The following is a 57,671-nucleotide window of genomic DNA, read 5'->3' as shown; positions in this document are numbered from 1 at the left end:
TGCATCTTGGCTATGGCATCCAATATAAGATGATAGGAGCGCTCTCTGCTCAACCGGACTCCCCCCTATCGATTCATTCTTCGCCAGCGTCGTTCAATTCTTTGATCACCTGTTCGAGCTGCTCGGCCAGCGCCTCTTCCAATTCCGCGATTCCGTTCAGGTAGGCGACGAGATTTTTCGTTAGTGCGGCGGATTGGACCTTCAGTCCGCTCAGACCGGCAAAGTCGGGATTGACGTCCGGCAGGGCGTGAATGATCTGCGCCATCCGCACCGCCACCTGACGTTCCGCATCCAGAACGCGGGCCATGTGCTGATGCGTATGGGACATATGAATAATAATTTCGTCCACAACGTTCTCCATGCTTTTTCCTCCCTGGCAACAAAACGGATCGCGTACAAGTGCTAACTTCGCTTCCTTGTCTTAACATATGCGGTCCACAGGCGAGTGTATACGGGCCACTCGCCCAAAACTGCCCTAAGCCCAGCCTTTTGTGGACCGGGCTTCATCGGACCGTCGCTGCTTACAAATGAAATGAAGCGATGACCGGCGCCGGGATAATCGGAAGCCCCGCTATCAGTTCGCGTCTCTCTTTATCCGTCCGCTGCTGCACCCGGTTCTCCAGCTGCCATCTTCGAAGGGCATGCTCGCTGATGATCTCTCGGTACTCTGCCCCTTGACGCTGGTACCATTTTCCCCCTTCCGTCGTGAAAACGGCCCCGTCCGCAATAGCCCCGTCCGGCTCGGATTGCCGGTTCCACTTATCCCTGGCAACTCCCGCATCCATGGCCGGCCCTGTCGGCCAGCCTCGCAAATCAATTTGCGAGACAGTTACGATCGGGACGCCGATATGGCCGACAAGCGGATATTTGGTGCCGTGCTCGACCCAATAGACCGTATCTGTCAACCCTGTAACCGCGACATGCGTCGGGTAGAAATCATGACAGCGGCCAAGGCCGGGGTCCCTGTTCGCTTCTCTCGCACGCTGAACCAGGTTGAAGGAATTTCCCCATTTCGCACGAAAAAAGGCAGCGTTTTTATCATTGATCGCGATAAACTGGTCCCCAAGCTCCCTCATCGTTACGCTCCCGTAATGATGGATGAACGTATCCCGCGCAATCACGAGCTTGCGTCCGTTAAGACGCACCCGAAGCACATAATCTTCATCTTCGAAATTGCCGATCTCGAAGCCTTCGTCGAAATAGCCGGTCGTCTCGAACAGCTCCCGGCGGAATACGAGACAAAACCCGACAATCCGATCCGTTCCTTGCCATTTCCCCGCACTCGTCACATTATGGGCCGCTGCGAACGAATACATCTCCTCAATATCGCGATAAGGAACTTCAATCTGCTGATCGCCGCTGATGAAATTGGTTACCGGCCCGACCATTCCGATCTTGTCATCGCTTTGGAGGCAGTTGAGAAGGTTGGTGAGCCAATTCGGGGTCACCAGAATATCGTTGTTCAAGATGCAGATCGTCCCCCCCTTCGCCATCATCAGCCCCGTATTGACCGCTCCGGAGAATCCGCGGTTATCCTCGTGGATATGGAAGCGAAGCTTCCCGGTATTCCGGAGGAGATAGGCGGCGGTGCCGTCCGTCGAAGCGTTGTCGACGACGATGATTTCATAGGGGGGCGTCGTATGAGCCTCAATGCTGTCAATACATTTCTCTAACAGTTCGGCCTTGTTATACGTCGGGATGATGATGCTTGTGCCGTCAAAGGGAACTCCGTATTGAGCCTGACCGGCCCGCAATCCTTCCGCATAGCCGCAGGCATACCCCCGCTCGTACCGTTGCTGTCCGCTCCGTCCGGTTGCAGCCCGCATGAAAGATGCGGGGACGCGCCGCTTGCCTGCGGGCACACGGGGAATAATACGGTGGGAACGCACTGGTGGCATCTCGGCGCACCTCCTTCATTTAAGTTAGGATAAATGCATAGTGCCATTTATGATGAGATTCGCCAAATGTCCGAAATCAATAGCGACCTTGCCGAACTGCTCGGCTAGGCGTTGAACCAGGATGACTGCAGGAATGCCTGCGGCGGCGACGGCCAAATCATATTCATGCTTCGCGGCCTCCTGCAGAACATCAGGAATATCATTCATGCCTTTGACCGGGGCGATCGTGCCGGCGATGACCGCCCCTTTGCCAGCAAGAGCCGCGGCAAGCGAAGGGGCCGTATTGCCGATGACGAGCACGCGCCGGCCTTGGATGAGCCGGGACAGATAACCTTCTTCGGCCAATGAATAGTTAATGGTGGAGAGAGTAAACTGGCGTGGCGCGATCTGGATGCCGTACGCTTGAAACACGGGGGAAAGCAGCCCCCGGAAGTTCGCCTCGGGGGCCACCGGCACGCCGATGATCGATGCTGCGCTCACTGCCGCCGCCAGTTGATCCCGGTGGACATAATCCGGAATATTCATGCCCGAATATTCGAGGAATGTCCCCTCTCTCCGCACTAATTCCGCGCTCAGCACCGTACCGTGCGCCAATGCCAGCAGTTCGCCGTCTCCCAGCCGTACCAGCGAGCAAGGTCTCCGTTCCTCCAAAGCCGTCTCCAATGCATGGAACACGTCGGCCGTCCCCATCAGCGGCTTCAACAAATGGCGGACCTGCTCGACTCCCAGAGAGATAACGTCTTCGACCGTCAAATCGGGAAGCAGGGTCATCCCGGGAAGCATCCGGGCGAGGATGCGCTCCCCTCCCTCATACTTGCCTTTGCGGAACCCGTCTTCATAACTGAGCCGACATTCGGTCTCCAGGTCAGGCTGCGTCTCCGGCGAGCCGCCGACGGCCGGGGCAGGAGCCAGCCGATGCTTGCGCTTAATCTGCCGAGCCGGCCGCTTGCCGAAGGGCTGCCCCCGCTTGCGATACAGATGCAAGGCTCTGCGGTACAGGGGTCCCTTACGGCTAGCCCGCACCTTCCTCATACGGAAAACGCGCCAGCGGCGAACCGTCATTTTTGCCATTCGTGTCTCCTCCCTTCCTGGGCTTCATCTGTATGGCGAATGGGACAGCGAGCCGGCTTCGGTGAAGGAATGAGATACCTACCTTCCTTGCAAATACGCTCCGGAGAGTACGCGTTCCCACCATGCGCGATTGTTTATATACCAGGCAACGGTCTGCTTCATTCCGTCGGCCAAGCCTACGCTCGGACTCCAGCCGAGCTCGCGTTCGGTCTTGCGAGGATCGATCGCATACCGCAGATCATGCCCCGGGCGATCGGAGACGAAGGCAATTAGCGATTCCGGCTTGCCCAACTCGTTCAGCACCATCCGCACAACCTCCAGATTGGTGCGCTCCTGGTGGCCGCCGATATTATAGACCTCGCCCGGCTGCCCATGCTTCAAGGCCGCGTCGATGGCTGCGCAATGATCATCGACATACAGCCAATCTCGCACATGAGAACCGTCCCCGTATACGGGAATCGGCCGATCTTGAATCGCTTGCGTGATTATCGTAGGGATGAGCTTCTCCGGAAACTGCCGGGGACCGTAATTATTGGAGCAGCGGGTAATAATGACAGGCATGCCATATGTGCGGGCATAGGAGCGTGCCAGCATATCCGAGCCGGCCTTGCTGGCGGAATAGGGGCTGTTCGGCAGGAGCGGGGAGTCTTCCGTAAATAAGCCGGTCGATCCTAACGTCCCGTACACTTCGTCGGTCGACACGTGAATAAAACGTGAAACGGGATGGCGCCGGGCCGATTCCAGCAATCGGAACGTGCCCAGCACATTCGTGCGGACGAAGGATTCCGGATCGGCAATGCTGCGGTCCACATGGGATTCAGCCGCAAAATGCACGATCGCGTCGAAGGCCCCCTCCTCCATAATCTGTTCGACAGCCGCCGCATCTGTGATATCGGCCCGTATGAAGCGGTAGGCTCCGCGATCGGCAATATGCTGCAAATTATCCGGATTGCCGGCATAAGTAAGTGCATCCAGATTCGTAATGTGGATTTCCGGATGCCGGGCCAGCATATAGAGAATGAAATTACTGCCGATGAACCCCATGCCTCCGGTTACGAGAAGCCGCTTCATAACTCGACCTCCTTCAACTCTTGAGCTGCTTCATGCAGCGACTCGAACGTGCCGGCATCCGTCCACCACGATCGAAGGACATCATACTGCAGCATGCCGGCGGCCGCGTACCGGTTGTTGACATCCGTAATCTCCAATTCTCCGCGCTCCGATGGCGCAATCGCCTCAATATGCTGAAAGACATCGGTATCATACATGTAAATGCCCGTGACGCAATACGATGATGGCGGCTCTTCGGGCTTTTCTTCAATGCGGACGATTCGCTTCGGATCGGCGCTGTCGAAGACAGGCACTCCATAACGATGGGGGTCAGGCACTTCCCGGAGCAACACGCGCGCTTCGCCGGGCCCCTGTTCGGCGAATGCCGCTGCATACGGAGCCAGATCATCGCGGAACAAATTATCGCCGAGCAGCACGACGAATTTCTCGCCTGGTGCAATATACGGCTTCGCCAGCGAGAGTGCTTGGGCGATGCCGCCCGCCTCCTCCTGGATGGCGAAGGTAAGATGAACGCCGCTCGACTGCCCGCTTCCATAATAGTCTGTAAACAAGGACGCCGACATTTTCCCGATGATCATAATAATATCCGTAATGCCCGCCGCACGCAGACGTTCGATGCCATAGCTGACCATCGGATGCCGGCCTACCGGCAGCAGATGCTTATTCATGAGCTTCGTCAACGGATATAGACGAGTGCCTGTGCCTCCCGCCAAAATAATTCCTTTCACTCGGTTTCCTCCTTATCGCAAAGTTGGGAAAGCCTCCGCACTCTCAGCGGTACGGCTTACAGATTGTCTTCCAATAACGGAAAGGGGTGGTGCGCAGCTCCGGGGCGGAGGATGGACATCATCCTCGGTTCCTCCTCTCGGCAATTTGCTCGCGTTGGTGCGTTTCGCTGAAAAATGACGCATTTTCCTCCCACAAGGAATAAAACGCCTCCACATGATCCCCGATGATAAGCTCCGCAACCGGATTTGACGCGCCTACATTCGTGCGGCGTATCCGATTCCTCCCGATTACATCGACCGCGTGCACCGCTTCAATCCGCAGGCCCCGCACCAAGGCAAGCGTCTGGAATTTGGGAGGAACGATCAAATTTTGCACGCCTACGGTATCCAGGGCCCGGCGAGTAATGGCATGCGGCACAGCGGTCAGCGAGTTGGCATGCAAGTCTGCACGGCCCAGACTGCGATTCAGCCACTCCTTGCAGTACGTAATTCCGTCCCGGCTGTAGAAAGGGCCCAGGAACGGACTGATGTCGTTCAGAGCCACATCGATGCCATTGTCGCATGCCCATATAAAAGCGCCCAATTCTTCCGCGGCTATCGGGATATCGGCATCCACGAACAACAAAATCTCCGCATGAGACAGACTCGCTCCGACAGCGCGGCCCACATCATGCCCGAGCGCTTCCGGGTAGTGAATGATGCAGGCATCCTCCGAAGCTTGCTGAACCATCTGCAAGCTGCCGTCCGAGGATCCGTTCACCACGACGATGGTGCGGGACAACGGCAGACGCCCGAGCTCCTTCAGCACTCCTGCGATGCTGTCTTCTTCATTTTGGGCGCATACGATGGCATCGATCGGCCTTGTGGTCGGAATGAGGACCGCTTCCCTCCCGTTCTGATATTTTCCTGTCGTAAATCCAACCCTGAACACTTTCGCCAACTCCCTGACTTCCGCGTAGGTTAAAGGAGCTACACGGTATGGCGCAAGGAACTCGGTGAACCGGCTCTGCATGAAGCGGACGAGGTCCTTATGGGCATCCTGACCCCCCAATGCGGCATACTCGTCGCCGTGCCTCCTTCCCGCATCCTGGGCAGCATGCAGCCATTCAACTCTTGCCTTGGGCTCAGGCAGTTGCTTATGTCCGCGTGTCGAGAACCGATGTCGTCTTATTATTCGGCCCGCCGGAAGCCGGCGGGAGCCTTTTCTTCTTCCCCGAATCGGCCGGCGGCGGCGCGCCGAATGGCGCAGTCCCCGGATAACGTTCCTTGTTCTTCGGAAGGATCGCTTCCTTCTCATGGCATCATGTCACCCGCTCCCGTTGTCTGGTCAAATCCGAGTGGCCGCCCCGGGGGCCCCGCTGTTCCATCAGCCAGAGAATGGCCTGCAAATGATCTTGGCAAATCAGCGATTCCAGCGGATCCCTGCGCAGCCCCCGCACGCGTATCCGGTTCATGCGGCCAACGTTAACCGTATGGACCGCGTGGACATTCAGCCCGCATACAACGGCCATCGTATGCGCAAGCGGCGGAACGGACAGCGCGTCGGCACCGATCAGGTCAAGGGCCCGTCGGCTCAACGCATGCGGAACGGCTGTCAAGGAAGCTCCCCCCAGATCCTGACGGGACAGCATGGCATTCAGTGCGTGCTTTGCCAGGACAACTCCATGCACATCATGCTTTCGGACAGGCCCCTGATACTTATTGAGAGCAACGTCGGCGCCGTTGTTCACCGCATGAACGAACGGGCGCAGTTCCGCCGCAGGCAGCACCATATCGCCGTCGATGAACAGCAGAATGCGTCCCGCCGCAGCTTGGGCTCCAGCGGATCTCCCCTTATCGTGGCCGAGCGGAATGGCGTAGCGAAGAACGCGGGCTCCCATCTCTTCCGCGATCCGGTCTGAACCGTCCGTCGTTCCGTTCGCGACGACGATGACCTCTGTGGCCGGATGTACTTGTGCCGCCCGTTCAATGACACGGGCCAGTGTCCGCCGTTCATTCAACACCGGGATGATGACCGACACAAAGGGATCAGGAGCGTTATGGATTCGATATCGACGTACCGGGCGGCGGGTACGCGTTCGCGCAGAACGATATCTTTTGGAATGGGCCATTGGACGTCTCCCTCCCGGGCAAATTGCACATGTATTTACATCCCATTGTATGAGGCTTAGTCCAGAGTGCAACGGCACATGTGCACATTCGGCCAGCTTCCTTTCATAACCCGGCGGATTTCCCCGGGTGTCGCAAAAAAGCCGCCAGTTGCCAACTGGCGGCTTCCTTGCTTCCCTGGCGTACCGGCGGCAAGCTAGCCGATAGCAATCCAGGATACACAGCCGAACGGCTGTGACTGCGGGTCTTTGCGGTGTATCTCAAGAACCGCGCTGTGCGTTGCTTGCGATTTGAGCACGGCATGGCATTCCGGGTGATTGGTCATCGCGACAAGAACATATTGATTATTCGGGAACGGCTCGTCGAAGGCAATCCGGACGTCTACCCGATCTGTCTCCCCCTGAAGCAGAAATGCACTCATCCCGAATTGCTGCAACGCTCCGCTGCGCGGCATCGAAGTGCGGACGGGAACGAAGGAACAGCTCTCCGGCGTAACCGATCCGGGCTGGAGTGCGATCGAATCCAAGACTCCCTCTTCCAAATGCTCGGCCCGGATGCTCCCCGCTGCGAGATGCTGGCCGGTCACTTCGCCTTCGGCGATATGACGGCCCGTGACTTCGCCTGTACCGATATGCTGGCCCGTTACCTCGCCTTCTCCGATATGACGGCCGATGACTTCCCCTGCGCCGATATGATGGCCCGCTACCTCGCCTTCTCCGATATGACGGCCCGTGACTTCGCCTGCTCCGATATGCTGTCCCGTTACCTCGCCTTCGCCGAGATGACGGCCCGTGACTTCGCCTGCTCCGATATGCTGGCCCGTTACCTCGCCTTCGCCGAGATGACGGCCCGTGACTTCGCCTGCTCCGATATGCTGGCCCGTTACCTCGCCTTCGCCGAGATGACGGCCCGTGACTTCGCCTGCTCCGATATGGCGGCCCGTTACCTCGCCTTCGCCGAGATGACGGCCCGTGACTTCGCCTGCTCCGATATGGCGGCCGGCTACCTCGCCCTCGGCAATATGAAGGCCTCTGACTTCACCCGCTCGGAGATGCTGCCCGCCAATTTCGCCTTTGGCAATATGGCGGGCAGTCACTTCCTCTGACCCGATATGCTGGCCGGTCACTTCGCCTTCTCCGATATGGCGGCTCGTGATTTCGCCTGCCCCGATATGCTGGCCCGTTACCTCGCCTTCTCCGATATGGCGGCCCGTGACTTCGCCTGTACCGATATGCTGGCCCGTTACCTCGCCTTCTCCGATATGGCGGCCCGTGACTTCGCCTGTACCGATATGGCGGCTCGTGATTTCGCCCGCCCCGATATGCTGGCCCGTTACCTCGCCTTCTCCGATATGGCGGCCCGTGACTTCGCCTGTACCGATATGCTGGCCCGTTACCTCGCCTTCTCCGATATGGCGGCCCGTGACTTCGCCTGTACCGATATGCTGGCCCGTTACCTCGCCTTCTCCGATATGGCGGCTCATGACTTCGCCTGTACCGATATGGAACCTCGTTATTTCGCCCCCACCAATATGAGCACCGGCTATTTCTGCTTCGGCAATATGCACGCCTTTTACTTCACCGGAACCAATATGACGGCCTGCTACCTCGCCCTCGGCAATATGAAGGCCCGTGACTTCACCCGCACCGAGATGATGGGAAGCAACCGCACCTTCGCCGAGATGGTGGCCCGTGACTTCACCCGCTCGGAGATGCTGACCGCCGATCACGCCTTTGGCAATATGGCGAGCAGTCACTTCCTCCGAACCGATATGACGGCCGATCACTTCGCCCGTTCCGATATGATGACCCGCCACTTCGCCTTCGGCAATATGACGGCCCGTGATTTCGCCTGAGCCGAGATGATGGCCCATAATCTCGCATTCGGCGATATGGCGGCCCGTAATCTCTGCCTCACCGAGATGCTGGCCCGTTACCTCTCCCTCCGCGATATGACGGCCCGTTACTTCGCCTGTGCCGATATGGCGACCGGTGACCTCGCCTTCGCCGATATGGAAGCTCGTTATTTCGCCCCCACCAATATGAGCACCGGCTACTTCTCCTGGGGCAATATGCACGCCTTTCACTTCACCGGAACCAATATGGCGACCGGCCACCTCGCCTTCGCCAATATGACGGCCCGTGATTTCGCCTGCTCCGATATGATGACCGGCTACTTCACCTTCAGCGATATGGCGGCCCGTGATTTCGCCTGCTCCGATATGATGACCGGCTACTTCCCCTTCACCGATATGACGGCCCGTGATTTCACCTGTTCCGAGCTGAGCGGCTATTTCCCCTTCGGCGATATGGCGGCCCGTGATTTCGCCCGTTCCGATATGATGACCGGCTATTTCACCTTCAGCGATATGGCGGCCCGTGATTTCGCCTGTACCGATATGATGACCGGCTACTTCCCCTTCACCGATATGACGGCCCGTGATTTCGCCCGTTCCGATATGATGAACGGCTATTTCACCTTCAGCGATATGGCGGCCCGTGATTTCGCCTGCTCCGATATGATGACCGGCTATTTCACCTTCAGCGATATGGCGGCCCGTGATTTCGCCTGTTCCGATATGATGACCGGCTATTTCACCTTCGGCGATATGACGGCCCGTGATTTCGCCTGCTCCGAGCTGAGCGGCTACTTCCCCTTCGGCGATATGACGGCCCGTGATTTCGCCTGCTCCGATATGATAACCGGCTATTTTCCCTACGGCGATATGGCGGCTCGTGATTTCGCCCGTTCCGATATGATGACCCGCTACCTCGCTCTCGGCAATATGATGGCCCGTGATTTCGCCTGCCCCGATATGCTGGCCCGTCACTTCGCCCTCGCCGATATGGCGGCCCGCTATTGTGCCCGCTTCGATATGCTGGCCCGTCACTTCGCCCTCCGCGATATGGCAGCCCGAGATTGCGCCCGCTCCGATATGCTGGCCCCTCACTTCGCCCTCGCCGATATGGCGGCCCGCTATTGCGCCCGCTCCGATATGCTGGCCCGTTACCTCGTCCTCGGCGATGTGGCGGCCCGCGATTTCGCCTGCCCCGATATGCTGGCCCCTCACTTCGCCCTCGCCGATATGGCGGCCCGCGATTTCGCCTGCTTCGATATGCTGGCCCGTCACTTCACCCTCCGCGATATGGCAGCCCGAGATTGCGCCCGCTCCGATATGCTGGCCCCTCACTTCGCCCTCGCCGATATGGCGGCCCGCTATTGCGCCCGCTCCGATATGCTGGCCCGTTACCTCGTCCTCGGCGATGTGGCGGCCCGCTATTGCGCCTGCTCCGATATGCTGGCCCGTGACTTCGCCCTCGCCGATATGGCGGCCCGCGATTTCGCCTGCTCCGATATGCTGGCCCGTCACTTCGCCCTCGCCGATATGGCGGCCCTCTATTGCGCCTGCTCCGATATGCTGGCCTGTTACCTCGTCCTCGGCAATGTGGCGGCCCGCGATTTCGCCTGCTCCGATATGCTGGCCCGTTACCTCGTCCTCGGCGATGTGGCGGCCCGCGATTTCGCCTGCTCCGATATGATGGCCCGTCACTTCGCCCTCGCCGATATGGCGGCCCTCTATTGCGCCCGCTCCGATATGATGGCCCCTCACTTCGCCCTCGCCGATATGGCGACCCGCGATTGCGCCCGCTCCGATATGCTGGCCCGTTACCTCGTCCTCGGCAATGTGGCGGCCCGCGATTGCGCCTGCTCCGATATGCTGGCCCGTGACTTCGCCCTCGGCGATGTGGCGACCCGCGATTGCGCCCGCTTCGATATGCTGGCCCCTCACTTCACTCTCGGCGATGTGGCGACCCGCGATTGCGCCTGCTCCGATATGCTGGCCCGTCACTTCGCCCTCGCCGATATGGCGGCCCGCGATTGCGCCTGCTTCGATATGCTGGCCCGTCACTTCCCCCTCGCCGATATGGCGGCCCGCGATTGCGCCTGCTCCGATATGCTGGCCCGTCACTTCGCCCTCGCCGATATGCCGGCCCGCGATTGCGCCTGCTTCGATATGCTGGCCCGTCACTTCCCCCTCGCCGATATGGCGGCCCGCGATTGCGCCTGCTCCGATATGCCGGCCCGCGATTGCGCCTGCTCCGATATGCTGGCCCGTTACCTCGTCCTCGGCGATATGGCGGCCCGCGATTGCGCCCGCTTCGATATGCTGGCCCGTCACTTCGCCCTCGCCGATATGACGGCCCATGACTTCGCCTGCCCCGATATGATGGCCCGCTACCTCGCCCTCCGCGATATGGCCCCCGGTAATTTCACCCGCCCGGATATGCTGGCCCGTTACCTCGCCCTCCGCGATATGGCGGCCCGCGATTTCGCCTGCTCCGATATGCAGGCCCGTGACTTCGCCCTCGCCGATATGACGGCCCGTGATTTCGCCCGTTCCGATATGGCGGCCGGCTATTCCAACCTCGGCGATATGACGGCCGGTGACTTCACCGGTTCCGATATGATGGCCCGCCACCTCGCCCTCGCCGATATGGCGGCCTTTTACTTCTCCGGCCCCGATATGCTCCCCGGCGATTTCGCCCTTGCCGATATGATAACCCGCGACTTCGCCTTCCGCGATATGACGGTCTGTGATTTCGCCTGCTCCGATATGCCATCCGGATACCTCGCCCTCGGCGATATGGCGGCCCGTGACTTCGCCCGCTCCGATATGACGGCTCGATATCGTGCCCTCGGCGATATGGCTGCCTATCACTTCGCCCGCTCCGATGTGGCGGCTCGCTACTTCCCCCTCGGCGATATGACGGCCGACGACCTCGCCTGCTCCAATATGCTCGGCGGATACCTCGCCATCCGCGATATGGCGGCCGGTGACTTCGCCGGCTCCGATATGATGGCCCGCTACCTCGCCCTCGCCGATATGGCCGCCTCTCACTTCGCCCTCGGCAATATGGCGGCGGGTTACCCCGCCCTCGGCGATATGATGGGCCGCGACTTCGCCCGCTCCAATATGATGGCCTCCTACCTCGCCTTCGGCGATATGACTGCCCGTGACTTCGCCCGCTCCGATATGCCGGCCCGTTACCTCGCCCTCGCCGATATGACGGCCCGTGACTTCCTCTGTTCCGATATGATGACCGGTGACTTCGCCTTCAACGATATGGCGGCCGGTGATTTCGCCGGCTCCGATATGATGGCCCGCTACCTCGCCTTCGGCGATATGGCGGCCGGTGATTTCGCCCGCCCCGATATGATGGCCCGCTACCTCGGCCTCGCCGATATGGCTGCCTCTCACTTCGCCCGCTCCGATGTGGCCGCTCGCTACTTCGCCCTCGGCGATATGACGGCCTTTTACTTCTCCGGCCCCGATATGCTCCCCGGCAACTTGACCTTCCGCAATATGACGGCCGGTGACTTCGCCCGTTCCGATATGGCGGCCGGCTACTTCTCCTTCGGCAATATGGCGGCCGGTGACTTCCCCTGCGCCGATATGCGAGCCCGACACTTCGCCTTCCGCGATATGACGGCCGGTGACTTCATCCGCTCCGATATGATGACCGGCCACTTCGCCCTCCGCGATATGACGGCCGGTCACCTCGCCTGCGCCGATGTGCGAACCTGACACCTCGCCCTCGGCAATATGGCGGCCGGTGACTTCCCCCGCGCCGATATGCGAACCCGACACCTCGCCTTCGGCAATATGGCGGCTCTTGACTTCGCCCGAGCCAATATGCCAACCGGCCACTTCGCCCTTGGCGATGTGATGGCCTGTTACGACGCCTGCCCCGATATGCTGGCCCGCTACTTGGCCCTCGGCAATATGGTGCGCCGTGACTTCGCCTGCGGCCAGATGACTGCCAACGACCGCTCCGTTCGCAATATGCTCGGACTTGACGGCCCCGGTACCGATATGCTCACTGTCGACCGCTTGCCGGCCGATATGACGCCCCTCCACCGCCGCTTCCTCCAAATGCGAGGAATTGATCACTTGCTCCTGCAAATGCGAGGAATTAATCGCTTGCTCCTGCAAATGGATTGAGCCGACACTCTGATGAGCCAGCTTCTCTGCCGTTACGGCCCCGGAATGCAACATTTCCGTCTCGATAGATCCTTCCGGAATGACAAAGGCCTCTGCCTGCTGCGGCGTGGCCGCCGTGGTTAACAGCTCCGCGACCTCTTCATTCAGATGCGACAGGCCAACCGCTCCGTCTGCCAATTGCTCGCTGCCGATCGCATCGGTCTGAATATGGACGCTGCCGATAGCGCCAGCCTGCACATGAGACGAATGAACCGCGCCGGCCGCCAGCTCCGTGCTGCCAATGGCTTCCGGCTGCACATGCTCTCGCGCGACGCTGCCCCAATCCAGCTTGCCGCTCGTCACGCAGCCGTCGCTCAGGCTTCGTTCCGTCACGGCACCGTCCTGAAGCATATCCGCCCGGATGCTTGCCGCCTGCAGATGCTGTTCTCCGATGGTCTGCTCCCGCAAATGATGCGGAAGCACGGCCCCTTCGCTTAAGTGAGCCGACACTATCAAGGCGGGCTGGAGATGATGGCTGTCAATCAATCCCGGCTGCAAATGGCGTCCGGCGATCGTTGCCTGGCGAATATGATCCCCCGTAATCGCGTCCTTCTGCAGATGCTCCGCTTGAATCGATCCGGAGGCGACATGATGGCTTCGCACCGCGCTTGCCGATAGATGGCCGCTGCCGACTGCGCCTTCCGCCAACGCCTCGCCGTTGACCGAATCCGACGCGAGATGCTCGCCCGATACCGAGCTGGCGGCGAGATGCTCCGAACGGATCACTTGCACCGCAATATGGCGGGAGTGAACCGCATCATCGGCCAGATGGTGAGCTTGGATGGCGGCATCCGTTACATGTCCGCCCGCCACCGACCGGGGTTGAAGCTTGCTTCCGGCCAGACTGCCTTCCGGGATGATGTCGCTGGTGAGCACATCGGCGCCCAAATGCGCCATCGTAATCGTCCCTTTGCGCAGGTGGTAACCCTGAATCGATTCCGGCTGGACATGCTTGCCGGATATCGCTTCCAGCGCCACATGCTTCTCCGTGATAGACTGGGGAGCGATGCTGACCGAAGTTACGCTGTCCTCCTGCAGCATCCCTGCTGAGATGGATTTCGGCTGAAGTTGATCCTCGCCGACAGAGTGGGACGCCAGATGGACGGAACGAATTGCCCCTTCCCGCACGTGATGAGAGCTGATTGAGCCAGGGGCCAGCTTCAGCCCGGTGACGGCTTCCTCTACCAAATGATCGGTATCTACGCTTGCCGCTTGAAGATTCCGGGCCGCGACGCTGTCCTCTGCCAATTTATCTCCTGTAACGGCCGCATCCGCGAGATGATCGGACCCGATGCTCCCTTCAGCGATATGGTTGCCCTGAATGGCCCCCTCGGCCACGTGTTCGCTGCCTACGCTGGCGGCATCAAGCTGAACCGACCCTATGCTGCCGGGAAGGATATGCTCGGCGCTAATCGCCCCCTCTTGGATTGCCGCCCCCGAGACCGACTCGAGCTGCAGTTGATCCGCCCCTACCGAATTGGGAGCGAGATGTTGAGCCTCCACGCTCGCCTCGGACAGGGCATCGGACGTCACGGCTCCGGAAGCGAGATGTGCAGATGTCACACTGTTCTCTGCCAGTTTGTCTGCGGTTACGCTTCCGTTCGTCAGCTTGGCGGTCGTGATGGACAAGTCGCTAAGTTTGTCGGTCGATACGCTCTCCGGAGACAATTTCAAAGAGGTAATAATATGGTCGGCCAGATGATGGGAATAGATCACTCCCGTCCCGATATGGCGCTCGCAGACGGCATTTACCGACAGCTTCTCGCTTGTGACCGCCTCCGGAGCCAGCTCGGTAGATTGGATGGACTGCGGATAGATATGTCCCGACCGAACCGCTCCAGCGGCAATATGCTCCTCCTGGACCGCTTGCGGGCCGATAGCATCGGGTCCGACCGCTCCCTCCGCCAGATGATGCTGCTGCACGCTCCCATAGGCGAGCTTCTCCGGCGTGACGCTGGCAGCCGCCAGTTTCCTCGCTATGACCGCTCCATCCGCCAGTTGATCGGATGAGACGGCCGCCGGAGCCAGCTTGGCGGCAGTCACCGCCTCCTCCCCAAGATGCCGGCTCTCGATCGCCTGTTCGGCTACATGCCGGCCTTCCACCGCCTCGTAAGCAAGATGAGCGCCGTGAACCGCTTCCGCCATGATATGGATACCATTTACGGCACCGGGCGCAATGTGTGTTTCATTGACGGCCTCCTGAGCGATGTGAAGCGACTCGACCGACTCGGGAGCCAGGTGCTGTCCATCGACCGATTGCTTGGCGAGGTGACGGGAACGGACCGCTTCATCTGCCAGCTTCGTTGAGAGCACGCTTTGATCCGCCAGCTTGGAAGAGGTGACCGCGTGCTCGACAAGCTTCATCGTGCTGACAGACTGATCCGCCAGCTTGGCGGTAGTAATGAGCCTATCGGCCAGATGGCGGCTGCTGATCTGTCCAGGGCCTATATGCCCCTCGCGAACGCTGTCTTCGGCCAGATGACGGGAGTGCACCGCCTCGTCGGCGAGCGGCTCGCTCGTGACGCTCTTCGCTTCCAGCATCGCTCCGGAGAGCGTGCCGGGCGCGATATGAGTGCTGTCGATCTGTCCGGGACCGATATGGCGGCCCTCTACCGCCTGCTGGCCGATAGCGCGGCCTTCAATGGCCCCCTCGCTGAAATGGCGGGCATCGATGCAGCCCGGCGCCAGTTTGTCGCCGGTAATCGCTCCGGCGCGGAGCTTCGAGTTCGTAACCGATTCGGGCGCCAGCTTGGAGGCGTCAACCGATTCGTTCGCCAGATTTTCCGTGCGGATGGCACCGCTGCGGATTTTCTCCGCGGTAATGGCTTGATCCTGAATGAGGTTCCCCGAAATAAGCAGCTCGCTCAAATGCTTCGCCTGGATCGAGCCTTCCGCGATTTTGGATGAATCGATCGTTTTGTCCGCCAGCTTCTCGGAAGTGATGCTGCCGTCCTTAATTTTCTCCCCTGTAACCGAACGATCGCGAAGCTTTCCGCCAGAGACGGCATTGCGGATTAAATGCTCCCCCGCAATCGAGTTGGGTGCTATTTTGGAGCCGGTGACCGCCTCCTCGGCGATCTTCAAGGATGTAACGGCATAGTCCATCAGCACGTCGGTCCCAATGCTCTCGCGACGCAGCTTCGATCCGCTGATCGAATAGGCGGCCAGCTTCTCCTCCGTCACCGCTTCATCCGCGATATCATCGGTATAAATAAAGGCGGTTGAACGCGCCGAACTCCGCTTCTCGGCCAGCAGCTTCTCCTTCGCCTTGCGGGTATCGGCGGCACTCGCTTCCGGCTGAGCGGCCGGGGGTGAGGCCGGGGCGGCCGGGGCGGCCGGTTCTTCTGTCTCCGGCCGTGCGGCGGCATCGCGCGCCGCAGGCCCAAGCGGCAATGTTCCCGGCATGCTGAATGCCGACGTGTAGGTCGGATGATCTTCCTTGCTGTCCTTGCGCGATGGCCGTTCCTCTTCGCCCGGCCGGGATCGTTCCGTACCGGCATACCGCTTCGCGACGCGCTCAGTGCGACGGCCGCTCCCCGCCTGACGGGATAGCGGTCTTCCCGGCGGGGTCGGCTCGCCTGTCCCTTCGGGTTCTTCCGGTTCAGCCGCTGCGGGGGTATTCTCGGGAAGCAGCCGTTCCGCTTCAGCCTCTGCCGCCTCCGTCTGCGCTGCCTGTTCTTCCTCGGCCCCGTCGGCGGAACGGTCCCGCTCGGATACAGCCGTGACCGGCGGCAGCGAAATCTCTTGCTCCGGCTCTACGGCTTCCAAGGCAGCCAACGCGTTCACGCTTGCCCTCTTGGAATCGTCCAGCGGCTTATTCGTTGAACTGAGACGGTCCAGCAGCGATAACTCTGACTGGTTCGGATTGTCTACAAAGTATAGCGGCTTTCTGGACGCTTTCTTTAATGGCTTCTGTCCCTTGGTTGTCCGCTTTTCATTTTTCCTTTTCATGTGCTCTCTCCTTTCCGTTCTATGCCCAACATATAGAGCATCATATGCGGCATAGGCCCATATCGTCACTCGCCTATATGGAGAGGATGAGATGTCAAGGAGCAGACAATATCCGCACCGGTTCCAAGGCAGGGCTTGCCTCAGCCGAAGCGATCAATGAAGCCGGCCCAGCGCTCCGCCGTCTGCTCCCAGGTGAACGTGCTGCGCACATGCCGGTCAGCGGCCTCTCCCATCCGCCGCAGCGCTTCCCGATCCCGCAGCAGCCGGAGGAAGGCGGACGCCAGCCGCACAGGAAGGCGGTGCGGGGTAACGAGCAGCCCGGTCTCTCGGTCGCGGACGATTTCCTGAATCCCCCCTACCCGGGACGCCACGACCGGGACTCCTGAAGCCATCGCCTCCAGATTGACCAGGCCGAATGCTTCCCGGCGCAGCGACGGGACGGCAAGCAGGTCGGCCATCGCGTACCAAGCCGGAATATCTTCATGCGGGACATAAGGCACCATCCGGATATGATGAGGGTACTTGCGCGCGAACCGTTCCAGGCGGCGGACATACGCCGTCTTCCAATTCAATCCGTAAGACACGCCTCCGACAATGACGAACAGCGCCCGAGGATGCTCGCTGACGACCCGCGGCACTGCCTGCAGCAGTTCCCAGACGCCTTTTTGGGGAATAAGGCGGCCGACATACAGGACAATGTCCCGCTCTTCCCATCCGCGCGCCCTTTTCTCTTTCGTATAGCGTTGGATCCCTTCTTCGGTCCAGCGTGAAGGGAAGCGTCCGACGTCCACGCCGAGCATATTGATGGCCGTTTTTTCGAGACAGCCCGGACATGCCTTACTCACCTGCCTTTCCAAATAGCCGCTGTTCACAAATATCTGATCGGCGGCAGACAGCGCCCTCCGAAGCCCGGCTGGCGAGATTGCCTGTCTGTGCATGAAGGTGGTGGAATGAAGCTGAAGCCAGATGCGCGCCTTCGGAAAATGCCGCTTCACGATCGGAATATAGCGGGGCCGGTTCTCGATCTGGATAATATCGGGCTGGAACCGAGCCATGCACCGCAATGCTTCAAACACATACAATCGCAAGGAAACCGGTCCGACCCGTTCGACCTTGACGCCGCGCACCCATTCCGACTCGGATTGCCCCGGCCATCTCCGGCCGTACACGCGAATGTCCGCGCGGGACGAGGCGTGTCCGGTTACATTTTCGACGACTCGCTCCACCGAGCTGCTGGAACCTGACGGATAAGGGTAGGATCCCGGCGTTAAGATTGCAACCTTGGGCATAAGCTATCTCCTTTCTGAGTTCGTTGCCGGTCATGCCGGCTTACGGCAGGACAGGTCTGCCAGCCCCGCCGGTCAAGCTGGAGCCGTAATTTGGACTAACATCCGTCTACACTCGTCCATGCGTTGCTGAAGGGGCGTTCATACAATACACCAGCGACAGCGAGTCAGTGGATCAGTAGTTCAGAGGAGGTGCTTCCATGGCAGATAACCGCATCGGCATCCTGTTCAATTCGAACATGCTGCGGGGAATGCTGCGGAACAAGACAGGGCATGAAGCCATTGCCTTCTACGAGGAAGCCGGGAGGCGCCATGGCGTCATTCCCTGCTTCATGCGCGTGGAAGATGTGAACGTGAGGAAGATGGAGGCCGTTGCATATATAAGAGAAAGTACGGGTTACGCGAGACGGCGCATCCCCGTCCCGTCCGTCATTCATAACCGGGCTATCTATTTCCGTGCCGGGGCGCATGCACGAGTCCGGTCGCTAGTGAACCGCGGTACGGTTATTTACAATCAGGTGAATCGATATGGAAAATGGAAGCTCCACGTGCTGCTCCAGCAGGATCCGGCACTCGTGTCTCATTTGCCGATTACGTCCCCTGCCCGTCCGGGCACCATCGCGGCAATGATGGATAAATGCGGCGCTGTCGTGCTGAAGCCGGACAACAACAGTGTCGGACGCGGCATTATGAAGCTGGAGCGCGGCAGGACCGGCTGGACTATCGTCTATTCCAGACGAACGGCCGGCGGATCGAGAAAGTGGCGGAAGGCGAACCTCCCGGGCGGAAGGCTTCCGCGGTTCGTGATGGCGCAGCTGCAGCGGACTCCCTATCTTGTGCAAGAGCTGCTTCCGCTCGCCCAGTACCACGATCGTCCCTTTGATTTGCGTGTCTCTGTTCAACGCGACGGAAGCAGAGAGTGGCAAATCACCGGAATCGTCGGCCGGGTTGCGCCCCGGCATACCTTCGTTACCAACGTGGCGCAGGGAGGGACGGTGCATCGGCTCGATGAGCTTGTTGCGGCTGCTTTGCCGCATTGCTCCGTCGCGGAGGTGGTGGAACGCGTCAGCGTCTTCTCTCTGCATATCGTGAACCGCCTTTCCCGCAGCCTGAGCCACCTGGCGGATGTCGGACTCGATGTCGGGTTGACGTCCGACGGCAAGCCGTTATTCATTGAATGCAACGGACGCGATCAGCGCTACAGCTTCCGCGAGGCGGGACTGCACGACATCTGGGAGGCCACTTACTGCAATCCCATCGCTTACGGAGCTTCTTTCCTGGATAGCTAGCCAAGCGGCATCGTATGGATTATCATATTGAAAAAACAGGCGTTCTGTGTCAAGATAGTCCAAAGAAGAGCGGTTTGCGCTCTGTTCTGCGGAATACAAATATACAGGGCGCCTGTCCCGCTCCATGGAGAATGGGCACCTGCCACTAGGTGATGAACAATCATGAAGAAACGATGGATGCGCCTGCTGACCGAATTGTCCTCGCGCAAATGGGTATCGCGTACAGCCGGGCGCGCGGCAAGCTCGGGATGGAGCCGCCGATGGATTCCTTCCTTTGCCAAGGCCTATAACATACAAGTAGACGAGGCGGAGAAGCCGATGTCTGAATACCGCACGCTGAACGAATTCTTCACCCGCCGCCTGAAGCCGGGGATGCGGCCGCTTGCTGCCGGCGAGGATACTTTGCTTAGCCCGGTGGACGCGGTGATTACCGGGATGGGACCGATACGGCAAGGTACGATCCTCAATGTCAAGGGCCAGGATTATACGTTGGACGAGCTGCTTCACCGTTCGCCCTACCAGCAGAAATATATGCAAGGCTACTACTTCGTGCTCTATCTCAGCCCGACGGACTACCACCGCATTCATTCGCCGGTCACCGGCAAGCTGGTAGAGAGCGAGCACGTCCCGGGCCGGGTATATCCGGTGAATGACTTCGGGCTGCGCCACATGCCCCGCGTGCTGAGCCGCAATGAGCGGCTCATTACGTATCTTCGCCATGCGCATGGCGAAGTATCGGTCGTGAAGGTCGGCGCGCTGAACGTAAGCAGCATCCACTATACGGACGGGGCGCCGCTTCCCGCTTACGAGCGGGGGCAGGAACTCGCCTACTTCGCTTTCGGCTCCACCGTTGTTCTCTTGATGGAAAACGGCACATTCGAGCCGCGAAGCGGCTTGGCCGTCGGATCCGCCGTGAAGATGGGAGAAGGCTTGGGGCAGCTTCAGGACGCAAGGACCCGCCCGCGGACAGGAGAAGCGTAAGATGTCCGCAACCACAAGGAAGGCCGCTTATCGGCGAACGCAGGAACGTTCGCGATAAGCGGCCTTTTTCGTTTCGTCATCGTATTTCGGAAGGGCTTCGACCTGTGTACTGCTTGAACTGTCTGCTGAAAAAAAAGATATCCCGGTATCCGAGCGCATCCGCCACTTCCGTGACATTCATCCCTGCATGGTGCAGCAGATGCTCTGCCCGTTCAATGCGGGAACGGATAATATACGTTTGCACGGAGGTACCGATCAGTTCTTTGAATTTGACCGAGAAGTAACGCGGCGACAATTGGGCGCGCTGCGCCAAATCCTGAATACGGTGATTGGCTCCCGGATTTTGCCGGATATAGTTGGCAATCTCATGAATCGCCTCGGACAGATGATAGCTTGTCTTCCGCTCTCCGGTTCCTTCGCGATCGATGCGCAACAGGTGAATCATCAGCTGCTTGAGAACCAGCTTCGCCTCTTCCTCCGCCCCGTAGGAGCGGGACAGGAACAAGCGCACGTAACGGGCGAGGAGATGCTCAAAATCGACGGTCTCCGCCAGAACGCGGTACGGCTGAGGGATTTCGTCCACGGGACCTTCCACGTCAAAATGGATGTACGTCAGGGTCAGCGGCTTCTGCGCATTGTGGGAAGCGACCGTATGATCGCCCGGCCGGAAGAGGAAACAGCTGCCTTTGGTGAGATGATACGAGACATCATTCAACTGCAGTTCTCCTTCTCCGTTCCATACATAAAAGAGGTCATAATTCGGCATCGCCTTCTCGCGCTTATGCCATTTCCAGTTCGGCTCGCATGTAATCTTCGCGCAAGCCGGCTTGATGACGTACCGGTTCGGTTCGGCGTTCAACACGGATGGTTCCTCCCTCCTTCCCGGATTCCATTCGGGAACTCTCTATCGTAGTGAATATGCGGCACCTTATTCAACGCCTCTTATCATTTGCACTATTCTACTACAAATCGCTTCGACTGCACAATCATGCGGGCCGCGGATCTTTCGTCCCGAACGGGATATCTTCGTCCTGACCCGTGACGAAAGCGGAAATTTGATGATATAATAGGAAAAATCAATTTAGAATGATGTTGGAAGGATGGACGAAATGAACCCACTGGCTCAGCAATTGAATGACACGATTCAAAGAGACAACCCGAACATTCACGCCATGCTTTCGCGCCTCGGCCGCCAGATCTATTTCCCGAAGGAGGGCATTTTAAGCCAGTCCGCAGAAGCGGGGAGCAAGGCGAAGCAATTCAACGCGACGATTGGCATCGCGACGGAAGGCGGTATTCCGATGCACCTGGACGTCATCCAGGAGACGCTGTCGGCCTACAACCCGAAGGATATCTATCCGTATGCGCCCCCGGCCGGCAAGCCGGAGCTTCGCAAGCTGTGGAAGGAGAAGATGATCAAGGAGAATCCCTCTCTTGCCGACAAGCACATCAGCATGCCGATCGCGACCAATGCGCTGACGCACGGATTAAGCATTGTCGCCGATTTGTTCGCCGAGGAAGGCGACGTCGTCATTATGCCGGATAAAAATTGGGAGAACTATGAGCTGACCTTCAACATCCGCCGCGGCGCCGAGATGGTCTACTATCCGCTGTACGACGACAACTGGAAGTTCAATAGCGCCGGGCTGCGCGATGCGCTGTTCGCCCATCGCGACAAGGGCAAAGCTATCGTCGTGCTGAACTTCCCGAACAATCCGACCGGGTATACGCCGGGCCGGGAAGAGGGCCAAGCGATCGTCAAGGCCATTCTTGAGGCCGCGGAAGCAGGCATGCGCCTCGTTGTCGTAACGGATGACGCTTATTTCGGCTTGTTCTTCGAAGATTCGATGCATGAGTCTCTCTTCTCGTCCCTCGCCTCCCTGCATCCGAACGTGCTGCCGGTCAAGGTGGATGGAGCGACCAAGGAAGAATATGTATGGGGCTTCCGTGTCGGCTTCATTACCTATGCGGCAGAGTCGGATGCGCTGCTGGCGGCGTTGGAGCAGAAGACGATGGGCATCATTCGGGCTACCATTTCCAGCGGTCCCCACCCTTCCCAGACCTTCGTCCTGCGCGCCCTGCAATCGCCGGAATTCGAAGCGCAGAAGCAGGAGAAGTACCGCATTATGAAGGCGCGGGCGAACAAGGTCAAAGCGCTGCTCGACAGCGGGAAATACGGGGATGTATGGAGCTACTATCCGTTCAATTCCGGTTATTTCATGTGCCTCAAGCTGAACACCGTGCCTGCGGAGAAGCTTCGCACCCATCTGCTCGACGCCTATGGCGTCGGAACGATCGCGCTTGGCGACACCGACCTGCGGGTTGCCTTCTCTTGCATCGAGGAAGCGGATCTCGAGAAGCTGTTCGACACGATTTATCAAGGCGTGCTTGATATTAGCCAATAGAGACTGCGCGGCTTGCGCAGATACAGAAGAAGCCGGCAGCCGATATGCTGCCGGCTTCGGCATGCAAGGAGGAGCATCAAGATGAGAGTACCCCGGATTGGCATCGTCGGTTTGGGAAGCATTGCGCAGAAGGCCTATTTGCCGGTGCTCAGCCGCGCCGAGAAATGGACCCTCGCCGGCGCGTATACGCCGAACGAAGCGAAGCGGCTGGCCGTATGCGCCCAGCATCGGATTGCGCCGTATTCGAGCATCGGACGCCTCGCCGAAGAGTGCGACGCCATGTTCGTTCACAGCTCGACGGCTTCCCATTACGAGATTGTAGCCGAACTGCTCCGGCGCGGCATCGATGTCTATGTCGACAAACCGCTTGCCGCCACGCTCGGGCAGGCGGAGGCATTGGCGGAGCTGAGCGAGAGGCTGGGCCGCACGCTGATGGTCGGCTTCAACCGCAGGTTCGCCCCGCGCTATGAAGTGCTGGCATCAGAGGCGGAACATGCCTCCTGGATCCGGATCGAGAAGCACCGGGCCGGCAAGGTGAAGCCTGTTCCTTACCTGGACACGCTGCTGGACGATTATATCCACGTCATCGATCTCGTGCGCCATTTCAGCCGCGCATCCGGTGAAGCGCTGCGTTGGACAGGACGAGTTCATATTAACTCGCAAGGGCATTTGCTCGATGTTCATCATCTATTCGCGCCAGCCTCCGGCAAAGGCCCGCCCATCTTTGCAGCCATGCACCGCCAGGCTGGCATTGATGTGGAGCTGGTCGAACGGATTGGACCCGGGGCCACTCACCGGGTACGCAATCTGTCCGAGCTGACCGTTGAGGAGAACGGAGCCAGCCGCATCGAATCTGCCGGTTCTTGGACTTCCGTGGCGAAGATTCGAGGCTTCGAGGATGCGGTTCTCCACTTTATCGGCTGCATCACCCACGGCGGCCGCCCCCTTACCGATGGCCGGGAAGCCTGCGAGACCCAGGCGCTTGTACACGCCCTGGCCGCCGAAGCGGTCGTCGCGGACGAGGAGTGAAGAACCGCTTCCGGTAACGGAGTAACCGTGCGAAGGGCCCCCCATTTTCGCAGTTGTTCGGCAAGCTAAGCTGTAAAAAGCACGATGGGGCTGTCTCAAAGCAGCGAAAAATCCGCTTATGAGACAGCCCCTCCGTTATGAAGACGGAAGCAGCCGGATAATGGCGTTCGCCGTCTCTTCTATCGCTTTGTCGGATACATCGAAAACATGGCAATTCCATTTGTCGGCCAGCATGGCGGCATAATCCAGCTCCTCCTGTATCCGCTCCGCGGAGCAATACATAGAGCTATGCGGAAGGCCCAGATTCTTCAGCCGCTCTTCCCGGATGCGAAGCAGCCGCTCAGCCGGCATCGTCAGCATGAAGATGCGCTCGCCGGGCATTCGGTATATTTCCTGCGGAGGCTTCACTTCCGGCGATAACGGTATATTGGCGACTTTGTAGCCCTTGTGGCTCAAGAAGACGCTCAACGGAGTCTTCGAGGTGCGGGAAGGGCCGATCAGCACGATATCCGCTTCGGCAATCGCCGTCGTATCCTTACCGTCATCGCATTTGACCGTGAATTCGATGGCCTCCATGCGGCGAAAATAATCATCATCCATCGTATGGAGCAACCCCGGCTGACGCTTCGGAGAGTCGTTGAACGTATCGATGAATGCTTGCATCATCGGTCCCATAATATCGACCGCTCGCACGCCGAGCCGAATCGCCTCTTCCTTCATCATTTCCCGTAGCTCGGGCTGCACCAGCGTATAGGCGACGAAGCCGCCTTCGCGGCTCACCTGCTCCATCAACGCTCTGATTTCATCCTCTTGCTTCACATGGCTCTTCCGTTGAATAATAATTTCCTGCCCATGGAATTGTCGTGCTGCCGCCCGTACGACGGATTCAGCGGTATCTCCCAGCGAATCGGAGCATACCGTCACAATGTATGGAGATTGTTGGCTCGATTCTCCCATGCTTGCGCTTCCCCTTCCTTCCTTTACCTGCCCTTCATCTGGCGAAGAAATACTTTCAGGATCGTCGTCTTGGATATCCGTCCAACGACTTCCCATTTGTCGTTGGACGCATCTCCGCGCTGTACAACGACAGGCAGCGTATCGATATCATGCTCGTCCAGCTTTTTGGCGGCCTCGATAATCGAATCCTCGGGCTTCACGGTAATCAGCGGCGTGCGCGTCATGACGAAGCTGACCGGCATCGTTCCCGCCACCGCATTGCCGAGCGTTACCTTCAACAGATCTTTTCTCGAGACGACGCCAAGCAGCATCCCCTCGTCATCAGCTACAATCAGGCTTCCTACATTCTCCAAAAATAACGTGACTACGGCATCATGAACAGTGGAAGTGTCCCGGACGATGATGGGCATGCTCTGTACGTCCTGTACTCGAATGTTCAATGGCTCGCTAGGAGCGCCTGCCGTAATGTTTCCCGGGAAATAACCGACCTTCGGCTTGGCATCCAAATACCCCAGCATGACAAGCACGGAAAGATCGGATCGAATCGTCGGCCTGCTGATCCCGAGCTGCTCTGCGATCTGCTCGCCGGTAATCGGCGCGGATCGTTGCACGAGCTGTACGATCTCTGATTGGCGCGGCGTGAGTTGAATGGCGCATCCCCCCTTTTCCTTCGACAAAATTCATGTTCATGCGCATCTTCAGTCCCTACATTGTACTGCAATTCGGCGGCTTCCATCAATCCCCAACAGAAGAGACGATCTTCGCCGCAGGGCAGGAAGATCGTCTCTATTCTCAATAAGGGGAGAAGGAACATCTCCATACGATATCGGCTTCCGCAATCCGCTCATCTTCATATCCCCCCGCTTCATCGCCCGTAATCCAGAGGCCGACTAACGGACCGCTTCGCTTGGCCGTCTCTCCCATAATCTGCTCGGCGGCAGACCGGGCCATGCGGACATGCTTATCCCATGCGTCCGGATGAGACCGGAGCATGACGGTGACATGAGCTTTGCTGCCGGTCCGGTAACAGCGATCGACCGCCCGGAACAGCGCCTCGGCCTGCATGTCTATCCAATCCGGCACGGCGTCCGAGATGAACGCCGGCTTCCGGTCCTCGTCGGCGAGATGCCATTCCTTCCAACGGCGCAGCACGAACCACTGCTGATTCAGCTTATCAGGACTGCGCCCTTCCGATTCGGCGGCCAGACGCTGCAGCACTTCCATCCGCTGCTCAATATCCGTCAGGCTCGGCAGCGCTTCCTTCAAGCGGGCATCCGCCAGAACGATATATAGGTGCACGGGGCGGGATGATGAAGCCGTCTTGATGAAAGACTCATATTCCGACGTCATGAACGGAACCAGCTTGTTAAGCGCGGCGTCTTGCTCAGGCGCGTTGGCTGCCTGCAGCACCTCCCTTACCAGCCGGATTCGTTCCGGCGTCAAGAGCGGCTCCGCGCCCGCGGTGAGCAAGATGTCGGCGGCTTCCTGGCTGAGCGCCATTTGAATGTCTGAACGCTTCCAGCAGCGCGTGACCGTTCGGCTGAACGCCGCTCTCTGCCCTGATCTGTCTTCATCCCATAGGTGTCCCCACGCGGAACCGGTGCGGCGAATGAGACGAAAATACGTTGCCTGCCCGCCCTCGCTCCATTCCGCTTCCTGATGCCATGCCGGCTGCGCACTAGACTTCAAGGTGCTGTACCTCTCTTTCCTGCGCCGCATCCTCGTGACAGCCATGTGATTTGCAGTCCATGTAATAGACCGTTACCCGCTCCGTATCCTGTTCTGCGATAAACCGGTTGCATTGTTTGCATAGAATAACGCCCAATAACGGCTTGCATTGGGTTTGTTCCATCACACATCCACCTCTCCTCAGTCATCGTGGCGGGTATCCTAACGCGATGCATTATGGTGTCATTAATGACGGTGATCGCGGAAGCATCTGGCTGATACCCTATAAATATGACGGCATAATCCATCATATTCTTGCAACAATTCGTTTGACTGGACAAAATAACGGATTGCTTTTCCATATTATATATCATATTATTTAATAACACACAATATTTAATTATTTAATACGTCATAATCAGGAGTGGTGAACAAGTATGGATCGACAATTAAGTCTGGAATGTGTTCGCGTGACCGAAGCGGCGGCCCTGGCATCGGCGCAATGGATTGGCAGGGGGCGTTCCGATGAGGCGGATGACGCGGCGACCCGCATGATGCGCAGCATGTTCGCTTCGGTTCCGATTCGAGGTACGGTGGTGATCGGTGAAGGGGAAATGGACGAGGCGCCGATGCTCGCCATCGGAGAATCGGTCGGATCCGGGGAAGGCTCGGAAGCGGATGTCGCGGTAGACCCCGTCGAAGGAACGGAATTGGTAGCCAAAGGATTGAACGGAGCGTTGTCCGTCATCGCGGTAGCCGACCGGGGGCAATTGCTCCATGCGCCCGATATGTATATGCGCAAGCTGGCCTGCGGCCCGCGGCTTAGAGGCCATCTCCATCTGGATGATCCGCTCGAATGGACCGTGCGGAAGGCAGCCACCGTCTTGGGGCGCGATGTATCGGAGTTGACGGTGTCCATTCTCGATCGGGAGCGTCATGCCGACGAGATCGCCGCCCTGCGGCGCGCCGGCGTCCGGCTGAAGCTGCTCGAGGCGGGCGATGTGGCAGGTGCGCTGGCCACGGCCTTCACGGAGTCCGGCGTCGATCTCTATGTCGGCTCGGGCGGCGCCCCGGAAGGCGTCCTGGCCGCAGCCGCTCTGCGCTGCATGGGCGGAGAAATGCAGGCTCGACTTATGCCGGCCGACGAAGAGGAATGGAACCGGTGCCTCGCGATGGGAGTTCATCCGCCCGATCGGCTGCTGCATACGGAGGATCTGTGCGGGCGCGGCGACGTCATCTTCGCGGCGACCGGGATCACGCCGGGGGATGTGCTGCAAGGAGTGCGGAACACGTCGGGCAATTACGCGGAGACGCACTCGCTCGTCCTGCGTTCGAAGACCGGAACTCTGCGCTTCGTCCGCACGCTGCACGCGATGGATCCCTGCTCTTTGCAGCCGGATGCCGCTGTCCCGGAGGTCGCGTCTGCCTCGGCAGACAGACGCTCCGATGCGATGTAGATACCGGCGTTCTGCTTCCGTCATCCACGAAGAAGGGTATCCTGCGGCCTCGAGCGCTGGATACCCTTCTTCTCGTCTCTATGCTTCCTCATCGTCCGCTCGCCGCTTGGCGCGCTTGAGCCGGAACAACAGCACGAGCGCGAATCCGCCCGCCGCGGCGGCTCCCTTGAAGCTCCAAGCCGCAGCTCCCAGCCAGATCGGGATCAGCAGAACGATGGCGCAGATTAGATGGATGGCGGTGCTCATTCGCAGCGCGGCTTCGTGCCGGGCGTGAGCAGGCAGCGGATAAATGCTCCGCATGACGTCATGCCGGTGATACGTGAACAAGGTATGAAGCTGGGCTCCGATCACGAGCAGGAACAGCCCGTAGGCCGCGGCGCTCCAGACGGAATCCCGGACCCACAATAAGGCGAGCAGGCCGATGACGACGAGCCGCATCAGAATGCCCAGCAGCTCGCTGCGGGCGAATGTCTTCGCCAGCATATAACGGTCAGCCGCTTGGGGCCGATAAGCATGACGGTCGCCGAACCGCTTCAGCCAAGGCCGCATATGCCGGCGTTCTTCCGTGACGGCGATGTCGACGAAGTTCGAGAGGAACAGAAAGACCCGGCTCGCATGAACCCGCTCCGCCTCGATGTGGCGTTCCCATGGAAAACGGAGCCTGCTCCGGGTAACCGTCCAGCCGATATAGCCTAGTCCCGCAGCTCCCGTAATCAGCGCCGCCGCCGGAACGCTGAGCCACAGCCAGCTCGCCATGGATCCCCAGACCCAAGCATAGCGAAGCCATCGGCTCGCTCTGCGGATGGACGGATCGCTCATCTGCCGTTCTCCCCAGCTTCCGACGGCAACGACGCTCTTCAGCAGCAAGATGACGGCCAGCATCAGCGCAAAATGCTTCGCTTCCGGGTCCGCCCGATGGTATAACGGCCACAGCACGGTCCATACCATCAGCGGCAGCAGCATTCTCGGGATGAGACTGTAGCGGATGCTCCGCTTCATGTAACCGCCGAGCCGCCCTTCCAACCGCAGCAGGAAGACCAGATCCGGCGGCTCCAGGAACGTGCGGTAGGTCATGTAAGCCGTCGCCGGAGCGACCAGAAGCAGCACCAGCTCGCGTACCGGGAAGCCGGGCGGAATGTGCTCCAGATAGTTGGCGTAAAATGCCGTCCCGGTTATAAATCCCAAGACGAGCACAACGGCCAGGCCGCTCTGTGCGACATACCCTAAATAAGGAATGACCTGCCTCCAAAACCGCTGCCGGCGCTCCTCCCATAACCGGCCGGCGTCGAACGGAGCGGTTCCGTCCGCTTCCCGGGGGGTTATCCGTTCCATGGACGCTCACCGCCCTCCTGCGCTTCGGTCACCCACGTATAGAAGAGATCCTCCAGCCGCTCTTCGGCAGGCCGGCCGGAGTGGCCGCTCCACTGCTTCCGCAGCTCCTCCTGGCTGCCCGCGCCAAGCACTCTTCCTTGATGCAGCAGGACGAAGCCGTCGCAATAATGCTCGATCGTGGACAAAATATGCGAGCTGACGAGCAGCGCCGCCCCTTCTTCCTTGACGCTCTTCATATATTGAAGCAGCGAACGGATGCCGAGCGGATCAAGGCCAAGGAACGGCTCGTCAATGATATAGAGCGGAGGGCGAACCGCAAATGCGCACATCAGCATCGTCTTCTGCTTCATGCCCTTGGATAGATGCTGAGCCGCCTTATCCAGATGCGGCTCCATCTGGAACAACTGCGCGAGCTCGGCCGCCCGCTGCTCGAATCGTTCCTTGTCCACCCCATAAGCGGTGGCCGTCCAGACCAGATGCTCACGCACGGTCAAGGCGTCATACAGCAGCGGGGTCTCGGGAACGTACGCCAATGCCGCCCGGTACTGCTCCGGCGCTTCCGCCAGCGTACGTCCCTGAAGCGTTACCTTGCCGGACTGCGGTTCAAGCAGCCCGAGAATATGCTTCATCGTCGTGCTCTTCCCGGCGCCGTTCAGCCCGATCAATCCGATCATCTGGCCGGCTTCGACCGTGAAGTTAATATCGTGGAGAACGGGTCTGCCGACACTGTAGCCGCCGGTCAACCTTTCAATATGTAATAAAGATTCCATATATCGTCACCTCACCGCCTATTATACCGAACACGGAGAGGGGATGCGAATGGAACGGCATCATCCGGCCGCTGACAGAAGCTTCATCTGCAGCTTCGGCTCGGGGCACGATTCTTTAGTCCGGGGCTACAGCTCGGGACACGCTCTTTAGCGCGGGGATGCCACGATATCCCGCTGCCTGGCTCCTTACACGCCTTCGGCCGCCCCTTCCTGGTCCTCTTGCGGCGCCGAGCCTGCGTCTTCGCCGCTCTTCTGCCTCGCGGCCTCCCGCTTCATCTCCGCCGCCTTCCGCGCTTGCTTCAGCGCCTCATTGCCTTCGCGTTCGATGGCAGCGGCCGCTTCTTCGACCGTTTTCTTGCCGTCAGCGACCGCCATAATTTCTCGCTCCAGCAGGTCATACATGGAAGGGAAGAATGAGCTCGGAATGTCGCGTTCCGATTCGCCCCAGAGTCCCCATTTTCCTTTTGGCTTCAGCATATATAATGCCTCGATGTTCTTTCCGTCCACTTCGGTGAAGAACTCGCTTCTTGCCGGAAGTCCCCTGCCCAGCGTCCGCGATTCCTCCTTCGCCTTTTCCGGGCCGTTCACATGCTTCACGAATTCCCAGGCTGCCCGCTTGTTCGGGGAATCCGCCGGAATCGCGAAGATCGTGGCCGGTCTAATAGGAGGCGACACGTCCGGGAATTGCGGATCGACGGGGACGGTCACGACGCCCCAATCGATTTTTTGTGCGTCCTTATCATATTGGGGCCGGTTGCGCAGATCCGTGAAGAAGAAGAAGTTGCCGATGACCATCGCGGCTTTGCCGCGAAAGAACGGCGAATCCGTGAGCATGGGAACGGGTGTATCCGAATCCGGCTTCGGAGTCGGAGCGTGAAGCGCATGGCTCCGGATGGCCCCGCTCACCATCTCCAGCACTTCCTTCCAGCCATCCGTATTGAAGATGACCTTCTCCCCCTTCGCATCGACGAGACGAAGCGACAATGTCTCCGCGATCTCATAGAACAACATGGCGGGCGAGGCGTACTGCTCGGACAAGCCATACAAGCTCTCCTCTCCGGAATCGATCGCCGCGAAGCGCTCCGACAATTCCAACAGCTCTTGCCAGGTCATCTTATTCCGCGGAGGCTCGATATGATGATCCCGGAACAGCTCGGCGTTATAGAAGACCGCCGCGGTATCCAGCGTCGGGGCGAGTCCGTATAACGAGCCGCCGCCGGTCTCCCGAAGCACATCGATGACCCCGGGCAAGTACCCATCGAGATCGAATGTCTCCTCGGCGATAATCGCATCCAGATTATACAGCTTGTCCTCCTGAATCAACTGCTCGAATTGGCCGTAATCACACATAATGACATCCGGCTTGTTTTTTTCGACGAACCTCATGAAGGCTTCCTGATAGCTGAGAGACAGCTCATCCATATCCTTATAGATCTCCTGGATGCTCACGACTTCGAACTGAATATTGGGATACTTGATATGAAACTGATTGCCGTATTCCTCATAAAATAACGCTTCGCTGTAAGACATGACCTTCAGCTTCCCCGCGCCGTCTTCCCCCAGCTCCTCCAGCACGGAAGTCTTGCATGCACCCGCCCAGCATAGCAATCACCGCTAGGAGCTGCAGGACGGACCTCCACTTTGTTGTCATTTCGCCTTCTCTCCTTCTGTCCCTCATCCTCTGCTAAGCGGCAGCTTATTTCTTCCCGGCCTGCTCCTTCGCTTTGGCCGCCTGCCGGGCCTCCTGAAGAGCTGCATTCCCCTCTGTCTCGATCACGGCCACGGCCTCCTCCGCGCTCTTTCCGTTCTCGACCATCGCCTTCAATTCCTTAATGATAATGGTCGAGAAGGTCATGCGGAATCTGTCCGGGATATTAACGCTCGTCCCCCCCCATAAGGAACCGCTCGATGCCTTCGGCCGCAGCATATAGAAGGGTTCCATGCTTTTGCCGTCCACTTCTTTCATCGCGTCCGCCCTAGTCGGCAGTTCGCCCCGGAAGGAACGGGAAGCGGCCTTCGCCATTTCCGGACCGTTCACGAACTTCACGAACTCCCAAGCCGCCCGCTTGTTCGGGGAATCGGCCGCGATCGCATAGATGGAACTCAACATGGTAAAGGCGGACTCCTCCGGCGCAGCCGGATCGACGGGCGCCGTCACAAAACCCCAATTGATCTTTTCACTGTCGCCGGCATACACCGCCTGATTCCGAAGATTGCTCATGAGCCAGCTCGATCCCAGTATCATCGCGACTTTGCCTTTGAAGAACTGCTCGGTCTGCAAATAATACATCGTATTTTCTTTTTCCGGCTCCAGTGAAGCTGTATAGATCCCCTTGTCGCGAATCGCCTTGGCTGTCAGTTCCATCGCTTCCTTCCAGCCGTCCGTGTTGAACGTGATCTTCTCTCCCTTCGCGTCGAACAACCGGAGCGACGAACTGAGTGCCACATTAAAAAGCATGGCGTCGGCTTGGCCGAACTCATCAGCCAAACCATAAATCTGATCGTCCCCGGAACCGAGGCCCGCGAAGCGGCTCGACAATTCGAGCAATTCTTTCCAGCTCATCTGATTGCGCGGCGGGTCAATATGATGTTCTCGGAACATATCGGCATTATAGTAGATGACCGAGGCATGAAAGTACGGAGCCAAGCCGTATAGCGAGCCGCCGCCGCGTTCCCGAAGCATATCGACGAGTCCGGGTATATATCCGTCCAGATCGAATTTCTCCTGCTCGATTACCGTGTCCAGATTGTACAGCTTCCCTTCCTGCACCAGCTTCTCGAAGCTGTCCGAACTCGTCATAATGACATCCGGCTTGTGCTTCTCGATAAATTTGAGATATTCCTCCTCATAGCTCGTCCCGTTTTCCTGCATATCCTGATAGATTGTCCCCGTGCTGATGACCTCGAACTCAATATTGGGATACTTCACATTGAAGTTGTTCCCGTAATCGCTATAAAAGCTGCCCTCGTCATAATAGAGTACTTTAATTTTCCCCTTGCCCTCGGAGTCCAACTCTTCAAGCGCGGGCTTCCCGCCGAAGCAGCCCCCCAGCAAAGAAATCACAGCAAGCATCAGTATGGAAACCTTCCATTTCCTTTTCATTCCGTTCTCCTCCTTTTCGTTACAAGAAGCAAGTATATCGGCGGTTCCCGCATCATTCAACCAAATAAAGGGAATCTTAATCAAATCGATAGGGGATGTTAAGAACTATTAAGAAACCTGGAAGCGTTCGGCTCCGTCCTTGATCGCGCCTACTTCTTCCCGGTCTTCTCCTTCTTCGCCTTGACCGCTTCCCGCGCCTGCTTGAGGAGCGCGTTGCCCTCGCTCTCGATGGCGGCCGCCGCTTCCTCCGCAGACTTCCCGTTCTCGACCATCTCCTTCAATTCCTTGAGGACCAGTTGCGAGAAGTTCATACGGAAGCCGGACAGGAATTCACGGTCGAGCCCCCGCCATAAGTACGCGCTCAATGCCTTCGGCCGCAGCATATAGAAAGGCTCCATGCTTTTGCCGTCGACCTCTTTCATGTAGTCCACCCTTGTCGGCAGGTCTCCCCGGAAGGAACGGGACTTGGCCTTCGCCATTTCCGGACCGTTCATATACTTCACGAACTCCCAGGCAGCCCGCTTGTTCGGAGAATCGGCCGCAATCCCATAAATATCGTAGACGTACGCGAAACCGGATTCCTCCGGGGCAGCCGGATCGACAGGCCCGGTAACGAAGTCCCAATTGACTTCTTTTCCGTTTTTATCCTTCGATCGGTTGCGGAGATCGCCGATGAGCGAGGATGATCCGATCATCATCGCCAGTTTGCCCTGGAAAAACTGCTCGGTCCGCGAATGAAGGATCGTGCCTGAATCGATCGGCTTCAGAGGAGCCGTATAGACCGTGTGGCCGATAATCGCGTTGGCTGTCACCTCCAACGCCTCTCTCCATCTCTCCGTATCGAAGTTGATCTTCTCCCCCTTCGCGTCCAGCAATCGTAACGATGAGCTCCTTGCGAACGTAAAAAGCAAGTCGTCGGCAAAGCCGTATTCATCCGAGAGACCATAAATCCGATCGTCCCCGGAACCGAGGCCAGCGAAGCGACTCGACAATTCGAGCAATTCTGTCCAGCTCATCTGATTGCGCGGCGGTTCAATATGAAGCTCCCGGAACAGATCGGCGTTATAGTAGACGACCGACGTATTGAAGTTCGGAGCCAAGCCGTATAATGAGCCGCCACCGGGCTCCCGAAGCATATCGATGAGTCCGGGCAAATATCCGTCAAGATCGAACTTGTCCTGCTCAATCACCGGATCCAGATTGTACAGCTTGCCCTCCCGCGCCAGCTTCTCGAAGCTGGCTGAACCGACCATAATGACATCCGGCTTATGTTTCTCCACCAATTTGAGATACTCTTCCTCATAGGTCGTTCCGTTTTCTTTCATATCCTTTTGGATGGAGATCGTGCTAATGACTTCGAATTCAATATTGGGATACTTCGCATTGAAGGTGTTTCCATATTCCCTATAAAAGTAGCCCTCATCATAAGAGAGAACTTTAATTTTACCTACACCATCCGCCCCCAGCTCTTCAAGCGCCGGCTTCTCGGCAAAGCAGCCCCCGAGCAAAGTAATCACAATCAGCAGCAGAATGGCAGCTTTCCATTTCCGTCTCAATTCCTTCTCCTCTCTTTCATTCCAGAGCAAATATATCGGCCCCTCCCCTTCGGAATGACGCTCTTCGTGACGCAATGCAAGCAACGGCCGCCAACTTGCGTCGGCGGCCGCAGACTCTGAGTTCAACGAGAAGCCTTATCCAATGGCCGACTTCCATTGGAATCGGGCTCTCCGCGCTTCTGTATGCTACTTCGTGCCGGGAGTCGCCTTCTTCGCCTTCTGCGCCGCCCGCGCCTGATCGAGGAGCGCGTTGCCCTCGATCTCGATGGCAGCCGCCGCCGCTTCGGCAGACTTCCCGTTCTCGATCATTTCGTACAATTGCTTCTCCACCAGACTCGGGAAGCCAAATCTGAACTCATCCGGCCGGTTCACGTTCGAGCCTCCCCAGATGGAATCGCCCCCGGCCTTCGGCCGCAGCAGGTAGAAGCTTTCCGTGCTTTTGCCCGCGATTTCTTTGGTGAAGCCGGATCTGGTCTGCAGGCCGGCATGCGGAGAGCGGGACAGGGCCTTCGCCATTTCCGGGCCGTTCACGTACTTCATGAATTCCCACGCCGCCCGCTTGTTCGCGGAATCAGCCGCAATTGCATAGATGCCGTTCAATTCCACGAATGGCGATTCGTCCGGTGATGCCGGATCGACGGGAACCGTGACCATGTTCCACTCCATCTCCTTCCCATCATCCTGTCTCGGACCTTGCAACAATTGATTCAGGAACATGCCCGATCCGAGCACCATCGCGACTTCACCCCTGAGAAACGGCTCCGTCTGCAAATATCTCACGTCTTCTTGAGACGCAAATACCGCTCTGCTGCGAACCGCATCGGCCACCAGCTCCATCGCTTCCTTCCAGCCCTCCGTGTTAAATGCCAGCTTCTCTCCCTTCGGGTCGAGCGCGCGCAGCGACGAGGTCGCCGCTATCCCGAACAGAAGCTCTTCCACCCGGCCGAAATCCTCCGTCAGCCCATAAATGGGCTTATCCTTGGAGCCCAAGCCGGCGAAGCGTTGCGATAACTCCAGCACCTCTTTCCAGCTCATCTGATTGCGAGGCGGATCAATCTGATATTCCCGGAACAGCTCGGCGTTATAGTAAAGGATGTTCGTATAAAAGGACGGAGCCAAGCCGTATAGCGAGCCGTCCCCATAATCCCGCATCATATCGATAAGTCCGGGCATGTAACTGTCAACATCGAATTTCTCCTGTGCGATGATCGGGTCCAGATTGTACAGCTTGCCTTCCTGCGCCATCTTCTCGAACAGGTCGGTTTTGGTGAAAAACAGGATATCCGGTTTGTTCTTCTCAATCAGCTTGAGATACTCTTCCTCAAAGCTCGTCCCATTCTTCTCGATATCCGGGTACATTTCAATGAGGCTGATGAATTCGAACTCAAGGTTCGGATATTTGTCATGAAAGATCGCATCGAAGCCATTGCCATAATCCCTATAAAAGCTTTCATCGTTGTGGTACATGACTTTAATTTTCACCTTGCGCCCCGGTTCCAGCTCTTCGAGCACCGGCTTCTCGGCAAAACAGCCTCCCAGCAAAGAGATTACCGTTAGCAGCAGAATGGCTGCCTTCCATTTCTGTCTCAACTCGTTCTCCTCCCTTTCATTCCACAGCAAGTATATCGGCCGCACCCAGACCATTCAACCAGATAAAGGAAATCTTAAGCGAATCACAACGTGAATGTTAAGATTATTAAGAATCTCCCCTCGTTCCCGCACTCTCTCGAAGCATCCCTGTATGCCGAAAAAAAGACCGCCGGCTGGGTAAGCCGGCGGTCTTTCAAGTGTCTGTCCTATTGACTGCCGTTCTCTGTAGTGAGACGGCGCGTTTTCTTCTCTTCCCTGATCTTCCGTAGAACGGCTTCGCCTTCGGCCTGGATCGCGGCGACGGCTTCATCCACCGTCTTCTTGTTGGCTATGACGGCTTTCAGTTCCTTTTTCAGGATCTTTCTGAACTCCGAGTAGAATGGATGCAGGATATCCGCATTCGGCCCGGCCCACATCGATTCGTTCTCCCCCTTCGGCCGCAGCGCATAGAACACCTCCGTGCTTTTGCCTTCGATTTCCTTCATGAACTGATTCCGTGTCGGCAACTCTCCGCTCACCGTGCGGGAGATCGACTTGGCCATTTCCGGCCCGTTCACGAATTTGACGAACTCCCAGGCCGCCCGCTTGTTCGGGGAATCCGCCGCGATAGCATACACCGTGTACAGACTGGCGTAGGAAGACTCATCAGGAGAAGCCGGATCCACAGGCGCGGTCACCATGCCCCAGTCGATTGGCTTCGCCTCTTTATCCTTTACGGCGCGCTTCCGCAGCTGGGTTATGAACCATGGGCTGCCCATAATCATGGCCGCCTTGCCTTGAAAGAAGGGTTCGTCGATCGACGAAAAATCTTCGCCGGAATCCTCCTCATCCAACGATAGGGCGTAGACCGCCTTGTTCCGGATTGCGTCCGTTGTCAGCCTCACCATCTGCTTCCACCCGTCCGTTTGGAAGACGAGCTTCTCCCCTGCGGCGTCGAATAAACGCAGCGACGAAACGTTCGCCACCTCGAACAGCAGCTCTTGAGGCTCTCCGAAGCTCGAATCGAATCCATAGATCTGATCCTGGCCCGAGCCGATGCCGGCGAAGCGGTTCGACAGCTCGAGCACCTCCTGCCAGCTCATTTTATCGCGGGGCGGTTCGATATGATGCTCTCGGAACAGCCCGGCGTTATAATAGATGACATTGGTGGTAAAAAAGGGGGCAAGGCCGTACAACGAACCGCCGCCTTGTTCCCGAAGCAGGTCGATAAGGCCGGGCATATATCCTTCCAGATCGAATTTGTCCTGGGCGATGACGGCATCCAAATTATACAGTTTGCCTTCCTGGACCAGCTTCTCCATCCTTTCCAAATCGATCATCAACACGTCCGGCTTATGCTTGTCCAGAAATTTCACCCATTCTGCCTCATGATCGACATTTTCTTTGCCCTGCAGCTCCCAGTACAATTCTTGTAAATTTACGACTTCAAATTCGATATCCGGATATTTCACGTTGAAAGAATCCCCGTATTGCCGAAAAAAGCTCTCTTCATCGTCAAAGACAAGTTTGATTTTCCCCTTGCCGTCCTTCCCCATCTCTTCCAGGACGGGCTTCTCGCCGACACAGCCGCCAAGCATGGCCGCGACGAGAGTCAGAAGCAGAACGAGCCTCCATTTTCCTCCCAAATGCGATTCTCCTCCTTATTTCTGTATAAAGAGTAATATCGGCAATTCAAAAGGCCGCCAACCTATGTTAGCGGCCACAAATCCCGGACTGCGCGTGTGAAGGTCATACCCAACGGATGTGCTGCCTTAGCCTTCTGTTTTGTTATCTTCTTCTGCTTTACCGCTCTCCCCTTTCGCTTTCTGTTCAGCCTCTTTACGTGCTTTCTCCGCTTCCCGGCCCTTCTGCAGGGCGGCTTCCCCTTCTGACTGGATCGCGGCGACGGCTTCATCCACTGTTTTTTTGCTGGCTATCACGGCTCTCAATTCCTTGTCCAGAATCGTTCGGAAGTCCCTGTAGAATTCGGACGGCACCTTCACATCCCGTCCGCCCCACATCGATTCGTACTTTGCCTTCGGCCGCAGCGCATAGAAGGCCTCCGTGCTTTTGCCGTCGATTTCCTTCATGAATTGGTTCCTCGTCGGAAGCTTGTTGCTCATCGTCCGCGAGGCGGCCTTGGCCATCTCCGGCCCGTTCACGAATTTGACGAACTCCCACGCCGCCCGCTTGTTCGGGGAGTCCGCCGCAATGGCATACACTTCGCTCAGACTGGCGTACGAGGACTCGTCTGGAGAAGCCGGATCGACAGGCACGGATACCATGCCCCAGTCGATTGGCTTGGCCTCTTTATCCCACATGGCCCGGCTCTGGATTTGGGATATGAACCAGGTATCCTCTAAGACCATCGCGGCCCTGCCTTTGAAAAAGAAATCGTCATCTGTCGAAAAACTGTGGTTGTCTCCCTCATCCAACGGTTCGCTGTATACCGCCTTGTTCCGGATCGCGTCCGTTGTCAGCTTCACGATCTGCTTCCACCCGTCCGTATTGAACACGAACTTCTCCCCTTTGGCATCGAAAAGCCGCAGCGTGGAAGAGTTGGCCACATCGAAAAACAGCTCTTGAGGCCCCCCTCCATAGCGCTTGTAATAGCCATATACCTGGTTCTCGCCCGAGCCGACACTTGCGAAGCGGCTCGACAGGTCTAGCAACTCCTCCCAGGTCATTTTGTTGCGGGGCGGTTCGATGTTATGCTCCCGGAACAGCTCCGCATTATAATAAATGGTGCTCGTAAAGAAATACGGAGCAAGTCCGTACAGCGAACCGCCGCCATGTTCCCGAATCATATCGACAAGGCCCGGCATGTATCCTTCCAGATCGAATGTTTCCTGGGCGATGATCGCATCCAGATTATACAGCTTGCCTTCCTGGACCAGCTTCTCCATCTCCTGTAGATCAACCATCAGCACATCCGGCTTATGCTTGTCCAGAAACTTCAACCGCTCTTCTTCATAATCGACATTTTCTTTGTCCTGCAGTTCCCGGTACATTTCCTGCATGCTGACGATTTCGAATTCGATATCCGGGTACTTCACGTTGAAAAGATTGCCGTATTCGCGATAAAATCCCTCTTCATCATAATAGACTACTTTGATTTTCCCCTTGCCGTCCTTCCCCAGTTCGTCAATCACCGGTTTCTCGCCGAAGCAGCCGCTGATCATGGCCACGACGGCCGTAAGCAGCAAAGCGACTTTCCATTTTCTAAGCAAAATAGGTTCTCCTCCTTGATCAATGAAAAGACCGCCAACTTCTGTCAGCGGCCAAAAGTCATGTTCCGCATTCTGCGATGGTTAATCTCCTTCGGATGCGCCGGTCTCCCCGCTGCCTGAGCCTTCTGTGTGGTTGTCTTCCGCTGCTTTGCCGCCCTCTCCTTTCGCTTTCTGTTCGGCCTCTTTGCGCGCTTTCTCCGCTTCCCGGCCCTTCTGCAGCGCGGCCTCACCTTCTGACTGGATCGCGGCGACAGCTTCATCCACTGTCTTCTTGTTGTCTATCACGGCTCTCAGTTCCTTATCCAGGATCGTTCGGAAGTCACTATAGAATTCGGACGGCACCTCCACGTCCGGTCCGCCCCACATCGATTCGTACTTCGCCTTCGGCCGCAGCGCATAGAAGGCCTCCGTGCTTTTGCCGTCGATTTCCTTCATGAATTGGTTCCTCGTCGGAAGGTTGCCGTCCATGGAACGGGAGGCCGCCTTGGCCATCTCCGGCCCGTTCACGAATTTGACGAACTCCCACGCCGCCCGCTTGTTCGGCGAATCCGCCGCGATGGCATAGACTTCGTTCAGACTCGCGTACGAAGACTCGTCAGGAGAAGCCGGATCGACAGGCACGGATACCATGCCCCAATCGATTGGCTTGGCCTCTTTATCCCACATGGCACGGTTCTTAATCTGGGAGATGAACCATGGGCCATCCATGATCATCGCCGCCCTGCCTTTGAAAAAGAGATCGTCGTCTGACGAAAATCCTCGGGAGTCTCCTTCATCCCACGTCTGGGAGTATACTCCCTTGTTCCGGATCGCGTCCGTTGTCAGCTTCACGAGCTGCTTCCACCCGTCCGTATTGAAGACGAGCTTCTCCCCTTTGGCGTCGAAAAACCGAAGCGAGGAAGCGTTCGCGATATCGAGCAGCAGTTCCTGAGCCCCTCCTCCATAGCGCTGATAGTAGCCATAGATCTGGTTCTCGCCCGAGCCGACACTTGCGAAGCGGCTCGACAGGTCGAGTATCTCCTGCCAGGTCATTTTGTTGCGAGGCGGTTCGATGTTGTGGTCCCGGAACAGCTCCGCATTGTAATAAATGACAGTCGTATAGAAATACGGAGCCAGACCATACAGGGAACCGCCGCCCCGTTCCCGAATCATGTCCACAAGGCCCGGCATGTACCCTTCCAGATCGAATTTTTCTTGGGCGATGACGGCATCCAGATTATACAGCTTGCCTTCCTGGACGAGCTTCTCCATCGTGTCCAAATCGATCATCAATACGTCCGGCTTGTGCTTATCCAGAAACTTCTTTCGCTCTTCTTCATAATCGACATTTTCTTTGTCTTGCAGTTCCTGGTACATTTCCTGCATATTGACGATTTCGAATTCAATATCCGGATATTTCACATTAAAATAATTCCCGTATTGGCGGTAAAAGCTATCTTCATTATGATAGACAACTTTGATTTTCCCCTTGCCGTCCTTCCCCAGCTCGTCAAGCACCGGTTTCTCGCCGAAGCAGCCGCTGAGCAGGGCGACGACCATAGTAAGAAGCAAAGCAATTTTCCATTTTTTAAGCAAAATAGATTCTCCTCCTTTTCAAAATAAAGCGGCCGCCAACTTGAGGTCAGCGGCCATGAATCCCTGACTTCGCGTGCGCAGGTCAATCCCCTTCCGATGTGCCTGCCTCGGCACTGCCTGAGCCTTCTGTTTTGCTGTCTTCTGCCGCTTTGCCGGTCTCGCCTTTTGCTTGCTTTTCAGCCTCTTCGCGCGCTTTCTCCGCTTCCCTTGCCTTTAGCAGCGCTGCCTCGCCTTCCGTTTGAATGGCGGCTGCCGCTTCCTCCACCGTCTTCTTGTTGTCGATGACGGCCTGCAATTCCTTAGACAGAATGAGACTGAAGTTCGAGTGGAACTCAAGAGGGATTTTGACATCCGGCCCGCCCCACAATGAATTGGTGTCCGTCTTCGGCCGCAGCAAATAGAACGCTTCCGTGCTTTTGCCGTCCACTTCCTTCATGAACTGCGTCCTTGTCGGCAGCGTGCCTCTCATCGTACGGGAGGACGCTTTGGCCATTTCCGGCCCGTTTACGAATTTGACGAATTCCCACGCGGCCCGCTTGTTCGGGGAATCGGCCGCGATGACATAGATTTCGTTCAGACTTGAATAGGCCGTGTCATCGGGAGAGGCCGGATCTATAGGCGCGGTTACCATGCCCCAATCGATTTTCTTGGACTCCTTATCCCACAAATGACGATCCTTGATCTGCGACAAAAACCAAGAAGCTTCCAGAATCATGGCCGCTTTGCCTTTGAAAAAGAGATCGTCGTCTCCTCTAAACATGCGATTTTCGTCATTGCTTGCCGGCAAGGTGTATACCGCTTTGTTCCGGATCGAATCGGTTGCCTGCTTCATCAACTGCTTCCATCCATCCGTATTGAATACGAGCTTCTCCCCTTTCGGGTCGAACAGGCGCAGCGAAGACGCCCGGGCCATCTTGTAGATCAGATTCTCGGGAGTGCCGTAACGTTCGTAATAACCGTAGACTTGGTCTTCGCCGGAGCCGATGCCGGCGAAGCGGTTCGCCAGATCGAGTATCTCCTGCCAGCTCATTTTGTTGCGCGGCGGTTCGATATTATGCTCCCGGAACAGCTCCGCATTATAATAAATGACACTGGTAGAGAAATTCGGCGTCAGTCCATACAGCGAACCGCTTCCTTTTTCCCGGATTATGTCAATCAGGCCGGGCATATATCCTTCCAGATCGAATTGTTCCTGGGCGATAACGGCATCCAGATTGTAGAGCTTGCCTTCCTGGGCCATCTTCTCCATCGTCTGTAAATCGATCATCATCACGTCCGGCTTATGCTTGTCCATAAACTTCAGCCGTTCCGCCTCGTAATCGACATTTTCCTTTCCATTCAGGTCTTGGTACATTTCATTCATGCTCACGACTTCAAATTCAATTTCCGGATATTTCACATTGAAGTAGTTGCCGTATTCACGATAAAAACCGTCTTCGTCATAATAGACCACTTTGATTTTCCCCTTGCCGTCCTTCCCCAGCCCGTCAAGCACCGGCTTCTCGCCGAAGCAGCCGCTGACCATGGCAACGGCCAGAGTCAACAGCAGAGCGAGCTTCCATTTCCTCACCCCAATTTGTTCTCCTCCTTTGCTAAATAAAGAGGCCGCCAACTTGTGTCAGCGGCCCTAAGTTATGTCTTGCCTCTATGCTAGTCAATCCCCTTCGGATGTGCCAGCCTCCGCACTGCCTGAATCCCCGGTTTTGTTATCCTCCGCGGCTTTTCCGCTGTCGCCTTCCGCGCCCTTTTGGGCCGCTTTGCGCGCTTTCTCCGCTTCTCTGCCCTTTTGCAGCGCTTCCTCGCCTTTGGCCTGGATGGCGGCGGCGGCTTCCTCAACCGTCTTCTTGTTATCGACCACGGCTTTCATTTCTGTCGTCATAATCTTAGAGAAATCCCGGTAGAAATCGGACGGGATTCTCACGTTCGGTCCGCCCCACATCGATTCGTACTCCGCCTTCGGCCGGAGCAAATAGAAAGCTTCCGTGCTTTTGCCGTCCATTTCTTTCATGAACTGGTTCCGTGTCGGCAGAGTTCCACGCGAAGAGCGGGAAGCCGCCTTCGCCATTTCCGTCCCGTTCACGAATTTGACGAACTCCCAGGCCGCCCGCTTGTTCGGGGAATCGGCCGCGATAGCGAATACCTCGTTCAGCGACGCATACGATGATTCCTCCGGATTCGCCGGATCGACAGGCGCGGTCACCATGCCCCAGTCGATTTCCTTGGCTTCCTTATCCCACATCATGCGGTTCTTGAATTCGGAGATCACCCAAGGTCCATCGAGAATCATCGCCGCCTTGCCTTTGAAAAAGAGATCGTTGTCTCCCATAAACACGCGTTCATCGCTCTCATCCATTGGTTGAGTATAGATCGCCTTGTTCCGAATCGCTTCTGAAGCCAGCTTCATCGCCTGCTTCCAGCCATCCGTATTGAAGACGAGCTTTTCCCCTTTGGCGTCGAACAAGCGCAGCGAGGAGCCTTGCGCTATTCTGTTCAACAGTTGGTCCGCGGAACCGAATCGTTCGTAGTAGCCATAGATTTGATTCTCGCCCGAACCGATGCCCGAGAAGCGGCTCGACAGATCGATCAGCTCCTGCCAAGTCATTTTATTGCGCGGCGGTTCTATATTATGCTCCCGGAACAACCCGGCATTATAGAAGATGACATTGGTGTAGAAATTAGGAGCCAATCCGTAGAGCGAGCCGCTCCCCTTGGCTCGAATCATATCGATGAGGCCCGGCATAAATCCTTCCAGATCGAATTTCTCCTGGGCGATGATGGCGTCCAGGTTATAAAGCTTGCCTTCCTGGGCCATCTTCTCCATCGTCTGCAAATCAATCATCAATACGTCCGGCTTATGCTTGTCCAGGAACTTCCGCATTTCTTCCCGATAATCGGCATCTTCATTACCCTGCAATTCCTGATACATTTCTTGCTGACTTACCACTTCAAATTCAATATCCGGATATTTCACGTTAAAACTATTGCCATAATCCGAGTAAAAGCCTTCTTCACTATAGTAGACAACTTTAATTTTTCCCTTGCCGTCCTTCCCCAGCTCGTCAAGCACCGGCTTCTCGCCGAAGCAGCCGCTGATCATGGCCACGACCAGAGTCAATAGCAGAGCAATCTTCCATTTCCTTAGCACAATTTTTTCTCCTCCTTTTCCCTTCCAAATTTCAGTATATCGGTTGGCCTGGCGGCGTTCAACCATATACAGGAAACTTTATGTTTTTGTTATGTTTTTGCTAGATTTGAGTTCAACTTCCTCCGGTAAAGCAAAAGCACCGCCGAATGACGCTCATTCAACGGTGCCTGTCCTTTTCCCGATCGTTACGTGCGTTTGTCCTTGAGCCACTTCGGGGCGCCTTTGTCCTTCCGATCCCGGTGACGCTCCGATTTGGGCTGCGCCTTTCTTGCGGTTCCAGCCGCCTCGCGCGCGCCGCGCGGCTTGCCTTTCGGCTTGCCTCCCCGGTTCGCGTTCGGGTCGTGCAGGCGCCCCTCGTAGAACACGCGCTCGGCAATCGCGATTCCAAGCTCGCGCTCGAATTTGCGCATAATGAACCGCTCTTGCGGCGTAATCAGATTGACGGATGTCCCTTGGCGGCCCATCCGGCCGGTGCGGCCGGCGCGGTGAATATAATGCTCCGCATCCAGCGCCGGCTCAATGCTGATGACGAGCGGCAGATCCGGGATATCCAACCCTCTGGCCGCGACATCGGTCGCCAGGAGCACCTGAACCCGCCCTTCGCGGAAGCGCCGCAGCACGGCCGTCCGCTCCTGCTTCGGCGCATCGCCGTACAGGGAGGCTACCGACAGGCCGACATAGGCCAGCTTCGCCTCCCATTCTCCGATGCGGTTCGAGTCGTTCACGAACGCGATCGCCCGCTTCGGGTTCCACAGCCGGATAAGACGGCGGACCATATCGATCTTATCGCGCTCCACGGCCACATACAGATGCTGAATCGTATCCGCCATCCGCTTATCCGGCTCGATTCCGATCTCCGCCGGCGAGTGCATGAAGCGTCCGGCCAGCTCCCGCACCTCCCGAGGGAGAGTCGCCGAGAAGAAGAGAAGCTGCCGATCGCGCAGCGCGCTGCGGATCGCCATGTCCGTATCGCGGGCTCCGCCCTTCTGCAGCAAATGATCGACCTCGTCGACGACGATCATTCGGACCTCATGCATCTTCAGCTTGCGCATCTCAATCAGTTCCCGGATGCGGCCGGGCGTGCCAATGACAAGCTGCGGCTTGTCGCGCAGCCGTTCCACCTGGCGGTTCAGCGCGGCTCCGCCAATGAGCGCGGCGACATGAATGCCGCTTCCTTCGCCATAGTACTCCGCCTCGCGCACGATCTGCATGGCGAGTTCCTGCGTCGGGGCAATCACGACCGCCTGCGTGCCTCGGTGAGAGGCGTCTATCTTCATTAACACCGGCAAGAGATAAGCCAGTGTCTTGCCCGTTCCGGTCTGAGACTGGGCCAGAATATCGCGGCCCTCCAGCGCGGCCGGAATCGCTTCCGCCTGTACGGGCGACGGAGCGGTAATGTCTTTCGCTTGAAGCTTCGCTAACAATTCCTCGGCAATCGCCAAGGAAGCAAATGTGCTGCTCAACTGCATCGTTCCTCTCTATGACATGACATCCGTTCATGTAACTCGTTCATGTATGTATATCGCGCCTAACTGCGGCATCCATGGCTCTATTATAGCGAAAAGAACCGCCGCCACCAAACTTTTCGTCCCTGTTCGGCCCGTCCTGCCCGCGGAATGTGGTACAATTAACCATATATGAAGATTCTGCGCAAAAAAAGACAGCACCCGATGCCAAGCGGAAGCCGTCTTGATGCATCATCGTCTATATTTCGTGACATGCTGGAATATAAACTGAAAGTAGCGAGGCAGTCGAAGCGGCCGCAAATCGCGGAACGTACGCCGGGGCATTGCTGATGATCGTTACAAAAAGGAGGACCTAATATGAGTGAAGCTGCGCAACCCGCATTCGAACGGTTGGTTCAAAAATATGCCGAGCTGCTGACGGGGCATTCCGATCCGGCGACGGTCGAAAAGGTGAAGCGGTGGGCCCTGTACAATCAGATGCATAAGACCATGCCGAACCTGACTCGGCATTGGAACGATGCCCATCCGGAGGGAAAGGCGGAAATACGGGCCCTGTTCGAGGAAATTAAGCAAATGAACGAGGCGCATCGCCAGAGCGGCTCCAATTCCTGACTGCGGGCCGCGGCGACAAGTCCGCTCATCCCGTGCTGCCTCCCGCACGGCATTGCATGAGCGGACCTGCGCACTCCTTGCCCATCCGGCTTCCATTCGTCCGGCCCCCTGGCGGCGCTTATTTTTTGTTCAGCAATCGGGCTGCGATTCGATTGGAAATGCGGGGAAAGAGAGAATACAGGCGCATGCCCAACGCCCCCAGCCACGGCAGGTCCACTTCCTGTCTGCGCGTCTCCATGATGCGAATCAGGTGGCGCGCCACCTTGTCCGGGGGCATGATGAACCAGCGGACATTATCCACATACTGGCCTGACGGATCGGCGAGGTCGAAGAAAGGCGTATCGACAGGCCCCGGGTTGACGGCCGACACGGCAACCCCGGTCCCCGCCAACTCCATCCGCAGCGAATTCGTGAACCCGAGCACGGCATGCTTCGTCGCGCTGTAGCCGGCAGACTTGGGGGATCCGATCTTGCCTGCCATGGAAGCCACGTTAACGATATGGCCGTCGCGGCGTGCCAGCATATGCGGGAGCACCGCCTTCGTGCAGCGCACCACCCCCATATAGTTGACGTCCATCATGCCGGCGAACTGGGCCACGCTCATGTCCATAACGCGCTCGAATTGCCCGTACCCCGCATTGTTCAGCAGGATATCGATTCGTCCGAACCGCTTCAGAACAGCGGTTACTACACGTTCCACGTCATCGTCGCTGGTCACGTCCATCGTGTAGACGGCATGCTCGGCTGTCATGCCCAGAACGGCGGCATCCAGCTTCTCCCGCGAGCGTCCCGTCAACACGGGCACAGCTCCTTTTGCCGCCGCGGCTTGGGCGGTCAGCGCCCCGATGCCGCTAGAAGCTCCTGTAATGAGCACAATTTTCCCTTTCAAATCCATTTCCTGCTGCTCCTTTGGCGCGGCACCGCCTGCAGCCCGCCATTCCCGGCGCTGCGGCTTGCGGCAGGCCTTGCATCATGCGTCAGGATACGACACTGACCTTATCACTATATCCGATATGCATGAGCACATCAAACCGTCCGATGTCTCCAATAATAAGCGGCACCGCCATCGCCTGCTGAATCGGTCCCGAATGGGAGGAGACCAGCAGTTGAGGCGGCGTGATGTCGACGCGCAGCCCTTGATTGTACATCAACGTGGTCGCATTGCCGCTAATCATATTCCCCAGCTCCGAAATCGCGCTTTCCCCAATGGCGTCCAGCGCTTCCAGCGGGAAGCCTCCCATCATCGCGGAAGCCATCTTAATGGCGACATCTTCATTTAACCCGAACGCGACATGGCCCGATAATTGCCCCGTCATCCCAATCTGGATGCGTAAATCATGAGATCCGCTCCAAGATAACATCTCAAGCTCTCCCCGTTCCGGACGGACTTGCACGACTTGTTCGATGACCGTGCACGCCGATTGCAAAAAAGGATGAATCCACTCGGCTTTCATCTTTGTATCTTTCGCCCCTTTCCGACAGTAAGGGAGTAATGTCCGAACCTCATTCGAACGTCCTACATACCCACTTTTATATGACTATTATACTAAAAACGATCGCGCCGATCACTAAAACATTTCTCTGAATTTCATGAATTTTGTATATTTATATATTTTTGAGCATAAAGAACTATTTTCGGAGTTTTATTCATACCCTCAACACAGGGCTTCAGCTTATGATATTACGGATGACGCCGCTTTGAACAGGCTGTCCCCGATTCCTTCAAGGGCTAATCACGACCAAAGACCCACCTCTCGTGCGCAAGATGAGAAGTAAAATTATTCGGACCGCAAACTCGCTTCTATTGTAATAGGTATTAAGAAAGAGCTTTTTTGGGGCGATAAATAGAATAGAGTGGGTGTCGAATTTCCTTAAATAATGTCGAATTCACTTCGAAACACATCTTAGAGGAGGGACAGCTATGTTAAAAAGCATTAAAATGAAACTAGTTCTTGCTTTTTTAGTTACGATCCTTGTACCGATTTCTATTATTGGCATTATTGTTAATAATAGTATGATCAAAGAAATCACCGCCGCATTCGTGACATCGACGACCAACGAAGTCGCGCAGGTGGATGGCAGAATGTCGCTTTTTTTCGACACGGTCAAAGAGAATGTCAAGTTTCTGTCCAACAGCCCGATCATCAATCAAGCCGATGAGAGCATCACCTCATACATGACGCTGACGGAGAACAAAAAATCGACATTTGCGCAAAATGGCGGCATCGAAAGCGAAATCTATCGGGAATTTGAACGCTTTGCCCAGACGCATCCGAACACCTCGGCCGTATTTTTGGCAGCGAATCATGGCGGTTACGTGCAGTGGCCGGAAAAAGAAATGGCCGCCAAGTATGACCCGCGCACCCGCCCTTGGTATGCGAATGCCATGGCGAATCCGGACCAAGTTACCATTACCGACCCGTATGTCGATTCGGTTACCGGCGATTTAAATATGAGCAGCGTAGCGGTCGTCCAGGACGGCAACGGCAAGCCGCTTGGCGTACTCGGAATGGATACGAGCCTCGCCAAGCTGGCGGAACAGCTCCAGAACATCAAAATCCGGGAGACCGGCTATGTCGTTCTGCTCTCCAAAGACGGGACGATTCTCGCTCATCCCCGCAATCCAGAGCTGATCTCCAAAAATATCGCGGACATCGGCGTGCCCGAATTTGCGGGTATCAAAGAAAAAAACGCGGATCATTTCGAGATTCATGTGGATGGCACAGACTATATGACCAACTTGTATACGTCGCAGACGACCGGATGGAAGTATTTATCTATCGTTGAAAAAAGCGAGCTGACGAAGGAAGCCGACAAGATCGGAATGATCAACCTGATCACCAGCTCGATATGCGCCATCCTAGCCGTGCTTCTGGCGCTTGGGGTGGCATCGAACATCACGAAGCCGATTCAGACTGTCGTCGCCAATCTGAAGCAGATTAGCGCGGGGGATTTCACGGGCGAGGTTCCGGCCTCGATTCAGCGGAAAAAGGACGAAGTCGGCGTACTGGGGCAATCGCTGCAAGTCATGCAAGCCTCCATCCGCCATCTCGTCGGGGAAATACGCAGCGCGGCGAATACATTGGCCGACTCTTCGAAGCAGTTGTCCGCCCACACGGCCGCGAGCACGGCTCAGATTCAAGAAGTCGACTCGATCGTCAAGGTCGTCGCCGGCGGCGCCGAGACGCAAATGCGGGGCACGGAAGAAGGAGCCAAGGCGATGGAAGAGATGGCCATCGGCATTCAGCGCATCGCGGAGAGCACGACCAGCATATCCGAGACGTCGATGGATACGGCCGACCAGGCGAAGCAGGGGAATCTGCTGCTCCAGGGCGCGGTGCAACAGATGAATACGATCGATGAATCGGTGAAGCATTCCGGGGCATTGGTGCAGACGCTCGGCGAGCGCTCGGAGCAGATGGCCCATATCGTCGACATCATCACCCAGATTGCGGCACAGACAAATCTGCTCGCGCTCAATGCGGCGATTGAAGCGTCCCGGGCCGGGGAGCATGGCAAAGGCTTTGCCGTCGTCGCCCATGAAGTAAGAAAGCTGGCGGAACGGTCGGCCGAGTCCGCCCGCGAAATCTCCGATCTGATCGAGGAGACGAGAGCGGATGCCCGCAAAGCCGTGGAGTCGATGGATCTCGTCCGGGACAGCGTCGCCGACGGCATTGATAAAGTGCAAAATTCGGGCGATACCTTCGGACGCATCTTAACCGACATTACGGATATCGCCGGCCAGATTCAGGATACGTCAGCCGTGACGGAAGAAATGTCCGCGGGTTCCGAAGAAGTGCTTGCTTCCGTGAATGAAATTGCGCATATCGCCGAGAAGAACGCGGAGCATGCCGCGAAGCTGGTGAAGTTCACGGATCAGCAGCTGCTCGATATGGGCACCCTGCTGAACAACGCGGAGCAGCTTAACCACATGGCGCAAACGCTGAACGAGATGATAAGCCGGTATAAAATATAAGAGAACGCAGCAAGGGGGAGCAGGAAACCTGCTCCGCCCAGATTGAAGACAAACTCCCGCGAAATACTGCAACCGCGGGAGTTCTTTACGTTTTTTATCCATATTTACAAATACGAAAGAGAACTGAGGAGAGGTGCGACCGGTCTTCCAGAGCCAGGTCGCCATTTTTTTGAGGTTCATGGCAGCAAAAACAAGCATCGCTTGCGCAGACATTCTTTTTAACCCGCGTAAGAGGTCGTCCACCGCATCCCATGCTTCTCCTTTAAATCAGCAAAAACCCGCCCTATTGTTTCTTTCCTCTGCGCATAAATTCCGTTTGTTTTCTTCTGTATGGCGAAGGTGAGCCTCGTCCTCATCGTCTACCATCATCTCATCGTCGAAGATGCTATGAGTTCGCAAATAGCGAAAGGGGCATACCCTCTCCGCATGCCGCAGCTGATCCTGAACATCGGCATGCAAGCCTCCTTGGCTTTGCCGATCGTGATCAACGGCTTCCACGTATGCCGGAGCGGCTCGCCGGGGACGGAGAGGTCCACTTCTCAGGCGTACTCTCCCGCCGCGAGAATATCATCATCCGCTGCACCAAGCGATTGGCTGCGTTGCAAATACGGATTGATGATCCTCAGCGCGCTGGATGAATTGAACGCCAAATCGGTGGCCGATGGCTTTTTCATCTGCTCCGGCAAGGCGGCATTATCCCCCGACACTCTATTCACCTGCTCCGCCAATACTGCAAAAATGCAGCAATTTCATTGACACGAGGTAACGAAAATAAGATTGCTGCAAAAGTACAGCAATTCCCCTACGGCAAGGCATATATAGCGTTCAAAATGGCGAAATAATGTAATTTTGCAGGATTTTCTTGGAACTTAGCCTCTTGAGGTTAAAAATGCTGCGCCTATGCAGCATTTTCAAGCGGGGACTAGCTTGCTTCATGCGCGGACCAGTTTGCCCTAACCTAACCTGTCCTGCCTCCCCCCCGGGCTCGCCCTTCCTAAGAAAAAAAAGACTGTCGACAGGACTTTGTCGACAGTCTTAGGCGGAGCAGGAAACCTGCTCCGCCTTGCTCGTATCTCATAAACTTCGGCTTGTCTTTATTTGTCCAGCAATCCCCGCTGCATCGCTTTCCACACGAGCTGGGAGAACAGGCTGTTCGACCAGGCGAACCAAGGGCGGGTGAAGATGGCCGGATCGTCCGCGTGGAAGCCTTCATGCATGAAGCCGGTGTCGGCATCCGTAGCTTCCAGCGTGGCGATAAGCGACACGATCTCCTCATCGCTGATCGCGGTCAAGCCCTGCATTGAGAGCGCCATATGCCATATATAGCCGTCCGGGGTATGCGGGCTGCCGATTCCCGAGGCGGCCTTGCCTTCGAAGTAATACGGATTCTCCTTGCTCAGGATGAAGCGGCGCGTATTCTGGTAGATCGGATCTTCGGCGTCCGTATAGCCGATATACGGAATCGACATCAGACTCGGCGTTCCCGCGTCGTCCATCAGGCAGAAATTGCCGTAGCCGTCCGTCTCGTACACATATATTTTGCCGTAGGTCGGATGATTGTATGTGCCGTACAACTGGATGCCGTGCTCGATCTCTTTTTCGAGCTTATGCATTTCCTTCACGAACGCTTCGTCGCGGAAGCCATACTTCGCAATCTCCTGCATTTGGCGCAGCGATACGGCCGCGAACATGTTGGAAGGAATATTGTAATGGAAGTCGCAGGCATCGTCGCTCGGACGGAAGCCGGACCACGTCATCCCCGTATAGTTGACCGGCATGCCAAGGCCGTCGTTGCGCAGCGTATCGATATCCGGGCAATTCTCGCGCATGAAGCGGTACGGCGACTGCTCGAAATGGCGCTGCTCCGTCTTCCAGACCTCGACGATTTTGCGCATGGCGGACTTGAAGTTCGTATCGAAGATATCGGTGCGTCCCGTTTCTTTCCAATACATATAAGCGAGTCGAATCGTGAAGCACATCGAATCGAGCTCATATTTGCGCTCCCATACCCATGGGGACATATCGGTCTGATCATTCGCGTCCCAATGCCAATCGTTCGGCCCTTCATTGAACGCGTTCGCATACGGGTCGATATTGATATAGAACATATGGCGCTTGATCAGGCCGCCGATGATGCGCTGCAGATCGGCGTCATCCTTGGCGAACGGGACATAGTGAATGACCTGCTCCACCGAGTCGCGCAGCCACATGGCCGGAATGTCTCCGGTCAGCACGAAGGTCGTGCCGTCCTCCAGCAGCTTCGTCGTCGTCTCCAGCGTATTCGGGAAGCAGTTCTTGAACTGCTTCAACAGCTTCGGGCGATGCGCCAGCTTCTGCTCGGCCTCCGCGAGCACCTGCTTCACCGCTTGGGGAAGCTCGAACTTCGGCACGTCGATTTTGGGCAATCGGAATTGTTCCATCTTGGGTATCCTCCACCTGTTCCACTTGATGTATATATGGGATGATATGCGCCGGCATGGACAGCGGGAATCGAATCCGTCCCTCTAGCTTGTCCCGCCCGCGGCTCTTCTTAGTTTACATGCAAACGCAGGTTACCGCTACCCTCTGCTCCGGAACTTCATCCGCTTATCGCAAATGAGTCCGCGTACGGGTCGCCGACCTGTCTCATCCATGCCTGCATCGCCTCGTCCAGGCGGCGGATATGCCGCTGCATCTCCGGTTCCTGTGCCAGATTCCGCAGCTCCCCGGGATCTTCCAGCAAGTCGAACAGCTGCACCATGTCCGTACCTTCGCCGGTGACGCCGGACTTCCGGTAGCGGATGAGCTTGTAGCGGCCGTCCTTCACCATCCGCTGCGTGTCCTTGTACAGCGCATAGACGGTGCTCCGTTCCGCGCCGGCTTCGCCGCGCATCAGGCCCGCCATGCTGCGCCCTTCGACGGATGCCGGAACCGGAATGCCGGCCAGCTCGCATAACGTCGGATAAATATCCATCTGATACACTTGCCCGCCGATCCGACCCTTGGCCGGAACGCCAGGCCCTGCCATGAGCCACGGGATCCGGATGCTGTGCTCGTACAGATTCTGCTTGCCCATCAGGCCATGCTGCCCGACGGCCAGCCCGTGGTCAGACGTATAGACGACGATGGTGCCGTCCAGTCGCCCGGTCTCCTTCAGCGCCTCCATGAGCCGTCCCATCTGCGCATCCATATGGGTGATCATCGCGTAATAATCGGCGATATGGCGCCGAATCTCTTCCTTCGTGCGCGGCCGGCCCGCGAGCCCCTCATCCCGGATATGCATCTCTCCGTTGTCAAAAGGATGCTCCGGCAAAAAATTGCCCGGCACGGCGACGCGGCCGTCCTCATACTGCGACGCATACGGTTCGGGCGCCGTACGCGGATCATGAGGAGAGGTATAGGCGATATAGAGGAAAAACGGCTCCTCCCGGTCATATCCCCGGATGAACGCCTCCGCTTCATCCGTGAACAGCTCGGTCGAGAACGTGCTCTCGACGGTGCGTTGGGAGGAGGAATAAGTTCCCGTCGGATCATACGCATAGACAGGGACCTCGCGATGATGGCTCATTCCGCCGAAGAAAATGCGGTTGCCGCCGGCAAAGCTGCGGTTGAAGCTGGCGGTGTCGTTATGCCACTTCCCGACCGCATACGCATAATAGCCGTGCTGCCGGAACGTCTCGCCCAAGGTGCGCTTCTCCGGAGACAGCGTCATCTTCTCCACCGTATCGCCCAGCTCCTGCTTCACCGTCGCCCCGAAGATCGAGGATCCGGTGTTCAGGCAGGCCCGGCATGGCGAGCATACCGCTCCGTCCATCCCGCCAATGATGTTCGTGCTCTGGAAGCTGACGCCGCGCTCGGCCAATCGGTCCAGCGTGGGAGTCATCACCTCGTGGTTGCCATGCGCCCGAATCGACTCATACCGGTGGTCATCGGCGACGAGCACGATCACATTCGGCCGCCGCGCGGAATGCTTGTCCATCATTCATCCGCCCCTATCTGCTCATTATGTTCGATGGACGGGAGCCGTCAGCCTTTGACGGCCCCCGCCGTCATTCCTTGCATAATTTTCTTATAGAATGCGAGATAAGTCAAAATGACCGGCAAGACGACGATGACCATCGCCGCCATCATCTGCGGATAGTTCACGGTGAACTGTCCGTTGAAATTCGTCAGGCCGACCGGCAGCGTCCGCAGCTCCGGGCTCTTAATGAGCACGAGCGCGAACGGGAACTCGTTCCAGGCCCCCAGGAAGTACAGGATGATGGCCGTCGAGATGACCGGCAGACACATCGGAAGCACGATCGTAAGCACGCGCCGCGTCGTGCCGCTTCCGTCAATGGCCGCCGCTTCCTCCACCTCGAGCGGAACCGATTTGATGAAGTTCTCGAACAGGAATATCCCCATCGACAGGTTGAAGGCCACATACGGCAGCACGAGCGTTATCCGCTGATCGAGCAGCCCGAGCGCCTTGAACTCGACGAATACCGGGATAAGCAGCCCGTGAATCGGAATGAGCATTCCTGCCAGGAACATGAAGTAGACGAGATTGCGCCCCGGGAAATCGAAGCGGGCCAAAATATAAGCGGCCAGGAAGCTCAGGACGACCGTGAAGACGACCGTCAGCACCGTGACGAATACGCTGTTCACGAAGTACGTATCCATTTTTCCGATGCGGAAGGCGTCAATATAGTTCTGGAAATTGAGCGACGTTGGCAGCGAAATAATATTCACATTGAATTCCTGCTGGGTTTTCAGCGAGGAATAGATCATCCAGATGACCGGGAATATGCAGGACAACGACATGATCCACAGGAACAGGTTGATCAGGAACCGCGGGATGAACCGCATCGCTTTAGTCATTGTTCTTCCCTCCAATCAGACGGCTCAACAGGATAAGGAAGACGCTGAGCACCATAATGCCAATGGAGATCGCACTGCCGTATCCCAGCTTGAACGCTTTGAATGACGTGTCATAGGCATATTGCGCCATGACCGTGGAGGAATTGCCGGGTCCGCCTCCCGTCATGACGAAAATGCTGTCGAACGCCTTCATGTTCCCCGCAATACAGAGCATCACGGCAATTTTCATCGTATCCTTCAGCAGGGGCAGTGTAATGTACATCGTCTTCTTGAAGCCGGTGGCTCCATCGATCTCCGCCATCTCGTACACTTCCCCGTTGATGCTTTGCATCGAAGCCATAAATATAATCAGGTAGAAACCGATATATTGCCACACAATCGGTGCTGTTACGGAGTACATGACGACGTTCGGATCGTCCAGCCAAGGCTTGATCCAGGATTCGAGCCCCAGGGAAGTCAGCAGCCAATTCAGCAGTCCCGCATCATTGTTGAAGATCATGGACCACAGGAACCCGATGACGACCGAGGACAGGACGACCGGGATAAAGATGACGGTCCGGTGGAATTCGCGCCACTTCACCCATTTGTTCATCAGGAATACCGCGATGATGAAGGCGATCCCGATCTGGCCGACGACACTGAAGCCGACAATAATTAAGTTATTGAGAAAAGCGCCCCAAAATTTCGCGTCTTGAAGAAGCACCTCATAGTTCCGGAGCCCGATCCATTCCATCTTCGGTCCGCCCGACCATTTATAGAAGCTGTACCGCAAGGCGAGCACCAACGGAACAAGGACCATGAAGGCGTACAGCAGCACGCTCGGCAGCAAATAAGCGAAAAATGTCCAGCGCTTGGGCCGAATCGCGGAGTTATTCATCACGGCTCTCTCCTCTCTTTTGCATATGCAGAACGACAGACAAGACAGACTCCTCCCGAACATGGCGTTCAGGAGAAGGGTCCGTCCGTCTTCTATCCAACTGCTGCATCTCTATCTTTCTATCTTGTTCGGATCTTTGTTCTCAGCCGGCTTGTCTTTCAAGCCGGAATTACATCTCGTTCTCGTATTCCTTTTGCATCACTTCGGCCGCTTTTTCCGGCGTCAGCTGCCCGATGAGCATTTCCTGCATTGCGGAATTCATCGCTTCCGTCAGACCTGGGGAGAGACGGGAATCGTAGATAGGGACATATTTCGTCGTTTCCAGCAGCTTCACCATCTTTTTGGTGAGCGGGGACAGATCAAGCTCATTGATATTGTCCACCTTGCTTGACGGAATGTCGCCGTATTTCAGGATGACTTTGGCCGCTTCCTTGTCGGACAGGGTTTTCATCAGCTTCGCGATATCGTCGAGCTTCGACTCGTCGATGTTGGCATTGATGGCATAGGCCCATCCGCCGCCGCCGGACACGCCGTTCTGGTCGCCCTTGGCGCCGTCGATAGCCGGGAAGACAGCCAATTCCGTCTTGTCCTGGATCTCTTGCGGGCCGCCGGTCTCCACCGCGTTGCTCGCCCAAGCGCCTTCGATGAACATCGCCGCCTTGCCGTTATAGTAGAGCGTCTTCATCTGATTGTTGTCGATCGAGTTCATATCGTTGTTGAACGCCCCGCGCTTGGCCAGATCCTGGAACAATTCCAACCCTTGCACGAATTCTTTGTCGGTGAACTTGGCGCCCTTGTGGTTCGCCAGACTCTCGAACCATTCCGTTCCGGTGAAGCGGTCGCCCAGCGTCGACATGTAGCTGGAGTTCGCGAGCCATTTGCCTTTGTTGCCGAAGGCAATCGGCGTGATGTTCTGTGCTTTCAGATTGTCGATCAGCTTCAGGAAGTCATCCCACGTTTTCGGGAACTCGGAGAAGCCGGCTTTGGCAACCAAATCTTTGTTGTAATAAATAACATGGGTCGGTCCGCCCGAGAATTGAATGCCGTAGGTTTGGCCGTCGACTTGGTACGTATCCAGCGCGCCGTCCACGAAGCCGTTCTTCCAGTCCGGATCCTTATCCAGCAGATCGTCAACCGGTCTTACCAGTCCGTTCTCCACGAAGGTCGTAACCATCGAGCTCTTCATCAAGAATACGTCCGGCAGCTCGTTCGCAGCGGCCAGCGTCTTGATCTTCGTCTCGTAGTTGTCATGCGACTGAATCTCCTGATCCAGCTGAATGTCCGGATTCTCCGCCGTGAACTTGTCGAGCAGCTCCGCTTGATGGAGCCCTCCGCCTTCGGCGTTCTTGTCGAACATGTGCATGAACGTTATCGGGTCGGACGGGCCTTTGTCCTTGCCCGTCTCCGCGGCCGGCTTCGATGAGCCGCAGCCGGCTACCGCTACCGCCAGACAGCTGATCAGCAGAATCGAGGTCCAACGTTTGATGCCCTTTTTCATTTGTGTACACCCCTTTTAGTTGTGCAATCATTATGTGTGCGACCGTTTACATTCTTAAGTATAGGTAATCGGACCCGGATCGTAAGTAGAGGATTATATCAAATTATCCGATTTTTTAACCTCTTCCCGCCGCATAGCGAATTGGAGCCGAGAATCTCCGCGAAAGACAAAAAATAAGGC

General features: G+C 57.0%; 42 protein-coding genes and 1 pseudogene (1 of these 43 cut by a window edge). 7 read left to right on the top strand and 36 right to left on the bottom strand.

What is annotated here, in order from left to right; genetic code table 11:
* The 10 genes from L6439_RS06205 to L6439_RS06160 form a co-directional block, all read right to left on the bottom strand.
* A protein-coding gene (locus L6439_RS06205) for an alpha-helical endospore appendage domain-containing protein (RefSeq protein ID WP_213468859.1) crosses the window boundary here: on the bottom strand, positions 1–53 show its 5' portion. The gene continues 286 nt to the left of window position 1, outside the view; the window shows 53 of its 339 coding nt (coding positions 1–53); it begins with the start codon at positions 51–53; its stop codon lies beyond the left edge, outside the window.
* A gap of 20 nt (positions 54–73) precedes the next feature.
* Positions 74–361 carry a nucleoside-diphosphate sugar epimerase gene (locus L6439_RS06200; RefSeq protein ID WP_168179706.1) on the bottom strand — a complete coding sequence of 96 codons (288 nt, stop codon included), beginning with the start codon at positions 359–361 and terminating at the stop codon, positions 74–76.
* A 160-nt stretch (positions 362–521) separates the two neighbouring features.
* Positions 522–1,898 (bottom strand): glycosyltransferase family 2 protein, encoded by a 1,377-nt coding sequence (locus L6439_RS06195; RefSeq protein ID WP_168179707.1) that lies wholly within the window; start codon positions 1,896–1,898, stop codon positions 522–524.
* A gap of 24 nt (positions 1,899–1,922) precedes the next feature.
* Complete coding sequence (locus tag L6439_RS06190; RefSeq protein ID WP_237096766.1) at positions 1,923–2,969, bottom strand: GT-D fold domain-containing protein; 1,047 nt, start codon at positions 2,967–2,969, stop codon at positions 1,923–1,925.
* Between the two features lie 78 nt (positions 2,970–3,047).
* A complete protein-coding gene (rfbB, locus tag L6439_RS06185; protein WP_168179708.1) occupies positions 3,048–4,040 on the bottom strand; it encodes a dTDP-glucose 4,6-dehydratase in 993 nt (330 codons plus the stop codon).
* Positions 4,037–4,768: a sugar phosphate nucleotidyltransferase gene (locus L6439_RS06180; protein WP_168179709.1), complete on the bottom strand. Its 732-nt coding sequence runs from the start codon at positions 4,766–4,768 to the stop codon at positions 4,037–4,039. Before L6439_RS06180 ends, rfbB begins: the two co-directional genes overlap by 4 nt.
* 118 nt (positions 4,769–4,886) lie before the next feature.
* Entirely contained in the window at positions 4,887–6,065 is a 1,179-nt protein-coding gene (locus tag L6439_RS06175) for a glycosyltransferase family 2 protein (RefSeq protein ID WP_168179710.1), read from the bottom strand.
* 4 nt (positions 6,066–6,069) lie between these two features.
* Complete coding sequence (locus tag L6439_RS06170; RefSeq protein WP_237096765.1) at positions 6,070–6,879, bottom strand: glycosyltransferase family 2 protein; 810 nt, start codon at positions 6,877–6,879, stop codon at positions 6,070–6,072.
* A 194-nt stretch (positions 6,880–7,073) separates the two neighbouring features.
* A complete protein-coding gene (locus L6439_RS06165) occupies positions 7,074–16,871 on the bottom strand; it encodes a WIAG-tail domain (RefSeq protein WP_237096764.1) in 9,798 nt (3,265 codons plus the stop codon).
* Between the two features lie 140 nt (positions 16,872–17,011).
* Positions 17,012–18,160, bottom strand: coding sequence for a glycosyltransferase family 4 protein (locus tag L6439_RS06160; protein WP_213468857.1), 1,149 nt, complete (start codon positions 18,158–18,160; stop codon positions 17,012–17,014).
* Between the two features lie 197 nt (positions 18,161–18,357).
* Between L6439_RS06160 and L6439_RS06155 the strand changes: the two genes are divergently transcribed.
* The gene (locus L6439_RS06155; protein ID WP_213468856.1) at positions 18,358–19,446 is read left to right on the top strand and encodes a YheC/YheD family endospore coat-associated protein; all 1,089 of its coding nucleotides are present in this window, start codon (positions 18,358–18,360) and stop codon (positions 19,444–19,446) included.
* 162 nt (positions 19,447–19,608) lie between these two features.
* Positions 19,609–20,427, top strand: a complete 819-nt coding sequence (gene asd, locus L6439_RS06150; RefSeq protein ID WP_168179482.1) for an archaetidylserine decarboxylase — start codon at positions 19,609–19,611, stop codon at positions 20,425–20,427.
* Between the two features lie 76 nt (positions 20,428–20,503).
* On the opposite strand, the gene L6439_RS06145 is transcribed toward asd, so the two are convergent.
* A complete protein-coding gene (locus tag L6439_RS06145) occupies positions 20,504–21,289 on the bottom strand; it encodes a helix-turn-helix domain-containing protein (RefSeq protein ID WP_168179483.1) in 786 nt (261 codons plus the stop codon).
* 247 nt (positions 21,290–21,536) lie between these two features.
* On the opposite strand from L6439_RS06145, the gene L6439_RS06140 reads away from it, so the two are divergent.
* Positions 21,537–22,832 (top strand): aminotransferase class I/II-fold pyridoxal phosphate-dependent enzyme, encoded by a 1,296-nt coding sequence (locus L6439_RS06140; protein WP_168179484.1) that lies wholly within the window; start codon positions 21,537–21,539, stop codon positions 22,830–22,832.
* Positions 22,833–22,913: 81 nt separating this feature from the next.
* The gene (locus L6439_RS06135) at positions 22,914–23,861 is read left to right on the top strand and encodes a Gfo/Idh/MocA family protein (protein ID WP_213468855.1); all 948 of its coding nucleotides are present in this window, start codon (positions 22,914–22,916) and stop codon (positions 23,859–23,861) included.
* Positions 23,862–23,996: 135 nt separating this feature from the next.
* On the opposite strand, the gene L6439_RS06130 is transcribed toward L6439_RS06135, so the two are convergent.
* The 4 genes from L6439_RS06130 to L6439_RS06115 form a co-directional block, all read right to left on the bottom strand.
* Complete coding sequence (locus L6439_RS06130) at positions 23,997–24,818, bottom strand: pyruvate, water dikinase regulatory protein (RefSeq protein ID WP_168179486.1); 822 nt, start codon at positions 24,816–24,818, stop codon at positions 23,997–23,999.
* Positions 24,819–24,841: 23 nt separating this feature from the next.
* A complete protein-coding gene (locus tag L6439_RS06125) occupies positions 24,842–25,495 on the bottom strand; it encodes a helix-turn-helix transcriptional regulator (protein ID WP_168179487.1) in 654 nt (217 codons plus the stop codon).
* Between the two features lie 115 nt (positions 25,496–25,610).
* A complete protein-coding gene (locus tag L6439_RS06120) occupies positions 25,611–26,507 on the bottom strand; it encodes a phosphoenolpyruvate protein kinase (protein ID WP_168179488.1) in 897 nt (298 codons plus the stop codon).
* Entirely contained in the window at positions 26,497–26,670 is a 174-nt protein-coding gene (locus L6439_RS06115; RefSeq protein WP_168179489.1) for a GapA-binding peptide SR1P, read from the bottom strand. The genes L6439_RS06120 and L6439_RS06115 overlap by 11 nt, the downstream gene beginning before the upstream one ends.
* Positions 26,671–26,923: 253 nt before the next feature.
* Between L6439_RS06115 and glpX the strand changes: the two genes are divergently transcribed.
* Complete coding sequence (gene glpX, locus L6439_RS06110; protein WP_168179490.1) at positions 26,924–27,943, top strand: class II fructose-bisphosphatase; 1,020 nt, start codon at positions 26,924–26,926, stop codon at positions 27,941–27,943.
* A gap of 78 nt (positions 27,944–28,021) precedes the next feature.
* Here the strand turns inward: glpX and L6439_RS06105 are convergent, their stop codons facing one another.
* The 12 genes from L6439_RS06105 to L6439_RS06050 form a co-directional block, all read right to left on the bottom strand.
* On the bottom strand, positions 28,022–29,275 hold the full coding sequence (locus tag L6439_RS06105; RefSeq protein WP_168179491.1) for an ABC transporter permease: 1,254 nt from the start codon (positions 29,273–29,275) through the stop codon (positions 28,022–28,024).
* Entirely contained in the window at positions 29,263–30,045 is a 783-nt protein-coding gene (locus tag L6439_RS06100; RefSeq protein ID WP_168179492.1) for an ABC transporter ATP-binding protein, read from the bottom strand. Before L6439_RS06100 ends, L6439_RS06105 begins: the two co-directional genes overlap by 13 nt.
* 186 nt (positions 30,046–30,231) lie before the next feature.
* Positions 30,232–31,620, bottom strand: a complete 1,389-nt coding sequence (locus tag L6439_RS06095; protein ID WP_237096763.1) for an ABC transporter substrate-binding protein — start codon at positions 31,618–31,620, stop codon at positions 30,232–30,234.
* 121 nt (positions 31,621–31,741) lie between these two features.
* Positions 31,742–33,148, bottom strand: coding sequence for an ABC transporter substrate-binding protein (locus tag L6439_RS06090; RefSeq protein WP_168179493.1), 1,407 nt, complete (start codon positions 33,146–33,148; stop codon positions 31,742–31,744).
* A 149-nt stretch (positions 33,149–33,297) separates the two neighbouring features.
* Positions 33,298–34,704, bottom strand: a complete 1,407-nt coding sequence (locus tag L6439_RS06085; RefSeq protein ID WP_213468854.1) for an ABC transporter substrate-binding protein — start codon at positions 34,702–34,704, stop codon at positions 33,298–33,300.
* A gap of 186 nt (positions 34,705–34,890) precedes the next feature.
* Complete coding sequence (locus L6439_RS06080; RefSeq protein ID WP_168179495.1) at positions 34,891–36,294, bottom strand: ABC transporter substrate-binding protein; 1,404 nt, start codon at positions 36,292–36,294, stop codon at positions 34,891–34,893.
* Positions 36,295–36,500: 206 nt separating this feature from the next.
* A complete protein-coding gene (locus L6439_RS06075; RefSeq protein ID WP_213468853.1) occupies positions 36,501–37,919 on the bottom strand; it encodes an ABC transporter substrate-binding protein in 1,419 nt (472 codons plus the stop codon).
* A gap of 126 nt (positions 37,920–38,045) precedes the next feature.
* Positions 38,046–39,503 carry an ABC transporter substrate-binding protein gene (locus L6439_RS06070; protein ID WP_168179497.1) on the bottom strand — a complete coding sequence of 486 codons (1,458 nt, stop codon included), beginning with the start codon at positions 39,501–39,503 and terminating at the stop codon, positions 38,046–38,048.
* 81 nt (positions 39,504–39,584) lie between these two features.
* A complete protein-coding gene (locus L6439_RS06065; protein ID WP_213468852.1) occupies positions 39,585–41,078 on the bottom strand; it encodes an ABC transporter substrate-binding protein in 1,494 nt (497 codons plus the stop codon).
* An 82-nt stretch (positions 41,079–41,160) separates the two neighbouring features.
* Positions 41,161–42,603, bottom strand: a complete 1,443-nt coding sequence (locus tag L6439_RS06060; RefSeq protein WP_213468969.1) for an ABC transporter substrate-binding protein — start codon at positions 42,601–42,603, stop codon at positions 41,161–41,163.
* 129 nt (positions 42,604–42,732) lie between these two features.
* Positions 42,733–44,223: an ABC transporter substrate-binding protein gene (locus tag L6439_RS06055; protein WP_168179499.1), complete on the bottom strand. Its 1,491-nt coding sequence runs from the start codon at positions 44,221–44,223 to the stop codon at positions 42,733–42,735.
* Between the two features lie 185 nt (positions 44,224–44,408).
* Positions 44,409–45,692 (bottom strand): DEAD/DEAH box helicase, encoded by a 1,284-nt coding sequence (locus L6439_RS06050; RefSeq protein WP_168179500.1) that lies wholly within the window; start codon positions 45,690–45,692, stop codon positions 44,409–44,411.
* A 354-nt stretch (positions 45,693–46,046) separates the two neighbouring features.
* Between L6439_RS06050 and L6439_RS06045 the strand changes: the two genes are divergently transcribed.
* The gene (locus L6439_RS06045; RefSeq protein ID WP_168179501.1) at positions 46,047–46,301 is read left to right on the top strand and encodes a DUF2573 family protein; all 255 of its coding nucleotides are present in this window, start codon (positions 46,047–46,049) and stop codon (positions 46,299–46,301) included.
* A 118-nt stretch (positions 46,302–46,419) separates the two neighbouring features.
* Here the strand turns inward: L6439_RS06045 and L6439_RS06040 are convergent, their stop codons facing one another.
* Both L6439_RS06040 and L6439_RS06035 read right to left on the bottom strand, forming a co-directional pair.
* Entirely contained in the window at positions 46,420–47,196 is a 777-nt protein-coding gene (locus tag L6439_RS06040) for an SDR family NAD(P)-dependent oxidoreductase (protein ID WP_168179502.1), read from the bottom strand.
* 82 nt (positions 47,197–47,278) lie between these two features.
* The gene (locus L6439_RS06035; protein ID WP_168179503.1) at positions 47,279–47,755 is read right to left on the bottom strand and encodes a chemotaxis protein CheX; all 477 of its coding nucleotides are present in this window, start codon (positions 47,753–47,755) and stop codon (positions 47,279–47,281) included.
* A 467-nt stretch (positions 47,756–48,222) separates the two neighbouring features.
* Here L6439_RS06035 and L6439_RS06030 point away from each other — a divergent pair, with 467 nt between their 5' ends.
* Positions 48,223–50,277, top strand: a complete 2,055-nt coding sequence (locus tag L6439_RS06030; RefSeq protein WP_213468851.1) for a methyl-accepting chemotaxis protein — start codon at positions 48,223–48,225, stop codon at positions 50,275–50,277.
* Here the strand turns inward: L6439_RS06030 and L6439_RS29625 are convergent.
* The 7 genes and pseudogenes from L6439_RS29625 to L6439_RS05995 all read right to left on the bottom strand — a co-directional run.
* Positions 50,178–50,631 (bottom strand): annotated as a pseudogene (locus tag L6439_RS29625) (transposase); the annotation flags it as partial. The gene L6439_RS06030 and the pseudogene L6439_RS29625 sit on opposite strands and share 100 nt — an antisense overlap.
* A gap of 185 nt (positions 50,632–50,816) precedes the next feature.
* Complete coding sequence (locus L6439_RS06020; RefSeq protein WP_237096762.1) at positions 50,817–50,984, bottom strand: hypothetical protein; 168 nt, start codon at positions 50,982–50,984, stop codon at positions 50,817–50,819.
* A 387-nt stretch (positions 50,985–51,371) separates the two neighbouring features.
* On the bottom strand, positions 51,372–52,697 hold the full coding sequence (locus L6439_RS06015; protein ID WP_168180913.1) for a glycoside hydrolase family 125 protein: 1,326 nt from the start codon (positions 52,695–52,697) through the stop codon (positions 51,372–51,374).
* A 158-nt stretch (positions 52,698–52,855) separates the two neighbouring features.
* On the bottom strand, positions 52,856–54,238 hold the full coding sequence (locus L6439_RS06010) for a sulfatase family protein (protein WP_237096761.1): 1,383 nt from the start codon (positions 54,236–54,238) through the stop codon (positions 52,856–52,858).
* A 44-nt stretch (positions 54,239–54,282) separates the two neighbouring features.
* On the bottom strand, positions 54,283–55,116 hold the full coding sequence (locus L6439_RS06005) for a carbohydrate ABC transporter permease (protein ID WP_168180912.1): 834 nt from the start codon (positions 55,114–55,116) through the stop codon (positions 54,283–54,285).
* Entirely contained in the window at positions 55,109–55,993 is an 885-nt protein-coding gene (locus L6439_RS06000; RefSeq protein ID WP_006676019.1) for a carbohydrate ABC transporter permease, read from the bottom strand. Before L6439_RS06000 ends, L6439_RS06005 begins: the two co-directional genes overlap by 8 nt.
* Positions 55,994–56,162: 169 nt before the next feature.
* Positions 56,163–57,491, bottom strand: coding sequence for an extracellular solute-binding protein (locus tag L6439_RS05995; RefSeq protein WP_168180911.1), 1,329 nt, complete (start codon positions 57,489–57,491; stop codon positions 56,163–56,165).
* Between the last annotated feature and the right edge of the window lie 180 nt (positions 57,492–57,671).

It is taken from the genome of Paenibacillus dendritiformis (genome assembly GCF_021654795.1).
Classification (GTDB): Bacteria; Bacillota; Bacilli; order Paenibacillales; family Paenibacillaceae; genus Paenibacillus_B.
The sequence above is the reverse complement of the archived record's forward strand: the minus strand, read 5'-3'. Positions and strand labels throughout refer to the sequence as shown.

Coding starts and splice junctions, on each gene's coding strand:
- L6439_RS06200 (WP_168179706.1), bottom strand. CDS start 361: ATGGAGAACGTTGTGGACGAAATTATTATTCATATGTCCCATACGCAT.
- L6439_RS06195 (WP_168179707.1), bottom strand. CDS start 1,898: ATGCCACCAGTGCGTTCCCACCGTATTATTCCCCGTGTGCCCGCAGGC.
- L6439_RS06190 (WP_237096766.1), bottom strand. CDS start 2,969: ATGGCAAAAATGACGGTTCGCCGCTGGCGCGTTTTCCGTATGAGGAAG.
- rfbB (WP_168179708.1), bottom strand. CDS start 4,040: ATGAAGCGGCTTCTCGTAACCGGAGGCATGGGGTTCATCGGCAGTAAT.
- L6439_RS06175 (WP_168179710.1), bottom strand. CDS start 6,065: ATGAGAAGGAAGCGATCCTTCCGAAGAACAAGGAACGTTATCCGGGGA.
- L6439_RS06170 (WP_237096765.1), bottom strand. CDS start 6,879: ATGGCCCATTCCAAAAGATATCGTTCTGCGCGAACGCGTACCCGCCGC.
- L6439_RS06165 (WP_237096764.1), bottom strand. CDS start 16,871: ATGAAAAGGAAAAATGAAAAGCGGACAACCAAGGGACAGAAGCCATTA.
- L6439_RS06160 (WP_213468857.1), bottom strand. CDS start 18,160: ATGCCCAAGGTTGCAATCTTAACGCCGGGATCCTACCCTTATCCGTCA.
- L6439_RS06155 (WP_213468856.1), top strand. CDS start 18,358: ATGGCAGATAACCGCATCGGCATCCTGTTCAATTCGAACATGCTGCGG.
- asd (WP_168179482.1), top strand. CDS start 19,609: ATGAAGAAACGATGGATGCGCCTGCTGACCGAATTGTCCTCGCGCAAA.
- L6439_RS06140 (WP_168179484.1), top strand. CDS start 21,537: ATGAACCCACTGGCTCAGCAATTGAATGACACGATTCAAAGAGACAAC.
- L6439_RS06135 (WP_213468855.1), top strand. CDS start 22,914: ATGAGAGTACCCCGGATTGGCATCGTCGGTTTGGGAAGCATTGCGCAG.
- L6439_RS06130 (WP_168179486.1), bottom strand. CDS start 24,818: ATGGGAGAATCGAGCCAACAATCTCCATACATTGTGACGGTATGCTCC.
- L6439_RS06115 (WP_168179489.1), bottom strand. CDS start 26,670: ATGGAACAAACCCAATGCAAGCCGTTATTGGGCGTTATTCTATGCAAA.
- glpX (WP_168179490.1), top strand. CDS start 26,924: ATGGATCGACAATTAAGTCTGGAATGTGTTCGCGTGACCGAAGCGGCG.
- L6439_RS06105 (WP_168179491.1), bottom strand. CDS start 29,275: ATGGAACGGATAACCCCCCGGGAAGCGGACGGAACCGCTCCGTTCGAC.
- L6439_RS06100 (WP_168179492.1), bottom strand. CDS start 30,045: ATGGAATCTTTATTACATATTGAAAGGTTGACCGGCGGCTACAGTGTC.
- L6439_RS06090 (WP_168179493.1), bottom strand. CDS start 33,148: ATGAAAAGGAAATGGAAGGTTTCCATACTGATGCTTGCTGTGATTTCT.
- L6439_RS06060 (WP_213468969.1), bottom strand. CDS start 42,603: ATGGTCAGCGGCTGCTTCGGCGAGAAGCCGGTGCTTGACGGGCTGGGG.
- L6439_RS06050 (WP_168179500.1), bottom strand. CDS start 45,692: ATGCAGTTGAGCAGCACATTTGCTTCCTTGGCGATTGCCGAGGAATTG.
- L6439_RS06045 (WP_168179501.1), top strand. CDS start 46,047: ATGAGTGAAGCTGCGCAACCCGCATTCGAACGGTTGGTTCAAAAATAT.
- L6439_RS06040 (WP_168179502.1), bottom strand. CDS start 47,196: ATGGATTTGAAAGGGAAAATTGTGCTCATTACAGGAGCTTCTAGCGGC.
- L6439_RS06035 (WP_168179503.1), bottom strand. CDS start 47,755: ATGAAAGCCGAGTGGATTCATCCTTTTTTGCAATCGGCGTGCACGGTC.
- L6439_RS06030 (WP_213468851.1), top strand. CDS start 48,223: ATGTTAAAAAGCATTAAAATGAAACTAGTTCTTGCTTTTTTAGTTACG.
- L6439_RS06015 (WP_168180913.1), bottom strand. CDS start 52,697: ATGGAACAATTCCGATTGCCCAAAATCGACGTGCCGAAGTTCGAGCTT.
- L6439_RS06010 (WP_237096761.1), bottom strand. CDS start 54,238: ATGATGGACAAGCATTCCGCGCGGCGGCCGAATGTGATCGTGCTCGTC.
- L6439_RS06005 (WP_168180912.1), bottom strand. CDS start 55,116: ATGACTAAAGCGATGCGGTTCATCCCGCGGTTCCTGATCAACCTGTTC.
- L6439_RS06000 (WP_006676019.1), bottom strand. CDS start 55,993: ATGAATAACTCCGCGATTCGGCCCAAGCGCTGGACATTTTTCGCTTAT.
- L6439_RS05995 (WP_168180911.1), bottom strand. CDS start 57,491: ATGAAAAAGGGCATCAAACGTTGGACCTCGATTCTGCTGATCAGCTGT.